The organism is Bradyrhizobium jicamae, from assembly GCF_018130215.1.
GTDB classification, from domain to species: domain Bacteria; phylum Pseudomonadota; class Alphaproteobacteria; order Rhizobiales; family Xanthobacteraceae; genus Bradyrhizobium; species Bradyrhizobium jicamae_A.
Genome location: NZ_JAFCKQ010000052.1, coordinates 1 through 57,671, shown reverse-complemented (window position 1 = coordinate 57,671; position 57,671 = coordinate 1). Strand labels below are relative to the sequence as shown.

At 61.5% G+C, this 57,671-nt stretch carries 46 protein-coding genes; 17 read left to right on the top strand and 29 right to left on the bottom strand.

Features of this window, described 5'->3' with window-relative positions; all coding sequences use genetic code 11:
• Positions 1-286: 286 nt before the first annotated feature.
• Positions 287-1,915, top strand: a complete 1,629-nt coding sequence (locus JQ586_RS34170) for an NADP-dependent glyceraldehyde-3-phosphate dehydrogenase (protein WP_312017052.1) — start codon at positions 287-289, stop codon at positions 1,913-1,915.
• A gap of 146 nt (positions 1,916-2,061) precedes the next feature.
• On the opposite strand, the gene JQ586_RS34165 is transcribed toward JQ586_RS34170, so the two are convergent.
• The 10 genes from JQ586_RS34165 to JQ586_RS34120 form a co-directional block, all read right to left on the bottom strand.
• Positions 2,062-3,984 carry a methyl-accepting chemotaxis protein gene (locus JQ586_RS34165; protein WP_249148529.1) on the bottom strand — a complete coding sequence of 641 codons (1,923 nt, stop codon included), beginning with the start codon at positions 3,982-3,984 and terminating at the stop codon, positions 2,062-2,064.
• A 544-nt stretch (positions 3,985-4,528) separates the two neighbouring features.
• Positions 4,529-4,744, bottom strand: coding sequence for a dodecin family protein (locus JQ586_RS34160; RefSeq protein WP_212399032.1), 216 nt, complete (start codon positions 4,742-4,744; stop codon positions 4,529-4,531).
• Positions 4,745-4,907: 163 nt separating this feature from the next.
• Complete coding sequence (benD, locus tag JQ586_RS34155) at positions 4,908-5,684, bottom strand: benzoate diol dehydrogenase BenD (protein WP_212399031.1); 777 nt, start codon at positions 5,682-5,684, stop codon at positions 4,908-4,910.
• Positions 5,681-6,703: a benzoate 1,2-dioxygenase electron transfer component BenC gene (benC, locus tag JQ586_RS34150; protein ID WP_212399030.1), complete on the bottom strand. Its 1,023-nt coding sequence runs from the start codon at positions 6,701-6,703 to the stop codon at positions 5,681-5,683. The genes benD and benC overlap by 4 nt, the downstream gene beginning before the upstream one ends.
• 30 nt (positions 6,704-6,733) lie before the next feature.
• Positions 6,734-7,258, bottom strand: a complete 525-nt coding sequence (benB, locus tag JQ586_RS34145) for a benzoate 1,2-dioxygenase small subunit (RefSeq protein ID WP_212399029.1) — start codon at positions 7,256-7,258, stop codon at positions 6,734-6,736.
• Positions 7,255-8,625, bottom strand: coding sequence for a Rieske 2Fe-2S domain-containing protein (locus JQ586_RS34140; protein ID WP_212399028.1), 1,371 nt, complete (start codon positions 8,623-8,625; stop codon positions 7,255-7,257). The genes benB and JQ586_RS34140 overlap by 4 nt, the downstream gene beginning before the upstream one ends.
• A gap of 49 nt (positions 8,626-8,674) precedes the next feature.
• Positions 8,675-9,568, bottom strand: a complete 894-nt coding sequence (locus JQ586_RS34135; RefSeq protein ID WP_212399027.1) for a dioxygenase — start codon at positions 9,566-9,568, stop codon at positions 8,675-8,677.
• Positions 9,569-9,621: 53 nt separating this feature from the next.
• On the bottom strand, positions 9,622-9,912 hold the full coding sequence (gene catC / locus JQ586_RS34130; protein WP_212399026.1) for a muconolactone Delta-isomerase: 291 nt from the start codon (positions 9,910-9,912) through the stop codon (positions 9,622-9,624).
• Positions 9,913-9,915: 3 nt separating this feature from the next.
• A complete protein-coding gene (locus tag JQ586_RS34125; RefSeq protein WP_409411036.1) occupies positions 9,916-11,079 on the bottom strand; it encodes a muconate/chloromuconate family cycloisomerase in 1,164 nt (387 codons plus the stop codon).
• A gap of 401 nt (positions 11,080-11,480) precedes the next feature.
• Positions 11,481-11,675 carry a (2Fe-2S)-binding protein gene (locus JQ586_RS34120; RefSeq protein ID WP_212399024.1) on the bottom strand — a complete coding sequence of 65 codons (195 nt, stop codon included), beginning with the start codon at positions 11,673-11,675 and terminating at the stop codon, positions 11,481-11,483.
• A gap of 118 nt (positions 11,676-11,793) precedes the next feature.
• On the opposite strand from JQ586_RS34120, the gene JQ586_RS34115 reads away from it, so the two are divergent.
• From JQ586_RS34115 to JQ586_RS34090, 6 genes are all read left to right on the top strand, one after another.
• The gene (locus JQ586_RS34115) at positions 11,794-12,717 is read left to right on the top strand and encodes a LysR family transcriptional regulator (RefSeq protein ID WP_212399023.1); all 924 of its coding nucleotides are present in this window, start codon (positions 11,794-11,796) and stop codon (positions 12,715-12,717) included.
• A gap of 255 nt (positions 12,718-12,972) precedes the next feature.
• Entirely contained in the window at positions 12,973-13,629 is a 657-nt protein-coding gene (locus JQ586_RS34110; RefSeq protein WP_212399022.1) for a phosphoribosylanthranilate isomerase, read from the top strand.
• A gap of 205 nt (positions 13,630-13,834) precedes the next feature.
• Positions 13,835-14,674: a DUF1194 domain-containing protein gene (locus JQ586_RS34105; RefSeq protein ID WP_212399034.1), complete on the top strand. Its 840-nt coding sequence runs from the start codon at positions 13,835-13,837 to the stop codon at positions 14,672-14,674.
• Positions 14,675-14,930: 256 nt separating this feature from the next.
• Entirely contained in the window at positions 14,931-15,485 is a 555-nt protein-coding gene (locus tag JQ586_RS34100; protein WP_212399021.1) for a thioredoxin family protein, read from the top strand.
• 369 nt (positions 15,486-15,854) lie between these two features.
• The gene (locus JQ586_RS34095; protein ID WP_212399020.1) at positions 15,855-16,448 is read left to right on the top strand and encodes an amino acid synthesis family protein; all 594 of its coding nucleotides are present in this window, start codon (positions 15,855-15,857) and stop codon (positions 16,446-16,448) included.
• A 159-nt stretch (positions 16,449-16,607) separates the two neighbouring features.
• Entirely contained in the window at positions 16,608-17,015 is a 408-nt protein-coding gene (locus tag JQ586_RS34090) for a transposase (RefSeq protein WP_212399019.1), read from the top strand.
• 22 nt (positions 17,016-17,037) lie between these two features.
• On the opposite strand, the gene JQ586_RS34085 is transcribed toward JQ586_RS34090, so the two are convergent.
• The 18 genes from JQ586_RS34085 to JQ586_RS34000 all read right to left on the bottom strand — a co-directional run bounded on the left by JQ586_RS34085 (position 17,038) and on the right by JQ586_RS34000 (position 36,553).
• Positions 17,038-17,223 carry a hypothetical protein gene (locus tag JQ586_RS34085; RefSeq protein ID WP_212399018.1) on the bottom strand — a complete coding sequence of 62 codons (186 nt, stop codon included), beginning with the start codon at positions 17,221-17,223 and terminating at the stop codon, positions 17,038-17,040.
• 53 nt (positions 17,224-17,276) lie between these two features.
• Positions 17,277-18,386, bottom strand: a complete 1,110-nt coding sequence (locus JQ586_RS34080) for a WD40 repeat domain-containing protein (protein ID WP_212399017.1) — start codon at positions 18,384-18,386, stop codon at positions 17,277-17,279.
• Between the two features lie 8 nt (positions 18,387-18,394).
• Entirely contained in the window at positions 18,395-18,703 is a 309-nt protein-coding gene (locus JQ586_RS34075; RefSeq protein ID WP_212399016.1) for a hypothetical protein, read from the bottom strand.
• Entirely contained in the window at positions 18,700-19,047 is a 348-nt protein-coding gene (locus tag JQ586_RS34070) for a hypothetical protein (protein WP_249148528.1), read from the bottom strand. Before JQ586_RS34070 ends, JQ586_RS34075 begins: the two co-directional genes overlap by 4 nt.
• A gap of 116 nt (positions 19,048-19,163) precedes the next feature.
• Entirely contained in the window at positions 19,164-21,197 is a 2,034-nt protein-coding gene (locus JQ586_RS34065; protein WP_249148527.1) for a sigma-54-dependent Fis family transcriptional regulator, read from the bottom strand.
• 121 nt (positions 21,198-21,318) lie between these two features.
• Entirely contained in the window at positions 21,319-21,813 is a 495-nt protein-coding gene (locus tag JQ586_RS34060; protein ID WP_212399013.1) for a hypothetical protein, read from the bottom strand.
• Between the two features lie 141 nt (positions 21,814-21,954).
• Positions 21,955-22,635 (bottom strand): MIP family channel protein, encoded by a 681-nt coding sequence (locus JQ586_RS34055; RefSeq protein WP_212399012.1) that lies wholly within the window; start codon positions 22,633-22,635, stop codon positions 21,955-21,957.
• A gap of 110 nt (positions 22,636-22,745) precedes the next feature.
• Positions 22,746-24,377 (bottom strand): molecular chaperone GroEL, encoded by a 1,632-nt coding sequence (locus JQ586_RS34050; RefSeq protein WP_212399011.1) that lies wholly within the window; start codon positions 24,375-24,377, stop codon positions 22,746-22,748.
• A 121-nt stretch (positions 24,378-24,498) separates the two neighbouring features.
• Positions 24,499-25,299 carry an iron-sulfur cluster assembly protein gene (locus tag JQ586_RS34045; protein WP_249148526.1) on the bottom strand — a complete coding sequence of 267 codons (801 nt, stop codon included), beginning with the start codon at positions 25,297-25,299 and terminating at the stop codon, positions 24,499-24,501.
• 6 nt (positions 25,300-25,305) lie between these two features.
• Positions 25,306-26,328: an amidohydrolase family protein gene (locus JQ586_RS34040; RefSeq protein WP_212399010.1), complete on the bottom strand. Its 1,023-nt coding sequence runs from the start codon at positions 26,326-26,328 to the stop codon at positions 25,306-25,308.
• A gap of 113 nt (positions 26,329-26,441) precedes the next feature.
• On the bottom strand, positions 26,442-26,813 hold the full coding sequence (locus tag JQ586_RS34035) for an MmoB/DmpM family protein (protein ID WP_212399009.1): 372 nt from the start codon (positions 26,811-26,813) through the stop codon (positions 26,442-26,444).
• A gap of 6 nt (positions 26,814-26,819) precedes the next feature.
• Positions 26,820-27,890: an aromatic/alkene monooxygenase hydroxylase subunit beta gene (locus JQ586_RS34030; RefSeq protein ID WP_212399008.1), complete on the bottom strand. Its 1,071-nt coding sequence runs from the start codon at positions 27,888-27,890 to the stop codon at positions 26,820-26,822.
• A gap of 58 nt (positions 27,891-27,948) precedes the next feature.
• Positions 27,949-28,989: a 2Fe-2S iron-sulfur cluster-binding protein gene (locus JQ586_RS34025; protein ID WP_212399007.1), complete on the bottom strand. Its 1,041-nt coding sequence runs from the start codon at positions 28,987-28,989 to the stop codon at positions 27,949-27,951.
• Positions 28,990-29,072: 83 nt separating this feature from the next.
• Positions 29,073-30,743 carry an aromatic/alkene/methane monooxygenase hydroxylase/oxygenase subunit alpha gene (locus JQ586_RS34020; protein WP_157341651.1) on the bottom strand — a complete coding sequence of 557 codons (1,671 nt, stop codon included), beginning with the start codon at positions 30,741-30,743 and terminating at the stop codon, positions 29,073-29,075.
• Positions 30,744-32,074: 1,331 nt separating this feature from the next.
• The gene (locus JQ586_RS34015) at positions 32,075-33,127 is read right to left on the bottom strand and encodes an NAD(P)-dependent alcohol dehydrogenase (protein ID WP_212399006.1); all 1,053 of its coding nucleotides are present in this window, start codon (positions 33,125-33,127) and stop codon (positions 32,075-32,077) included.
• Between the two features lie 416 nt (positions 33,128-33,543).
• Positions 33,544-34,356 carry an ATP-binding cassette domain-containing protein gene (locus JQ586_RS34010; RefSeq protein ID WP_212399005.1) on the bottom strand — a complete coding sequence of 271 codons (813 nt, stop codon included), beginning with the start codon at positions 34,354-34,356 and terminating at the stop codon, positions 33,544-33,546.
• A complete protein-coding gene (locus JQ586_RS34005; RefSeq protein ID WP_212399004.1) occupies positions 34,332-35,414 on the bottom strand; it encodes an ABC transporter permease in 1,083 nt (360 codons plus the stop codon). Before JQ586_RS34005 ends, JQ586_RS34010 begins: the two co-directional genes overlap by 25 nt.
• A 119-nt stretch (positions 35,415-35,533) precedes the next feature.
• On the bottom strand, positions 35,534-36,553 hold the full coding sequence (locus JQ586_RS34000) for a sugar ABC transporter substrate-binding protein (RefSeq protein WP_212399003.1): 1,020 nt from the start codon (positions 36,551-36,553) through the stop codon (positions 35,534-35,536).
• Positions 36,554-36,766: 213 nt separating this feature from the next.
• On the opposite strand from JQ586_RS34000, the gene JQ586_RS33995 reads away from it, so the two are divergent.
• From JQ586_RS33995 to JQ586_RS33965, 7 genes are all read left to right on the top strand, one after another.
• Positions 36,767-38,005, top strand: coding sequence for an ROK family transcriptional regulator (locus JQ586_RS33995; protein WP_212399002.1), 1,239 nt, complete (start codon positions 36,767-36,769; stop codon positions 38,003-38,005).
• Between the two features lie 112 nt (positions 38,006-38,117).
• Positions 38,118-39,077: a carbohydrate kinase gene (locus JQ586_RS33990; protein ID WP_212399001.1), complete on the top strand. Its 960-nt coding sequence runs from the start codon at positions 38,118-38,120 to the stop codon at positions 39,075-39,077.
• Positions 39,078-39,127: 50 nt separating this feature from the next.
• Complete coding sequence (zwf, locus tag JQ586_RS33985; protein ID WP_212399000.1) at positions 39,128-40,606, top strand: glucose-6-phosphate dehydrogenase; 1,479 nt, start codon at positions 39,128-39,130, stop codon at positions 40,604-40,606.
• 49 nt (positions 40,607-40,655) lie between these two features.
• A complete protein-coding gene (edd, locus tag JQ586_RS33980) occupies positions 40,656-42,494 on the top strand; it encodes a phosphogluconate dehydratase (RefSeq protein WP_212398999.1) in 1,839 nt (612 codons plus the stop codon).
• The gene (eda, locus tag JQ586_RS33975) at positions 42,491-43,174 is read left to right on the top strand and encodes a bifunctional 4-hydroxy-2-oxoglutarate aldolase/2-dehydro-3-deoxy-phosphogluconate aldolase (protein WP_212398998.1); all 684 of its coding nucleotides are present in this window, start codon (positions 42,491-42,493) and stop codon (positions 43,172-43,174) included. Before edd ends, eda begins: the two co-directional genes overlap by 4 nt.
• Before the next feature lie 610 nt (positions 43,175-43,784).
• On the top strand, positions 43,785-45,554 hold the full coding sequence (locus tag JQ586_RS33970) for a long-chain fatty acid--CoA ligase (protein WP_249148525.1): 1,770 nt from the start codon (positions 43,785-43,787) through the stop codon (positions 45,552-45,554).
• A 485-nt stretch (positions 45,555-46,039) separates the two neighbouring features.
• Complete coding sequence (locus JQ586_RS33965) at positions 46,040-47,497, top strand: wax ester/triacylglycerol synthase family O-acyltransferase (protein ID WP_212398997.1); 1,458 nt, start codon at positions 46,040-46,042, stop codon at positions 47,495-47,497.
• A gap of 281 nt (positions 47,498-47,778) precedes the next feature.
• Here the strand turns inward: JQ586_RS33965 and JQ586_RS40825 are convergent, their stop codons facing one another.
• Positions 47,779-48,042, bottom strand: a complete 264-nt coding sequence (locus tag JQ586_RS40825) for a hypothetical protein (RefSeq protein WP_249148524.1) — start codon at positions 48,040-48,042, stop codon at positions 47,779-47,781.
• Positions 48,043-48,093: 51 nt separating this feature from the next.
• On the opposite strand from JQ586_RS40825, the gene JQ586_RS33955 reads away from it, so the two are divergent.
• The 3 genes from JQ586_RS33955 (at position 48,094) to JQ586_RS33945 (ending at position 57,217) form a co-directional block, all read left to right on the top strand.
• On the top strand, positions 48,094-48,288 hold the full coding sequence (locus tag JQ586_RS33955) for a hypothetical protein (RefSeq protein WP_212398996.1): 195 nt from the start codon (positions 48,094-48,096) through the stop codon (positions 48,286-48,288).
• Positions 48,289-49,048: 760 nt separating this feature from the next.
• A complete protein-coding gene (locus JQ586_RS33950) occupies positions 49,049-53,299 on the top strand; it encodes a hypothetical protein (protein WP_212398995.1) in 4,251 nt (1,416 codons plus the stop codon).
• A 12-nt stretch (positions 53,300-53,311) separates the two neighbouring features.
• A complete protein-coding gene (locus tag JQ586_RS33945) occupies positions 53,312-57,217 on the top strand; it encodes a hypothetical protein (RefSeq protein ID WP_212398994.1) in 3,906 nt (1,301 codons plus the stop codon).
• Positions 57,218-57,671 lie beyond the last annotated feature (454 nt).

Below are 57,671 nucleotides of genomic sequence, written 5' to 3'. Positions count from 1 at the left end.
CACGCCCGGACGCGGCGATCAAACACGTCGCGCTTCTTGCCGCTGAAATTACCGGCCTCTGAGCGCAGCCTCGCAACCCGCCATCCAACCGAGGACCAGCCTGTCAGCAAAAAACAACGTCGACCCGCACGCCCCGAACTTCGAACCGTCGCTGAAAACGGCCAGATCTTGCTTGAGTCGCAATGTTTAGTGTTTTATATTACTGAACGTTTAGTACAGCGATCGCCGCACCATTTCGATGCGCGAAATGTCTGACGCCGCAACTCTTTAGAATGAGGTGACGATCGTGGTCGACAGCTTGACTCTGGAGCAATTGTTCGTGTCGCTGAGCGACATTCCGTCGAGGCATCGGCTGGCCGAGCCGATCCATCAGCGCAGCATTCTGCTGGATGGAGCTTTGCAGCCATGGAATGGCGCCAACCAGCCCGTCCTCTCGCCAATCTGGACTCGGAATCACGAGGGCTTACTGGGGCCGACCGAAATTGGCTCCTATCCAAAGGGCTCCAGCGAAGCAACCGAAGCGGCGTTGACGGCCGCGGTCAGGGCCTACGCGAACGGAAGCGGCGAGTGGCCGACGATGACGGTCGCTGAAAGAATTGCCTGCATGGAAAGATTTACCCGGCAGATGCTGGCGCGCAGGAACGAGATCGTCAGTCTGATCATGTGGGAGGTCGGCAAGACCTTCCCCGATTCCGAGAAGGAATTCGACCGCACGATCGTCTATATCGCCGCCACGATCGACGCACTCAAGGACCTGGACAATTCCAGCTCCCGCTTCGTGGTCGCGGAAGGCACAATCGGGCAGATCCGTCGGACGCCGCTCGGCGTCGTGCTTTGCATGGGACCCTACAACTACCCGCTTAATGAGACTTTCGCGACACTGATTCCCGCACTCATCATGGGCAACACGATCCTGTTGAAGCCCCCACGCTTTGGTGTGCTGCTGTTCCAGCCGTTGCTCGAAGCCTTCAGCAACTCTTTTCCGAAGGGTGTGGTCAACACCGTCTATGGCAATGGAGCCGATGTCGTTCCCGCTTTGCTCGGATCGGGCAAAGTCAATGTGCTGACGCTGATCGGCTCGAGCAAGGTCGCGGATCACCTCAAGAAACTGCACCCCAAGGTCAATCGCCTGCGCGCCATCCTGGGGCTCGACGCGAAGAATGCGGCGATCGTGATGCCCGACGCCGACCTCGAACTTGCAGTCCGCGAGTGCCTGCTCGGAGCGCTCTCGTTCAACGGTCAACGATGCACCGCCCTCAAGGCGCTGCTCGTTCACAGTGCCATCGTTGATCAGTTCACACATCGCCTCGGCGAAGAGATCGCAAAACTCAAGGTCGGCATGCCCTGGGACGCCGGCGTCACCATTACGCCTCTCGCCGAGCCCGGCAAGGCTGCCTACCTCGCCGAATGCATCAGGGATGCGGAAGCCAAGGGAGCGCGCGTCGTCAATCCGGGAGGCGGGAGCGTCTGCCAATCGTTGTTCTATCCCGCACTCGTATGCCCAGTCAGCGCGGGGATGAAGCTCTACCGCGAAGAGCAGTTTGGGCCCGTGATCCCGGTCATTCCGTTCGACAGGATCGAGGTTGCACTTGACTATGTAGCGGCCGCGGAAAACGGCCAGCAGGTCAGCATCTTCAGCGCGAATCCCGAACTGATCGGACGGCTGGTCGACCCTCTTGTCAACCAGGTTTGCCGCGTCAACATCAACTGCCAGTGTCAACGCGGACCGGACGTGTTTCCCTTTACGGGGCGCAAGGACTCTGCCGAGGGCACATTGTCGGTATCGGACGCGCTACGATCCTTTTCGATCCGGTCGATGATCGCCACCAAGCAGACCGATGCCAACAAGCAGCTGCTGGGGACCATCGTGAAGGAGCACCGCTCCAATTTCATCAATACGGGCTTTATCTTGTGAGGGCTCTCGGGGCCATGTCAGGGGCGCGTGGCCGGGCGATCCGATCCACGTTGGCATTCCCATGACCTGACATCGATCCAGGGCCGCATCCAATCCAGGGGGTGGCGTCGACCGAGCTTCCTTGCCTCGCGCGAACTCTGGCTTGCCTACACCGTCCTGACCGTGGACAGGAACCGATCGACCTCGGTTCGCAGATGTCCGCTCTCGCTCGAAAGCGATCGCGCTGCAGCCAGGACCATCGAAGAGGCAAGGCCCGTCTCCGACGCTCCGCGCTGCACATCGACGATACTGGAGGATACTTGCTGCGTGCCATGCGACGCCTGCTGCACATTGCCGGAGATTTCCAGCGTGGCCGCCCCTTGTTCCTCGACTGCGGCAGCAATCGTGGATGACACCTCTGACAGTTTCTCGATCGTTGCCGTAATGTCCAAGATCGCGGAGACTGACGAGCGCGTTGCAGCTTGAATCTCGGAGATTTGCTCACCAATCTCGCATGTCGCCTTCGCGGTCTGCTGCGCGAGCGCCTTGACCTCGGAGGCAACGACCGCAAACCCGCGCCCGGCGTCCCCGGCGCGCGCCGCCTCGATGGTGGCGTTCAGAGCCAGCAGGTTCGTCTGGGCCGCGATCGTATTGATCAACTCAACGACGTCGCCGATGCGTGCGGCAGCCTTCGACAGCTCGCCAACGCTCTCCGTGGTGGTCCGGGCCTGCTCGACGGCTTCGCTCGCCATCCGCGCCGACTGCTGGACCTGACGGCTGATCTCGCTGATCGAAGCCGACAGTTCCTCGCTCGCCGAGGCCACCGATTGCACATTGACGGACGCCTGCTCCGAAGCGGACGCGACCAAGGTGGCCAGTTCCTGCGCTTGCTCCGCAGTACTTGCGAGCGTACCTGCGGACGCCTCGAGCTGGCCTGACGACGAGGAGACGGTCGTGACGATCGTACCTACGGCGTTTTCGAACTCGTCCGCCAGGCGCATCAGGGTGGCCCTCTTCTCGGCCTCCGCTCGTTTCTCGCCGGCCTTGTTCTCATCCTGCAGCACCTGGATGCGTTCCGCATTATCCTTGAAGACCTGTACGGTTGCCGCCATCTGCCCGATTTCGTCGCGCCGCAGCAGAGCAGGCACCTCGACCGCGATATCGCCGGATGCGAGCTTGCGCATCGCGGCGCTAAGGGAGCGTACAGGCACGGTGATGCTGCGGGCGATCGCAAAACCGACGAGTGCGGCAAAGGCCAGCGACGTCAAGGACAGAACCAGCATCCACTTGCTGGCGTTGGATGCGGCCTGCGCTACCGATGTTCGGGTGAGGTCCTGGACAGTTGCCGTGGCTTTCTTGACCTCAGTCGCCGCGGCCCGCATTTTGTTGCTGAGCTGATCGATCCTGACCACAAGCTCCTGCCGCTTGGTCAGCGCATTGGACAACCGATCGAAGTCTTCGATATAGCGCTTCAGACCGCCGACGAAGTCGTCATAACTATCCTTGAGATCGTCACCGTCCTTGACTTCCGACGCGAATTTCGAACCGAGTTCCGCAACCTTGGTGAACTCGGCGCGCACATTTTGCTCGTCCTTGCCGCTGGTCGCGAAGCGAATGGTGGAAGCCCGAGCGCCCAGATAGCGGTCGAGCACGACCGCGAAATCGCCCTTGCCGCCTCCGATGAGGCCTCCCAGCGCTTTGCGGATATCCCGGTCGTCGTAGTTGAGACCATCCTCCACCTCCTGCCGCAGCGTGACGCGCTCATAAAGCGTAAGGAGGTTTTCGTCGACCTCCTTGTTCAATTGACGGATGGTTTGGACTTGCTGCTGCAAGGGATCGGAAATCTGCTCGCCGAGCGCTTCGAGATACTTGCTGACGGCTTCCGCCCGCTCCGCCACCTCAACCTTCTTCTCGGGTGCCCCCGCAGCGACGAACTCGCTGGCAGTCCGCTGCAGATCGCCGACCAGCATCTGCAGGCGGTTCGCTCCTTCGACGACACCTGCGGACGCCGCGTAACCATCGAACAGGCCTGCTGTGCTTCTCACCTGGAGCCAACCGTAGCTCGCGATCATTGCGAGCAGAAACAGCAAGGTGCAGAAGCCGAGGTAGATGCGCAGCGTAATCGAACCCGCGCCGAGCAGCGTTGAAAATTGCTTCATCGATAAGTCCCGGAAGAGGTCCGCTCGCGATGAGAATCACGGCAGCGAGGAGCGATACGTTCAGTGTATGGACGCATCACTAAATTATCGGTTAAGCATCGCGCAGTGCCTGCTCTTCAGATATGCAGCATATTTCAGCGTTCTCTTTACGTCAGGCAATGATCATGATGCCCGAAATGATGTTTAGTATTATGCTTAGTAACACGCCTGTTTAGCGAACTCGCGCTCGGCGCCGACATTGAGAGCGTTTGCGATCAGCAGAAGCAGGACTACACTCTTGAGTACGACAGGCGGAAAGGCTGTCCTGACGCTCGCCGCCAGCCCACGGCCAGTCACCCGCCGTCCGATCCGTCCTGTGGGACGAAGGCTCGCGTTTGGCCACCCGACGTTACAGCAGCTTTGGGCACCATTGATTCCGGCTTTCGCCGCGCACGGCGACGACCTCGCCCCGCATTCGGGGCGAGGTCGATCGTGTTCAGGAGCCTTCAAACTTGAACGAGACGTTTAGCTTGGCGCGATAGGCCTCCACTTTGCCCTTGGCGTCCAGCTGCATGTCGAGTGTGACAACCTCCGCGACGCGAAGATCCCGGAGAGTCTTTGCCGCCTGTTCGACCGCGTTGGCGGCGGCTTTCTCCCAGGAGTCGCTACTGGTACCGATCAGTTCGATAATTTTGTAGACGCTCTCAGCCATGTCGTTCTCCCGTTCGGTAGGAAACAGGGAGCAGGTACTCTCTCCCTGCCACCGTCAAACCTAGCACCACGATACCGGGATCGAAAGGACGCGGCGTGGCGACGACCGAGAGACCGTTCCGCGAGGATTCCGGCAATTTGAACCGGTGCGACGTTCCTGGACCTTATCCGAGATCACCGCCGGCGACCGGCAGGATGCTTCCGGAAATGTAACTCGCTTCGTCTGAAGCCAGAAACAGGATCGGCCCAGCCTGCTCGTCGATGGTACCATAGCGTTTGAAAAAGCTGGATTCCTTCACCTGTTCGACGACCTCGGTCATCCACACACGTTCCTGGGGGGTGTCGCCCTCTGCGTTGCGGGGTACGCGCCGGGGCGGAACATCGGTGCCGCCGGGCGCCGTCGCAACGACGCGGATGTTGCGCGAGGCATATTCCATCGCCAGGCTTTGGGTGATGGCATTGACGCCACCTTTCGCCGCCGAATACGGCACGCGGTGAATGCCGCGCGTTGCGTTCGAGGAGACGTTGACGATCGTCCCCGCCCCCCGCGCGAGAAAGTGCGGCAGCACCGCGTGACAGCACCACAGCGTCGGCATCAGTGAACGGCGGATTTCAGCCTCGACCTGCCTGGGCTCGAAGCGGTCGTAAGGGCGCATCCGGATTGCGCCGCCGACGTTGTTGATGAGGATGTCGATGCCGCCGAAACGCCTGGCGGCTTCGGTCATGGCCGCGGCAGCCCCCTCGTGGGTTTCGAGATCGCAGACGAACCCGTGACCCCTCTCGCCCGCTTCAGAGGCGACATCGCCTACGAAGTCTGCCCGGTCGACGAACAGGACGTTGCCGCCCTCGGCCGCGGCCCGCAGCGCCACGGCCCGTCCGATGCCCTGCGCTGCCCCGGTCACAACAAGGGTCTTGTCGGCGAAGCGACCCGCGAACGTCATGCTGCCACCGCCTCGGTCGCCGAGAACTTCTCATAGAAGAAATGGGACGGGTTCACCCCTTTCTCCGCGAAAAACGCCCGTACGGCCTCGACCATGGGCGGCGGACCACAAAGATAGACGTCGCAGTCGCCCGCGTTCAGATGCTCGTCCGCCAGATGCGCCGTGACGTAGCCCTTCAACGGGTGCGAGCTGTCGGGGCTGGCGACACAGGTCGCCCAGGTGAAAGTCGGCAGCTTTTTGGCCAGCGCTTCGATCCGCTCGATCTCCACCAGATCCCCGTCATTGGTGACGCCGTAGATCAGGTGCACCGGCCGATCGGTACCCTTGTCGGCAAGGACCTCAAGCATCGAGAGGATCGGCGCCAGTCCGGTGCCGCCGGCGAGCATGACGACCGGGCGATCCACGCTCCGCAGGAAGAAGCTCCCCTGCGGACCAACGAACTTCATCCGGGCTCCTGTCCTGGCGCTCCCGGCGAGCCAACCGCTCATAAGACCGCCGGAAACGTTACGGATCAGGAAACTGGCTTCGGCCGCACCGACCTTCGAACTGAAGGAATAGGAACGATGTTCGCTCGTCCCCGGCACTGTGAGGTTCACATATTGGCCAGGCAGGAATCCCAGCGCGTCGGGCTTGTCGAGCTTGAGCTTGAGGATGATGGTACTATCCGACACGAGTTCGACCGAACTCACCACTCCCCCGTGTTCCGCGGGCTTGACCTTGCAGGCGCTGGACGGCACGGGAACGGCGATGACGCAGTCCGAGGATGGCACCATCTGGCAGGTCAGCACCATCCCTTCTTCGGCTTCCGTTCCGCTCAAGGCGTCCTCCAGATACTCGTCTCCGAGGTCGTAGTCGCCCTGTTCGCAACGGCATTTGCAGGTGCCGCAGACTCCATCCGAGCAATCCATCGGCAAGTTGATCTTGTTGCGATAGGCGGCGTCGAGAACCTTCTCGCCCTCGTTGCATTCGATGAAGCGGGTCGCCCCATCTTCGAAGTTGAGTGCCACGCGATAGGTCATGTCTACTCTCCGCTCGTCAGGCGAGCCGCGTCAGATGTGGTAGATGTCGATCACTTGGTGGATGTAGTCGCTTTTGAGGACGACTTTCTTCACGACGATCTGCGGTTCGCTACCGCTTGTATCGAGCGTGTAGAATGCGGTGCCGAAGAAGCTGTCCGTCTTCTTGTAGCGGTGGCTCAGCGTGTGCCAGTTGAAGCGCAGGTCAACTTCGCCATCACGTTCCGCCACGATCTCGATGTTGGAGATGTTGTGGCTGGTCCGCGGCTCCGGCGTGCTCGCACCCGAGCGCTCGGTCTTGATCCGGAAGACGCGATCCTCGAGCCCCTCGCGATTGGGGTAGTAGATCAGCGAAACATGCTGCTGGGGATCCTCGACCAACTGGTCGTCATCGTCCCAGGACGGCATCCAGAAACTGGCCTTCGGCGAATAGAGTTTGATCCATTCATCCCACTGCCGGTCGTCCAGCAGGCGCGCCTCGCGGTAGAGGAAGGCCCTGATCTGTTCGATGTCAAGCTTCGCCAGAGGCGCAAGGGTGGTGGCGGTCGCGGCGCTCATGCTGCTTCTCCCTGCATCGGGACGACCTGGGTCGCGCCGGTGCCGTTGCGAAGGATCGCTTCGCGTAGCGACTTCGCCCAGAATTCGTGCTGACGCACGAACAAGCCTTCGTCCTCGCTGCGCTCGCCGCTCAGCAGCGGCTTCAGTCCGATCGCCCTGGCGTTGTCGTCCGGACCATCGATCCAGTGGACAGCGCCTCGGCTCAGGTCGTTCCAGAGTTCGCCTGCGCCGGTATAGGCCGTCTGGCATGCACGGAACTCCTCCAGATCGTCCGGCGTGCCCATACCCGAAACGTTGAAGAAATCCTCGTACTGCCGGATGCGCGTCGCCCTCTCCTTCGCGTCCTCGCCCTTCGGGGCGAAGCAGTAGATCGTGACCTCGGTCCGGTCGACGCTGATGGGTCGCACGACGCGGATCTGCGTCGAGAACTGGTCCATCAGGTAGACGTTCGGGTAGAGTGCGAGGTTGCGCGTCTGTCCAACGATGAAGCCAGCACGATCCTTGCCGAGGCGAGCTTCCAGGTCATCCCTGTGGTTGAAGACCGGCCGTACTTCCGGGTTGAGAAGATTCGTCCAGAGCAGGATATGGCCGTTCTCGAAACCGTAGACCCCACCCACGCTCTTGGACCATCCATTGGCATCGACCGTCTTGGTGCCCTCGTTCTCGTAGTTGCGATGGCCCATGGTCGCCGAGTAGTTCCAGTGCACAGAACTCACGTGATAGCCGTCGGCGCCGTTCTCCATCTGGAGTTTCCAGTTGCCGTCGTAGATGTAGGAGGAATTGCCGCGCAGCACCTCGATGCCGTCAGGCGCCCCATCGGCGATCTGGTCGATCACGACCTTGGCGCCGCCGAGATGCTCCTCGAGCGATACGACGTCCGGGTTGAGGCTGCCGAAAAGGAAGCCACGATAGCTTTCGAACCGGGGGACTTTCGTCAGGTCATGCGAACCCTGGGTGTTGAACGAACTCGGATAATCGCCCGTTTTGCCGTCCTTCACCTTCAGCAGCTTGCCGGCGTTGCTGAACGTCCAGCCGTGAAACGGACAAGTAAAGCTGCTCTTGTTGCCGTGCTTGCGCCGGCAGAGCATCGCGCCGCGATGGGCGCAGGCGTTGATCATTGCGTGCAGTTCGCCTGCCTTGTCGCGGGTGATCATGATCGGCTTTCGGCCGATCCAGGTGCTGAAGTAGTCGTTGTTGTCCGGGATCTGGCTCTCGTGCGCCAGAAACACCCAATTGCCTTCGAAGATGTGCTGCATCTCAAGCTCGTACATCTCGACGTCGCTGAAGATGTCGCGCCGGCATCGGTACAGCCCGCGCTCCTTGTCTTCGACGACCGCACCATCGATGCGCTCCAAAAGCGTCGTCATTGGTTCCTCTCCTCTTCGTTTCGTTTTCGCATCCGGTCCGGGTGGCGGCTCACGCCGCCTCGGCTCGCTGCCGGCCGGAAAGATGCTCGTCCGCGGTGCCGGCGGCCCGCTGCAGCTGGAAGTCGAAGTTGATGTAGGCGCTGTCGCCCTGGCGTTGCGGAACCGGAAGCAGACCGTCCCGGGTGGCGAAGGCGAAGTCGTCGGCGGCGTGCGGATCGTCGCCGAAGTTGATCTGCGTCGTCAGCATCCGGTAACCGGGCGCCTCGATGAAGAAGTGGACGTGCGCCGGCCGATGGCCGTGGCGGCCTATCGCCTTCATCAGCGTATCCGTGGCACCGCCTTCAGGCACGGAATAGCCGTTCGGCATCCTGGAATGGAACGAATACTTTCCGTCCGGACCGAGCTTGATGCGGGCGCGGTTGTTGAAGGGCGTCTGTTCGCGTGTCGGGTCAAAGTGCGAGTACCAGCCCTGCGAGTTCGCGTGCCAGACGTGCACCACCGCATCCTTCACCGGTTCGCCGTCCGGACCGGTGACACGCCCCCTCATGTAGAGACTGCCGGTCTCGTCGGCGTCCTTGGTCAGATTGACGTCACCTTCCTCGAGTGGCGCGCCCGCCACGTAGAGTGGCCCCTCGATCGTGCGCGGTGTACCGCCGGTGAGACCGGCTTCCGCATCCTTCGCGTCCATGAAGAGGTCGAGGAAGTGCTCCAGCCCGGAGCCCGGCACCAACAGGCCGAATTCCGGCGCACCCTTCTGCAGGAAGCTGACTGCGCCCCAGAATTCGTCCTCGCTGATGTCGTGGCGGACGATGATCTCGGCGCTCGCCTCGACGATGTCGCGGACGATCGCTTTCAGACGGGCATCACCGCTTGGTTGATTGAGACCGGCGGCCTTGTCGAGCAGGGCCTGGACTTCCGGGGTCTTCACGAAGCTCGCATCCATGTCGTCTCTCCGTTGGTTTGTGTCCGCTGTGCGGACGCTCGTGGTTCGAAGCGTTAGCGATCGTCCTCATGCAGCGAGGACGGGTGGCGGCAGAGCGGCGTCACCTCCATCTCCATGAAGGGATAGAGCGGCAGGCTCGTCAGGATATCGTGGAGTTCGGAATTGCTTTCGACATCGAAGATGCTGACGTTCGCGTAGCGGCCCACGACGCGCCAGATGTGCCGCCACTTGCCGGCGCGCTGCAGCTCCTGGAAGCGCTGCTTCTCGTGCGTCTTGAGGCGCTCGGCTTCCTGCTTGTCGAAGTCCAACGGGATCCGAACGTTCATCTGGACCATGGCGAGCACGGCTCAAGCTCCTTTGGCTGCAACGACGTGCAGGGTGGGCGCCGTGCGGTCGCGGCGGAAACGGGCGATCTTGTCCTCGTCGAGCGCGATGCCGAGGCCGGGTCCTGTAGGTACGCCGAGGCTGAAATCGGCATAGTCGAGTGGTTCGGCGAGAATCTCTTCCGTGAGCAGCAGCGGGCCGAACAGTTCGGTGCCCCAAGCGAGCTTCGGGAAGGTCGCGAAGAGTTGGGCGGAGGCCACTGTCCCCACTCCGGCCTCGAGCATGGTGCCGCCGTAGAGACCGATACCCGAGGCTTCGGCGATGGCGGCGACGTCGCGTGCGGCATGCAAGCCGCCCGATTGGGCAATCTTCACGGCGAACACACGGGCGCCGGCGCTTGCTGCGACACGGAACGCATCCCGCGGGCCGTGCAGCGCCTCGTCCGCCATCAGTGGAATTCCGTGGCGCGCGGACAGACGCGCCATCGCCGCGAGCGCGTCGCGCGCGACCGGCTGTTCGACCAGATCGCAGCCGGCGTCCGCCAGCATCTTCATGCCGACATCGGCCTGCGCTTCGTCCCAGCCCTGGTTGACGTCGACACGAACGCTGCCGCGGCTTCCGACGGCCTTCTTGATCGCCGCCACGTGAGCAGCGTCTTCGGCCACACTGCGCTTGCCGATCTTGAGCTTGAATATCGAGTGTCGCCTGGCCTCAATCATCGCCTGGGCCTCTTCGATGTCGAGCGCGGTATTTCCGCTCGCGAGCGTCCAGGCCACCGGCAGTCGGTCGCGTACGCGGCCTCCGCCGATCAATTCGGAGACGGGAACGCCAAGCCTTCTGCCGGCTGCGTCGAGCAGCGCCGTCTCCACCGCGCATTTCGCGATATGGTTGCCGACGACGTTGCGGCCGATCTTCGACATCGTCTCAGAGACGCGGGATACGTCGCACGTCCTCAGGATCGGGGTGATGTATGTATCGATGGCGAGCTTGATGCCCTCAGGGCTCTCGTCTCCGTAGCTCAGGCCCCCGATTGTGGTTCCCTCGCCCACGCCGACCACACCGTCCGAACAGGTGATCCGGAACAAGACGATTGCCTGGCTGCGCATGGTGGCCATCGCCAGCACATGCGGCCGGATCGTCGGCAGATCCACGATAAAGGTATCGAACTGGGCGGCTTTGATCGTCAACGGCTTGACCTCGAATTGGCATTTCATAGTCAACAACTAGGTGAGACTGACGCCTTCCGCAAAGACCGATTGAGTTTTAATTCATACCTGCATGGTATAGTGCGACGTGGAAAGCCTTCGACGGCCGCGCGACTTCATGACGTTGGACAACGATCGCACTTCGCGTGCGCGGCCGACCTGGCCTCTGCTGCGCGCCCGGCATCGACCGACATCGTAATGCGCCAGCCCGTCGCGCTACGCCGGGCGGCGATGCGACGAGCTTGTATGATATGGACTGAATGCCAACGCGGGCAGCGGGATTGCAAGCGACCGAAGCGGTCTCATGCGCGGTCGCGAGTGCTGTGCCAAATCGGCTGTTGTGATCGGATGAGCGCTTGCGGCTCTCATCTTCGATGCGACTTTCAGCCGGCAGCGGCCCCTTCGCTCGCAACGATGTGGTCTTCCAGCATCGCCTTGATCGTGCGTGCGCAGCGGCCACACTTGGCGGCGCAGCAAAGCGAGGCATAGACGTGTCTTATCCGCGCACGAGGTGTCGCGCTCGCAATCGCAGTTCTTATCTGGCTGTCGCTGAGGACGTTGCAACTACAGACGATCACCGCACATGCTCCTGGGTGGTGTCCACGTTTGGTTTAAGCCAGGACCCACTTGATGCACAGGATCGATCGGGTCTATCTTTATACTCGAAAGGTATGGTGAATTTGGAGGAACTGTTCCTTGGAGCTTCGCCACCTGCGTTACTTCACGACGGTCGCCGCGGAAGGCTCATTCAGTCGCGCCGCGGAAAAGCTGCATATTGCCCAACCGCCCCTGAGCCGCCAGGTGCAACAGCTCGAGGAGGAGCTCGGGGTGCGGCTGCTCGACCGGGGACGGCCACTTACCTTGACCGAGCCTGGACGATATTTGTTCCAACAGGGACTCCTGGTCTTGCAGCGCATCGACGAGATGCGCGCGATGACGAAGCGAATTGCCAAGGGACTGGTGCTGCAATTCAACATCGGCTTCGTCGCCTCTACGCTCTACGACGCGCTGCCAGAGTTGATCCGTCGGTTCCGCATCATCGCACCCGGCGCAGAGGTCAATCTTCTGGAGATGACAACGCTCGAACAGGTCGCGGCTTTGAAGGACGGGCGCATCGACGTTGGCTTTGGCCGCCTTCGCTTCGACGACGATGCGATCGTCCGCCGCATCATTCGCGAAGAAAGACTCTGCGTCGCGGTGCCGCGCGGGCACAAGCTGGCGAGCAGGAAAGGAAAAATTCGATTGCGCGCGGCCGCAGAAGAGCAGCTCATTGTCTATCCCAAGTCACCACGGCCCAGCTACGCAGACCAGGTGCTGTCGTTCTATCGAGACGCGGGCATCGAGGCGAGGGTTGGCACAGAGGCAAGAGAGCTGCAAACCGCACTGGGGTTGGTGGCTTCCGGCGCCGGCGTCTGCATCGTCCCAGCCTCAGTCAAACGCCTGGGTCGAGACGACGTGCGCTTCATCGACCTCGACGAGCCGAAGATGATGTCGCCTATCATCATGAGCCACCGCAAGAACGATACATCCATGCTGCTTGTGCACCTGGTACGATTGGTACGCGAGTTCGACCAATGGGATGCGTCTACCGGTCAACCGGCGTCTAACCCAATGCAATGACTCGTCCCTGCTCGGGAACTTTCGACTCTTTCGTTCGCCGCGAGACCTGCTGCAGGAGTTGGGCCGGCGGCGCCAGGGTGCCCGGATAGCTGGGTAGAGCACTCAGCGGCCCTTAGCCTGCTTTGCGTGCGACCGGCGCTCGCTTGGTGCCCAAGAGTTTCCATCCTCGCCAGGTCACCCCAAGACGGCCATTGACCCAGCACCAAGCCATTCTGTTTACTCAGCGCTGAGTGGCCGGCAACGAGGTGCAAGACGATGCTGACGCAAATTTACGAAGTTGCGACACCAGCGGAAGCTGAGGCGATATCGGCAGTCGGCGTGGATCATGTCGGCGTGCTCGTCGGCGACGGAGCCTTCCCCCGGGAGCTTTCGGTTCAGAAAGCAATAGCCGTTATGAAGATGATCCGGGCGCCGTCCGTACTTTCCGCGCTGTTCCTCTCGGCGGATGTCGCTCTTGTCGAACGGATGGCACGGGAGCTTGACCCGCCCATCGTCCATCTCGGCGCATCAAGCGAATTGCTTACGCCCGATCTTGTCGTGGCGCTGCGAAAGTCTCTGCCAAAGAGCAAATTCATGCGCAGCGTACCTGTCACGGGACCCGAGGCGGTAAGCGTGGCGCAAGCATATGATGGAGTTGTCGACTGGATCCTGCTTGACAGTCATCGCACGGGTGATGTGCAAATCGGCGCGCAGGGCGTGACGCACGACTGGAGCATCAGTCGAAGGATAGTGGAGAGTGTTCGCACCCCGGTAATCCTTGCTGGTGGCCTCGGACCAGACAATGTCAAGGAAGCCATTCGGTCGGTACGACCTGCCGGCGTCGACTCGAAAACAAGAACCGATCGAGAGGGCACTCACTCAAAGGACCTGTGGAAGGTAGAAGCCTTTTATCGCGCTGCGACGAGCGGTTAGGTCGCACTCTCGTCTGGCCTTCTCCGACTCCCCAGGCAAAGCTTCTTCGGGGTTGGCGCGCCCCGGAAGCACGAGGCAGTTCCGGGCCTCTCCTCATCGTCCAGAGCGGGCCTCAATTGCTGCGAACGAAGACGACATTGCATGTTTGCGCTTTTCGGAGTGCATTTTGAGTGTCACCATGCTCGGGAAGGGACGGGAGGCCGCCATGCGCTGGTGTGTCTGGGTCGGGGCGGTGCTTGTTGCGGGGGCGATCGTCGGAGGTGACGTTGCTGGCATTGCCGCGCCAACCCCGCACTCTCGATTCGCCGACGCCAACAACAGTGTACAGTCCGTCAATGTCGAGCTCGTTATCGCCGTCGACGTCTCCTATTCGATGGATATGGACGAACTTGCCATTCAGCGCGAGGGCTATGCACATGCCATCGTATCGAAAGACTTCCTTCAGGCGCTGAGGGCCGGTCCGGGCAGTAAGGTGGCCGTGACCTATTTCGAGTGGTCGATGTCGGGCGACGAGAAGATCATCATTCCCTGGCGCATCATCGACGGTCCGGAATCAGCGGATGCCGTGGCCGGCGAGATCATGAAAGCGCCGGTTCGTCGCGGTTCGAGTACATCGATTTCCGGAGCGATCGATTTCGCTGTGCAGCTGCTCGAGGAGAACCCCTATCGCGGGTTGCGGCGCGTCATCGATATTTCCGGCGATGGGCCGAACAACGACGGAGCCCCCGTAACCGGCGCCCGCGACGCTGCCCTGGAGAAAGGCATCATTATCAACGGCCTTCCGATCATGGTGAAGGAGCCATCCCTCACGACGACGGATATCGAGAATCTCGATCTCTATTACGAGGACTGCGTGATCGGAGGGCCGGGCGCCTTCGTCATGACGATCAAAGATCGTGAAAAATTCCAGGAAGCGATCCGGGCCAAGCTTGTTCGCGAAGTTGCGGGAACGCCAGAGAGCAGGATCGTCCCAGCCGTCGAGAAAGAGCCCCGGGTGCCCTGTCTGATCGGCGAAAAGAAGTCGCAGGAGCGCGGCCGGCAGTGAGTGTCGAGGCAATCATTCCGAGCCGCCGGAGGAGCAAACTTGAGACAGGAGCATATTATGGTCACCGCCCCACGCGCCGGGGCATTGGAGGAGCTAACGTCCGTTCGTGGCCCACACAGACGAATTCCGGCGCTCGTCCAAATGGCGGCTGTTAAGGGTCAACCGGAAATGGCTGACGTATAGCCAAACGAGGCGACTGGCGAGCAGGTTTTGGAAACTGTGCGTCAACATATATTGGAGCACAAGGAGGTGCGATATGGCGACAGCAGCTAGCCAAGTCGTTTTTGATAAGCCGGCGGCGGTGTTCCGGCTTCCGGCCACCGATGGCAAGACTTACGCACTGGACGACGTTGCGGGCAAAAAGGGCACGGTCGTTGTGTTCATCTGCAACCATTGTCCCTATGTCAAAGCGGTGATCGACCGCATGGTTTCGGACGCCCGCGTGCTGATGTCAGAGAGCATAGGCTTCGTGGCGATTTGCTCGAACGACGCGGCGAGCTATCCTGAAGACTCATTTGAGAATATGAAGCGTTTCGCGAAGGCTCATGATTTCCCGTTTCCGTATCTCCACGACGAGACCCAGACAGTCGCTCGGGCGTATGGGGCAGCCTGTACGCCGGACTTCTTCGGTTACAGTGCCGACCGCAAGCTCAAGTATCGCGGCCGGCTCGACGAAGGGCGCACAACTCCGCCTCGCACGGGCGCGCCCCGAGAGCTTGTCGAGGCCATGCGCGCGATTGCGACCACCGGTCTGGCGCCGGCTGACCAAAACGCGTCCATTGGCTGCTCGATCAAATGGAAGGACGAATGAAGTCGATCCCTGTCGACAGGTTTCATATCTGAGATCGCCGCGTGCCGCAGCATTTGCTGGACACGAGCGATTTGACTAGCTTCGCCAATCAAGATGGACCTAATATATGGCGCAGGCGGGGTTATTGTTCCCCCACTTCGTTGCACGAACGCACGCTCTAAACAAACTCCTGTCCACAACGCCTCGACATCTTTGCGATCGTCGCTGATCGGATGTGTTCTGTTGCTCGGTAGCGAGGCGACAGCTGCATCGGCGCGCACCGGGCGTTTCGTTCTGACACGCGACGGCGACTGCCAGCCCTTCTTCTAACCGAGCTTGGCGGATAGTATCTGCTGGGCACGGGATCGACACCAGAGGAGCAAGTACATCATGACCATCCGCAAGACCGTCACTCTCGTCGAGGAGATCAATAGCGAGTACGGTGCGCGTTCGAGCCCCCCGCTGCGACGCGTCGCGATTGCAGCGGTGTTCGATAACCCGCTCGCCGGCGGGCCGGCCGGTGCTGATCTCAAGCCCCTGATCGAATATTCGCTTGAGCTCGGGGCTTTGCTCACGAAGACGGCGTTGGCGACACTTGGTGCAAACCCAGGGCAGCTACGCGCATACACCAAGGCGGCGTTGGTAGGCATCGGAGGCGACCTCGAACACGGCGCGGCGATGATACATCCGAGACTCGGTATGTCGATGCGCCGCGCGATCAAACGCGGTCGCGTTATCATTCCGGGCCACGCCAAGGTGGGCCCGCCGGGCACGAGTGTCGATCTGATCTATGGGCCCCTCGACGAGGGGTGGGATCTCGATGCCTTTGATTCGACTCCCGTGCTCATCCACGACGCGCCGCGGCCGCACGAGATTGTACTGTGGATTGGTTACGCCACCGGTCCGCGCGTCAACGCCCGCTGCAAGGGTCCGGATCAGAAGGAAGTCGACGCACTCGTCGCATCTTTCACGAGCGGCGAGTGAGCGACCCCAGCCAGCGTTCGTTGTCCGGGCGAAACGGAAGCGACTGGGGAGGGATCTAACGGACGTTTATCCCGAATTGGCCATGGCACGAGTACGGCAGTCGTGTCGGGTTCTGGCGCATGCTGGAGGTTCTAGACAAATTGAAGATCAAGGCAGCCCTTGCCATCAACGGAAGGCTGGCGCTGCCACGCTCTTTGCCTACCTTTTGCCGCCGGTAAACCGGTGGCGGGTGCGTTACGGCAACGCCGCCACGATCGCATCACCGCTGCGTGGTTCATCGAGGGGCCAATCAACGGCGAAGCCTTCCTTCTCTGCATCGAGAGGGTTCTCATCCCGACCCTGCGGCTTGGCGACATCGTCATTGTTGACAATCCGGCTCGCACAGGGCCCACGCCGTACGTCGCGCCGCCAGCGACACGGCTCTTCTACCTGCCAAAATATTCGCCCGATCTGAACCCGATCGAGCAGTTCTTCGCCAAGTTCAAACATTGGCTGCGCAATGCCGGCGCCCGGCGAACCATCGAGGAGGTCTACGAGGCCATCGCCCGATCCGCGGAATGCCCGTGATAACGGCGTTGCTGAGCGTTCCTTAGCTTGTCCTCACTGCACTTTGCTCGAAAGGCTTGTTTTCGGCGATGAACCTTGCGGCCAGCACCAGGGCACCCATCGAGAACTCCTTTCCATGCGCGGCGATCATGCGTTCGGAAAGCTCAGCAAGCTCCTTGAAGTACTGATCCTTGCTATCGGCTTCATTGAGCAATCGGGTAGATGTCATGGTTTCCCTCCTGATGACCGCGGAAGACGTTCGGCCCCTGGCGCGGGGCCAAACTATTTGAAAATTTGGCTGGGAAACGTGACGATAGCCGCCTCCCCGTTGTTTGTACCGAATGCAAGGTGCTTGCCATCGGGCGACCAACGCAGTGCGTGGATAGCGCCCCGACCAGGTGGCCTGACAAGCAGTTCGTCGGATTCCCCGATCCTGGCGACAACCACCATGCCGTCGGCATAACCTGCTGCGATCAGGCGACCCTCGGGGTGCATATCCGCCGTCTCCACGAGCACGGATCTGGCACGGCCTGTCGAGAGGCTGATCGGCCGTTCGCTGTCGTCGCGCAGGCTGGAAATGTCCCATGCGATCATCCGGTAAGCCCCGCTCGTAACAAGAACACGTGAATCCACGCTCCATGACAGCGATGACGTGCTCCCGGGATAACTCGAAATCCGGACGATCCGAGCATCGGCAAGGCGAACCAGAACAACGCCTGTCCCGACGACAGATGCAGCCAACCAGGTTCCGTCGGGGCTCCACGCCAGTTTGGAGATTGGGCCGAGCTCGAATGAAGCCGTCGGCTCCGGTCGCGCCGCGAAGGCACGAACGAGCAGACGAATGCCGACTCCGATCGCAAAGCGCCTGCGATCCCTTGATACGGCAAGTGCCGATGCATTCCCGCCGGCGCGCTCCTGGAGCCAGCCGACATCGCCATTGGCATCGTAAAATATGACCGATCCGCCAGAAGCGGCCAGAATGCCCCCCGTCTGCACCGGGGCAACGAGATCGATTGGGGACCCATGATCCGCTATCAGCCGCGTGACGCCGGATGCCGACACGCTGAGCAACCGGCTGTGATCACTTGCGCCAAAGCCCGACGTCCCGATCGAAGCGAGATGAAGCGGAGCATCGCTGACAACGACCTTCGTCAATGGAGGCACCGGCTTCCGCCGCGGCGAGATTGTGGTTCGCCCTCCATCCAGCGCGATACGGCAGCGATCCTGCGGCGGCTCGATATCGGTCAGCGGAGCGATCGCAAGCGCACCATCGGCGAGCGCGAACGCAACTCCATCTTCCGCGAAGGCCGCATCGGTGACGGGGGCTTCGGCTGTCCAGTGCCGCCCGAGCAAATCATAAAGTGTTGCAGTTTCTGCTTCCATCGTATCCATCGAACGTCTCACCTGCCGGCGGCAATCCGCCTGTCAAGATCTTCAAGGCGGCGCTCCAGTGCGGCGCATTGGGCATCGCATGCCGCCATTCCGGCAGTCGCGTTTGTCAGGCGCGCACGCGCCTGCTCGAGCGCCTCGGCGAGCGCGTGCGAGACGCCTGTCGCGACCATCTGTCGCTCGATCTCCTGAATCTCGAACTGCGCCCCACCGCCGAGCTGAAGGTTCAGAAGGTTGCGCGATTGAGCGGCCGATATCTCCTGAACGACAGCCAACCGCTCCTTGAACACCTCAATCAGGGTCTGCGGATTGTTGCTCATGCGCCCGCCTCGATTTGAGCCAGAATCCGATGCAGGCCTCCGATACCGGATACGAAGTGTTGCTGCGCGTCATTGATGTGAGATTGCAGGGAGTCCCACAGATCGACCCTCAACAACCGCGCTGGATCGCCGGCCATCGTCTCGACGGCCTGAAGTCCGAACTGATGCCGCAAGCCGATCCCCTTCAAGACGAATTCCGAAAGCTCGCGCGCATGCGTTTCGATGAAGGGACGCAACAACGGATGCGCGCCGTAACCGATGCTGCGTTTTGCAAGTTCGACCTCGATGAACACGATAAAATGCCGAACCAGCAGATCTTGGCTTTCGCCGAGCAGCTGCACCACGAAAGTGACGTCGCGGTCCGCGCGCGCAAGGATCTGCGATGCGATTGCCGCCGCGGTAGTGGACCCCTCCCCGCCGTTCTGTTCGTCCCAAACAGTCGCCATGCCTCGCCCTGCCCTCAGGTCCGGGAACGGTATTGGTGCAATTTGCGATACAGCGTGGCGCGCGAAAGCCCCAACTTCTCGGCAGCGGCGGCAATGTTACCGCCAGCAGTCGCGACGGCCCTCTCGATCGCACGGCGTTCCACTTCGTCGAAACGCGCGATCTCGTCGCCTTCCGGTCCCGTTGAGCTATGCCCCGCCCGCTGGGGCAACGAGGAGGACTGAGCCGGCTCCACGAAATCCTCCGGCAAGTCCCTGGGAGCGACGATGCCGGTGATCGTCATCAGCACGAGGTTCTCGACCAGATTGCGCAGCTCGCGAACGTTCCCGGGCCAGCTATAGCGTCGCAGCAACTCCATCGTCGCTGCCTCGAAGCGCAGCGGTTGGGTGCCATAGGTCTCCGCAAACCGCCTGTTGAAATGATCGATCAGAATCTCGACATCGCCCAGGCGCTCACGGAGCGGCGGGATGGTGAACTTGACGACACCGATCCGGAAGTACAAATCCTTGCGAAAACGTCCCTCCGCCACCTCTTGCTTCAGATTCCGATTGGTCGACGCTACCAATCGGACGTCCACAGATCGCGCCTTGTTGTCGCCAAGCCTGTACACCGCGCGCTCCTCCAGTACACGGAGCAGGTAGGGCTGCAGGTCCATCGGCATCTCGCCGATCTCGTCGAGGCTGAGCACGCCGCCATTTGCAAACTCAAACCGTCCAGGTCTCCCCTCGCGCGTGGCGCCGGTATAAGCGCCCGGCGCATGGCCGAATAATTCGCCGCCGAGAAGCTCCTTGGAGACCGCACCGCAATTGAATGCAATGAACGGTTCCTTGCCGGTATTCTGGCTGGCGGCGTGAACCAGACGGGCGAAGAGCTCCTTGCCGACACCCGTCTCGCCCTCGAGCAGGATTGCCGTTCGTCCGAGCGCTGCCCGCTCAATCTTCTCGATCGTTTGCAACAATGCGTCACTGCATCCAACAATCGCGTCCTTGGCCGAGACAAGTGCGGCGCGAGCCGCCGGCGACATCTGGGATCGGGCAAGACCCGTGCGAGGCTTCGCCGCGAGCACGAGCATCGCGCCCTTCACCACGCCATCGACTACCAAAGGCTCGATCCGCTGCTCGCGCAATTCTTCGGGCAGCCCCTTGGCAAGGTCTCTTGCCAGAAAGCCATCGTCGCTTGGCAGAAGCTGCCTCCCGATGCTCAGGTCCTGCGATTGCGCAATCCGGTGCCAGCGAACGGAGGCCATGTCGTTGTGATGAACGACCCTGCCAAACCGGTCGAGAATGACGACCCCATCAGAGCTGTTCATCCCCGGCATTCGGGAAATGCTCGCCTCAAGCAGCCGCATTCTCTCGATGCGGATCTTTTCCGAGAGCGCCAGTTCGATGTGATGGGCCGCGACCACCGCCAGGGCCACATTGTGCCGGTGAAAGATTGCCTGAGGTCCGGAAAAATCGACGATGCCGATGATGCTGCCGTCTATCGGACTGCGGATGGGACTACCGACGCAGGTCCACGCCTTGATGCCCTCCGAGAAGTGTTCGGCCGCATGGACATGAACCGGCTTTCCCGTGACCAGCGCCGTACCGATGCCATTGGTGCCGGTGACCGCTTCGCCCCAGGCCGCGCCTGCCTCCAGGCGAATATCGTGTCCTGCATCAATGGTCCGCCGATCGCCACCGACCTCCAGCACGACGCCGTTCCTGTCGGTGATGACCACCATCGTCGCCGCGTCACCAAGCACCTCGGCAATCCGGCGGAAGGTCTCGGCGCTCGAGCCAAGCAGGTCATCATTCTTCAAACGAAGTTCATAGAGGTCGTCCGGCGAAGCGAGGAGATGACTGCCCTTGCCACGAGCATCGACCCCGGACTTGACGCTGCGCTGCCATGAATCCTCGATGACGCTTCGTACCGGAGCGTTCTCGCGCCTCAGGTCTCCGAAGGTCAGGAAATTTTCCCATGCCTTGTTGGTTTCGCCCTCATCGTATGGCCGCCCCTGCTCCGCGTCCGAAGCTTTGTAGCCTTCCAGCGAGAACGGCGGCTTGGCCATGAGCGTTTCCGTCAGCATTGGAGCACCATACGTCCGTTGGCAAACAGCAACCCGATCGGCAAACACGAACTGAGCCGGAGCCCGCCAGGATCGGTTTCCCTGCAGGCTCCGCTCACGCAGATCATTCGACGCTTCTGGAGATCGCGTCCAGGCCGAGCCGGCCTGAAATGATCTGTTCCAGGTGGGCTTCCGACGTCTCGTCGGGCACACCCACTCCCTCGAGATCGGCCAGGACCTTGTACAATTCGTCGTTCAACGGCTCGAAGATCCCGTTCTCGCGTGTCGCCAGGGCGAAGTATCGCGAGTGGCCGTGGCCGCGCAGTTCGCCGACAAAATCGAGCTGCCGTCCCGATGCCAGATCGGCGATCACGACGCGACCGTTATGGCTGATCCGCACATAGGGCTCGGCCTCCTTTGGACGAGCCGGCGGCGTGGACCAGAGCTTGCCCGATGGCTGCGGTTGCGGAGGAGGCGCCGGATTGCGCAGCTGCTGCCAACGCCCAAGCGTCAGATGATTGGCAAGCGCGTTGACCGTCGTGCGGTTCTTCTGAAGGAAGTCCTTGGCCGCCAGCTCTTCCCGGTGCGGACCGTCGCGCTTGGAGATGATATAGACCATGTCCCTTTTTCCTCCCGCCCGGCTGATCTGATGATCGTGGAGGCTTGTTACACTGCCTCCTTCGGCTCATGCCGGAGCTTTCAAGATTGTAACCCGTTCCAGATCGTTGTCACGGTGCAATCAATCATTCGATCGCGAAGGTCACGCGGTCGCCACCACCTGGCGCGTCACCCCCGCCTTGAAGACGTAGCCGGACAATGCGGCCCCCAGGCAAGGCGCCACAAAATAGAGCCACACCTGTGACAGCGCGTCGGAACCCGCAAACAATGCTGGCCCCAGCGAGCGCGCTGGATTGACCGACGAGCCCGATACGGCGATGCCGGCGAGATGGATCGCGACCAAGGTGAGACCGATCACCAACCCCGCATAGGCAGATGTCGCTCCGTTTTGCGTCGCCCCCAGGATCACCGTAAGAAACAGGAAGGTTGCCGACGCTTCGAAAACGAACGCGGAGAGAACGCCGTATTGACCCCAGCCATTCTGGCCAAAGCCGTTCGCCGCGACGTCGTAGCCTCCGACCTTGCCTTCTGCGATGAGGTACAGCACGACTGCAGCCGCAATCCCTCCGATGAACTGCGCAACGATATAGCCCGAGAAATCCCGCGGCGACATCCGTCCGGCGACGAGCATCCCGAGGCTGACGGCCGGATTGAGATGAGCACCGGAGATATGTCCGATCGAATAGGCCATTGCGACCACGGACAGGCCGAATGCGAACGCCACGCCCAGCAAGCCGACCTCGGCCCGCATGAAGATCACGGTCGCACAGCCAAAGAACACCAGCGCGAACGTACCGATAAATTCCGCAACATACTTCTGCATAGCTCCCCCTCCTTGATCATGACTTCGAAATCGAGGCCTCTGTCTCCCTGGCCGCCGCCGGCGCCGTCTGCTGAGACGGCGCGGCGGAACGCGGACCGCGTACACATGCCTCATGCGCGTCCAAGCTTCTCCGCCCCACCGCCCAGCGCCGGCCCCTGCGTCGGATCGATGTACTCCGGCACATCGGCAATCAGCGTGTTGGTGGTCAGCACCAGGGTCGCGACGGAAGCGGCGTTTCGAAGCGCTGTATAGGTCACCCGGACGGGGTCGACGATGCCGGCTGACACCATGTCGATGAATACACCGTTGGCGGCATCGAACCCGACACCCGACCGGGAGCTCTGCAGATCGGCCACGACCTTCTCCGCATCATGGCCGGCATTCCGTGCGATGAAGGCGGCAGGACGCGATAGGGTTTCACGCACCAGCTTGATGCCCTCACCCAGATCGCCATTGATGTTGCCGAGCGTGCGCGCCACCACCGGCGCGCACTGCGCCAACGCCGTGCCGCCACCGGGCACGATACCCTCCTCGGCCGCGGCCCGCGCCGCACTGAGCGCATCGTCGATCAACTGGATCGTCCGTTTCTGCTCGACCGGAGTGACGCCGCCTGCCAGGATCACGGCGGTCCCGCCCGACAGCTTAGCCAGGCGCTCCTTGAGCTTGTCCTGCTCGATGTTCGGCGGTGCCAGATCGTGCTGCTTCGCCACCTGCTGGCGCCGCGCCGCGATCGCCGCATCGTCGCCGCCGCCGCGAATGACCACCGTTTCGCGCGCACTCGCCCGCACCTGCCGTGCCGTGCCGAGATCCGCAAGGCTGGTCTCTTCCAGCCTGCCACCAAGCTCGCGCGCGATGACTCGTCCCCCGGTGATGATGGCGAGATCGTCCATCATCGCCTTGCGCCAGTGACCATAATCAGGCGGATTGACCACCAGAATCCTGCCGCGATTGTCATCGCCAAGCAGCGTGACCACCACCTCCGGCGCAATCTCTTCGGCGACGATGACAAGCGGCCGCCCGGTCGCAGCGACCGTCGCACGCACCGCCGCCAGTTCCGGCGGCGATTTGATTTTCAGGTCGGTCAGGAGAATGTAGGGCTGATCGAGCACCACTTCCATCTTTTCGACATCCGTCACCATGTGGTGCGAGATGTAGCCGCGATCGAATGACATGCCTTCGACGACTTCGAGCGTCGTGCTGGTCGTCAGCCCGTAGTCGGAACTGATGATGCCATCCTTGCCGACGCGCTGGACTGCCTCCGCAATCAAACCGCCCAGATGGGCGTCGGTCGACGCGATCGTGGCCACCGCCTCCAGTGTCTTGCGGTCCGAAACGGCAATTGCCGAGTTCTTCAGGGCTTCGACGACAACCTCGACGGCCCGGTCGATCCCTTTGCAGAGATCGACGGCCTTGGCGCCACGCTCCAGTGCCGCAACGCCTCCCTGGATGAGGCCATTTGCGAGCACCATGGCGGTGGTGGTACCGTCGCCGGCGACTTCGTTGGTCTGCATCGAGACCTCGCGCACCACCTGCGCACCCATGTTCTCGAAGCGATCGGGCAGTTCGATCTCAGAAGCAATGGTGACGCCATCGCGCGAGACGATGGGCGTACCGATCGGCCTGTCGACCATCGCATTCATGCCCTTGGGACCGAGGGTCGATTCGACCGCCGCCGCAAGCTTCTGGACCCCGCGCGCAAGAGCACGGCGGGCTTCGATATGATGTAGTAACACCTTCGGCATTGGCTTCACTCCCAAGCGGTCGGATCTTGTTGTCTGGCTGGGCGGACTTGCTGACCGCTCCGGTTCTTGGCACTAGCCGCGACCAGGCGGGACGCCAGGGCGATTGCATGCTTCTCCATGCTCACTGCCCGCCTGATGGAACCGCACAGCTGCCGCAGCCCCCGCAAGGTGATCGCGTGGGTTCAGCCTTGCCGTCGACGGGTTCGCGATTGCGCACGGCAAGCAAGCCTCTGCACAATGAGCTGTTGAACTCCATATTGATGCGCACGCCCCGCAGCCGCTGGAGATAGGACACCAGTTCGTGCCGTTTGATGGGGCCCCCCTCGTAGGCCACGAACGCGCGATCCTCCGGGAGACAGGCCAGGCCCGTTTCAATCAGAAGGTCGCGATAGCGGGGTTTCTGGCGCGCGACTTCCGCCGAAGTGAACTCGACCTCGTCGAAGCTACCCAGATTCATGCGGCAGATCGCCGGATCCTCATAACCAAGCCCACGCAAGGCCAGAATCATGACCTCCTGGCGCCGCTCGAACGCCTTGCGGCGGAACTTGTCCCGCAATTCGTCGAGCGAACCTCCGGGCGCAAACTCCTTGAGGGAGTCGGCAAACGACCTGCCTTCGCGAACACCAAGGTTGATCTGCTCCGCGACCATGTGGTCCCGAAGCTGTGGCCGCGCCTTGCGAACCCACGGCAGCGACGACACCGCCCGGCGCATGTCGTCGGCCATGAGGAACGCGAAGTTCGCCGAACACCAGTAGGTCGGCAACCGAAAGACGATATCGACATCGCCATCATCATCGACGGTAACATGCTCGACGAATCCGAGATCGGTCACGGACTCGTCGAGTTCGGGGTCTGTGACCGACGCGAGGCGCTGCCACACCTCGCTGGTCCTCCGATCACATTTCAGGAGAGGCGCATTCATGTGATGTCATCCTGCCGCGGCCGCGTAGGCACCCTTTGCAAGCTTTGCCTTCTGCGCCTCGACATCCACGCCATAAAGCCGCGCAGCGTTGAGGCCGAGGATCTTCTTCTTGGCCTGCGGCGTCAGATCGACACCGTGCTCCTGCTTGAGATCCTCGGGCAGCTCGAAATTCCAGAACTTCTCGACCAGCCAGCGGGGCGTCCAGATGGCATAGTCGCTACCGAACAGGATCTTGTCCTCGCCAACCCAGAACAGCAATTCGCTGATCACTTCCGCGAAATACCGGGGACGTCCGTGAATGAACGGAAGCGCGACCGCGAGGCCGCCATAGACGTTGGTCTCCTGGACGGCGATCCAGCAGAAATCGTCGAGTCTGGGCAGCCCGCAATGCTCGATGATGAAATTCAGGCCCTGGAAATCGGTCGCCGCGTGATCGACGTCGTGAACGTCGAATGCATCCTTGTCCAACGGGATGATGGTTGGCCCCTTGTGGACGTGGATATTCGTGATGCCGAGCTTCTGGCAGAGCTCGAAGCAACGATAAGCGTTCGGGTCGGTGAGCTTCCAGCCCCGCGACTCGCCCTTCCACTCGGCGGTGTAGAGCTTGACGCCCTTGATGCCGAACGTTTCCTTCATGTAGTGAATGTATTCGAGCGCTCGCTCGCCGTCGCGCGGGTCAAAGGCGCCGTTGACGATGAATCGATCCTTGTACGCCTTCGCCATCTCTGCGTTGCGGTCGATGGTGTTGAAGCCGTTCTTGTAGAATTCCGTGAGATAGGTCGACTGCACGATGGCCATGTCGTCCGGGCCGTCGACGAACAGATCGCGGTACATCTGTTCCGCGCTGTATTTCTCGAACTGGTCCTTGGGCCAGAGCTTGTCCTTTGGACTGAGTGAGGTGTGGTAGGCATAGAAGCAATCAATGAACTGCTTGCCGTGAACGTTGAGTTGATTCGCCGGACTACCGTCCCAGAAGTGGGTGTGACCGTCGATGACGAAGACTTCCTCGCCCGTGGGAGTTATGAACATGACATTCTCCAGGAATTGATAAGCTCTGTTCGATCGATCGAGGCGCCGTAGCGCGAACGATTTGGAAGCGGTGGGGCCGCACGGTTGACGATGCGGCCCCGAGTCAGGGAGCCTCACTCGATATATTCGAACACCTCGTCCATGTTTCCGAACAGGGTCACCGTATTGTCGTCGATGCGCACCATCCGGCCGTAGTGGGTCGAGGTATTCACCTCGAATATCTCGGCCGTCATGTCCTTTCCGAGGATGTCGCTGATCTCATCCATCTTGAAGATCAGCTTGCCCTCGCCGTCGATGCGGATCAGGGCCGGCTGGTACGTCACGGTCACCTTCGGCTTCTTGCCCATGAATTCAGCGATGGCGCGCGCCTCGACGCTGTCATTCATGGTGACACCGCACTGATGGGAGATCGTCTGCTCGAAACGGAGATCTCCCATCTTCTGGAAGATGTTCTGGTTGGTTGCACTTCTAGAAGCGACGGACATTGCAATTTACTCCTTGGGAAGGACGAGGCCGAGCTCGCCGAGAATCTTCTTGATGCGTTCGACCGACTGCGCGCGGACGTCGGCGTACTGCACCGGCTTCGAATGCGGCTGCGACCAGATCGGCTGCAGCCCGGTGGCCGCCTTGCCGGCCAGCGCCACGTGCTTGTTAACCCAACCCTGGAACAACTTCTTGTTGTGCGCGGCATGCTGATTGTCGGTCACCAGCAGATGCATCAGGTCGATGGTGTTGGCGAGATTGCGCTCATAGTCGGCCTCGGCTGCCGAGATGACCGCCGGCGTGATGAAATCGCCGTTCGGCGAGCCGACCTGCATCAGGAAGCCGCTGCGGAACAACTCGCCAACCAGCGGCTCGAACACGATGTTGGTGGCGAAGTACTGCTCGAGGTAGTCAGCCGACCCCATGATCGATTCGATCGCTTCGCGGGTGCCCTGCCAGCCCTTGTCCTCCAGCCACGCCCGCTTGCCCGCGGCGTCGTCGAAGCCTGGAATATCCATTCCGATCTCAGCGAGATAGAGCGTGATGTCCTGGGCCAGACGAAGCTTGTAGGACGAGTTCGTTAGGGTCGCGTTGTTGATCATCTGGGTGTAGCCGTAGCGCTGGGCCTGCATCAGCGACGTGCCGAGCCCGAACTCGGCGTGTTTCCACGCGCCGAGGTGGTTTTGCAGGATCTTGACCCAGGCCTTGTCGAAGCCCTTCGGCGCACCGGACTTGCGGCCGTTGGCGATCACCGATTGGACCATGGTCTCGATCTTGGATTGACGTTGGTAGTGGGTGCGCTCCCACTCCTGGTCGGGCGCACGGAACGCATGCCAGCTCGAGCTCAGCGCGGCTGTGTTGTCCTTGGTGTAGGCCCCTTTCCCGTTGGGGAAGGAAATGATCCAGTCCTGCAGCAAATAGCGCTCCGGATCGGGCTGAACGTCTACGGTCACGTCCTCATAGTGGGTCGCCCGCTTGCTGCGGGGCTCGAAATAGCGGTACTTGCGGCTGTCCGAATCCGGAAATACCGCAGCGCCTGCTGCACCGGATTTCGCTGGAACACTTTGAACGGCAGTCATGGTCGTCTTCCTCCTCCCTTGGTGGGCTCTACAAAAGGCATGCTCGCTAGCGGAACTCTCAGTTGTTGGCTGGTGTGAACTTGTCGAAGAAGATGCGATCCGACTCGACGTCATTCATCTGCAGCACTGGCACCAGCGCCTCGATCATCGGCGACGGTCCACACGCATAGACGTCGACGTCTTCGCCATATCCCGCGTTGCGAAGGTGCGCTCCGACGGCTTCGTGCACGAAGCCCTTTGCTCCGCCCCAGGCCGTATCGTCGGCCGCATGGGACAGCACCGGGACGAAGTTGAACTCCGGATGCCTGGCGGCGAGCTCTGCGAAGCGATCGACATAGAAGAGATCGTTGCGCGTCCGTGCTCCGTAGAAGAAATGTACCGGGCGTGCTTCGCCAGACGCGATGTGATCATGCAGGATCGACCACAGCGGCGACATTCCCGACCCGCCGCCAACCAGGACTATGGCTCCGCTTCTGTTTTCTCTTCGGAAGCAAGTCCCGTAGGGTCCGCGGAGTCCGACCGCGGTTCCGACGGCGAGGTCTCCGTCGAGCCGGGAAGAGAAGCGTCCGTTCGGATACTTTTTGATGATGAATGCGAGCTTTTCGCTCTCGATCGGCGAATTTGCCATGGAAAACGAGCGCGTAATCGTCTCTGCCCCCGGGAGCGTGATGTCGACATATTGACCCGCCCAGAACTTCAGAGGTTGCTCGAGCGAAATCTCGAGGAGCCGGATGTCATGGGTCAGTGCGGAGACGCTCGTGACTGTGCCCGTGAAGTCCCTGACCGGGATCGATTTCGACAACACCTCCTCGTCATAGTTGAGGAGCTCCACCTCGAGGTCCGAGTAAGCCAAGGTCCGGCACAACAGGATGTAGTCCTGGCCTCGCTCCATCTCGTTGAGGGCGAACGTCGAATACTTCTTGAGTTCTACTTCGCCTCCGGTGAGAACGCATTTGCACGCCGAGCACTGCCCCTCCTTGCAACCGTGCGGCAGTGCGATGCCCTGGCGGAAGGCGGCGTCAAGAACGGTTTCGTTCTCCTCGACCTCGAATTCTATGCCTACCGGTTGCAGGCGAACGACATTAGCGGGCGTGCCCATAGGGCCTCCTCAAACCAAGGCTTGCGTATCTTCCGGAGATCGATCGGGAAGGAGCCGGCCGAAGCCGGCTCCTTCCGTCTCGGCTAATTGCAGGGATTGATGGTGAATCCCTTGCGATACTCGGCGAGGTGCTTCTCCCGGTCGGCCGGGCTCATCTCGCGCAGCGTGAGCAGCGGGCTCTTCAGGATGTGGCCGCGGACGTCGTCGAGCGTCCACATTTCCTTCTCATCGAAGCGCAGGTGCGGCTGGGCGACCAGGGTCTTGCCGTCCGTACGCACGAAGCCGAGATCCTTGATGGCGTCGGCGATATCCACATTGTGGTAGACGCTCTCCCATTCACGACGGCCGCTGAACCGCCCCATCGCCGGGGTCGGACGCCCCTGGTACTCGCCAGCGAAGGCTTCGACGGCCGTCCAGCGATCGAGCTCGTGGGCGAACGTGTAGAGCTTGCCGTCGATCTCGCCCGTGACCATGTCCTCGCGGATCAGGCAGGGCACCAGGCACGACCAGCAACGGTGCGGATAGACGTAGCCGACATCGCTGTTGAAGAGGATGTTGGTCTGGCCGCGGTGCGACAGCTTCTCGTACCACTTCCAGAAATCGCCGAACTGCGCGTACCAGCCCGGATACTTGTGCTCGAACCACTCGAAGTCCTTGTCGGTCTGTGCCTCGATGCGCCAGAAGTTGGCCGACCAGCCGACCGCGAAAAACTGCGCGACCTTGTGGACGTAATGCTTCTCGGTCAGTCGTTTCCAGGCGGTTTGCACGTCGTCGTGATGGATCTTGATTCCGTACTTCTCGAGCGGCAGCATGTAGGTGCGATAATAGTCCTCGAAGATCCAGCGGTGCCACATCTCCGCATAGGACTCCTTGGTCTTGTCGCGGTTCGTGGTGCCGTACTCGATGAAGGTGCCGATCGCCGCGTCGACGATGGCGTGGTTCTGCCAGAAGGCGTAGCGCATGTCGCGCTCCAGCAGCAGATGGTTCTCCGGCTCTTTCAGCATCGACATCAGCATCGAGTGGCCGTTGCCGATGTGCCGGCTCTCATCCGACTGAACCGACAGGAAGACTGTCGGCAGCGCATAGTCACCGTTGCGGGCGGCTTCCGATGGCATGGCGACGAACAATGTGTTGGTGAACGCCGTTTCGGCAACCACGGTCAGGTAGACGTTCGCGGAGGTGATCGCGTCGCCGGTGATGAAGCCCTCACCGAACTGCCTGCCGATCGTGGTGGCGTAGCACTTTCCGAACGCTTCCTCCGTGATGTCGAAGCCGGCCGGATCGATGTAGTTCTCCATGTACCACTTCTTGAGATTCATCTGGATCGTCGAGTGACGGAACTCGTCGACCATCTGCATCGTGAATCCGGTGCGGAGATCTTCACCCGGAGCGAGGCGGCCGACCATGGCCATGGATCGCGCTGCGGAGATTTCCGGGAATGGGATGATCGCCAGGAACAGCTTCATCCACTCGACCCACCGCGGCTCGACGTTGCGGAACATGTCGCCGCGCAGCGCAGCGTCGAGCGCACCGTAGACGCGGTTATCCTTTTCCTCCTGCATCGGGAAATAGGAGCGGAGGACCTGCTTCATCGGATCCTTCGGAGCCTTCGCGATCTTGTAGTCCGTGGGAAAGGTCATCGCTTCCTGGACGTAGGAAGGATTCCATCCGAGATCTGCAATCTTCTTTGCAGCGTCACCGACGGATATGCCGCGCTGGGCGGTGATCTTGTTGAGTGTTAAAGTTCCAGACATCTCGTCTTTCCTCCTGATCGGGTCAGAAACCACATCGATATTCCGCCTGCCTGGACTTCACGGACCGGGCAGTGCTTACCCGTGCGTTACGGGCCACCTCGCGGTCGCTTGCGCGGCCGGACGTTTGATATCGGCAAGGGTCTCGGGAACGACTGTGGTGCACCGCAACGATGGTCAGGGGCGATCTTTCGAACCACGGTCCTTCGATCGCTTTCATCCCACGTGATGCGCCCTCAGCTCAGCGTCCCCTTCCCTCGTTCTTGTCGCGGCTCGCCCCGGACGGAGCAGTCTGCGTTGTTGTGATCAGGAGCTTTGCAATGGGCGTGCCAGCGCGTCCGATGCGCTCGCCAGGTCGCTTTCCGAGGCACCGATGCCGGTATGGAGTGGACGGAGGCGTCACATCCGCCCGAATTGCGCCTGACGCAGATGCAGATTGCGACCGCAATTGCAGAATGAGAATTTCGACAGCGATCGCTGCGGGCAGTGTTTGCAGTGCAAAAGCGCGCTTGGAGCACATTGGATGCAGCGACGTTTCCGGACTTCCGGGTTTTTGGCTCGAAGCACCGCGCGGGAGCGCTTGCCTACAAGCACGCGCAGAATTAGCGGGAAGTCTCCGCAGCGGCAGAGCACTTTGTCTGCCCCACCCTGGACAGCCAGCGGTCGCAATAAAGCGCGTAACAGCCATGACCGCAGAATGACAGTTCGGTGCTGAATTCCTTGAGATAGTTAGCGCCGATTGGTTCACAGCAAAGCATGCAGAGGGCTCTGGGGCGCAGCGCGATGCCGTTCACCAGAATGAACCTCATGTGGCGCCTCTCAATGCGAAGAAACGATGTCACTGGCAATCGCTCCCCAACTCGGCCGGCCCGGAACCAACGAAGCATCTGCGATCGGCTCCCAGCGCCGGTTTGAATTGGTCAATGCGCCTTGCTGGTGCCTGCGCATAGTTCGTGCAACGGCTGTGCCAGACCGTCCAGAACCTCCCGATCATCGCTTCTTGAACGAGGTAATCACCGGCGATCCTGGATGCCCTCGCCCCTCGACTTGAGAGCATCCGCGACGCAAAATGCGACAAAGATGCAAATTGAGACTCGCCACGAACGTAATTGAGATCCTCACTTCCTGCGTTTGCAATGCAGCATGAACATCTGTTTGGATGCCTGACTGGATTTGGTCGATCGGCCGTTTCCGGCTGATCTCTAACCATCGCTTCGATGAACTTTCGAAGCCATCTCGGTCGCGCAACCGAAAGAGTATTTTTTCGCAAACCCAGGTAGACGAGCGCGTGAAATCCACCACGAGCAAATGCTCGCGGTGGACCAGGTTCGGATTCACGGAATCAAAACTGCGCGCCCATGAATCTTGCCGGCATTGAGGTCATGCAAGGCCGTGTTTGCATCCGCGAGACGATACTCGGCGGTGGCCAATTCAACCAAGCCGCGGTCTGCGAGCGCCATCAACTCCGTTAGCTCGGCCCACGTGCCGACCAGGTTGCCGATGATGTTCTTCTCGGTAATCACCATGTCGACGGTCGGGACGCGGATGTCCTCACCGTAGCCCACAACATAGTAGCTGCCCATCGAACGGGTCATCGCCAACCCCTTGGACGTCGTGCCCTTCTCTCCGACGAAATCGATCACCGCCTCCGCGCCGTTTCCGGCGGTCAGCATCAGGACGGCAGCAACTTCGTTGCCGTCGGCTTTCACCAGGTGGTCGGCGCCTGACTTTTCAGCCAGTTTCAGCGACGCTTCGGACTTGTCGACCACGACAATATCGGCAGCGCACATTGCCTTGAGGCACTGGATTGCGATGTGGCCCAATCCACCTGCACCGATAACGACGCAGAATTCGCCCGGCAGGAGGTGGCGCGTGGCTTTCTTGACCGCGCGATAGGCCGTGAGGCCCGCATCCGCGTAAGGCGCCACCTCCTTGGGTGCGAGCGTCCGTGGCAGCGGCACGATGTTCCGTTCCGAGGTGCAGAGGAATTCTGCATAGCCGCCGTTGCAATCCAGACCCGGAAATGTGCCGGGACCATGCATATCGAAGCCGCGGCGACAGGCGAGACACGTGCCTCCCGTAATCTTCGGATGAACGATGACGGGGTCTCCCTTTTTCAGCCCCTCGACTTCCTTGCCGACCTCCTCGATCCAACCTGCATTTTCATGTCCCATGATGATGGGGAGGAGCTTGTCGCCGAACGGATCCATGTGCGGCTTCCAGACACCTTCAATGATATGCAGATCGGTCCTGCATACACCTGCACCACCGATACGGACGATGACGTCAGTCGATTTCGTCAGCTTGGGATCAGGTACGCTTTCTTCGATGACCCACCGGTCGTTGGACAGCTTCTCGTCATACGCTTTCAATACTTGGGCTCTCATGTTCTCCTCCGTCTGCCCAGCGAACCTTGCGCTCGCCGTCGCGGAGGCGCCTCAGCATTTTTCGTGCCAGCGCCGTTGCTATTGCAACGCCATGCGGGATGTACGGGAGTCCATCATAAAGGCCCGTGGGACGCTCGTTTGCGCCGTCTGCCGCCAGCCGCGTTGCGTTCGTCGACGGCCTGTTTCATCTCGACGCCAAAACCGGCCGAAGTCGTGAGCAGTCCGCCAATGCCGATCTTGACCTCCTTGCCGGCCAATTACGCGGCGGCGGGGCCGCGACCGCCAGGGCAAGGACGGATCGATCACACGGCAGAGGTCGCTAATTGTATGGTACCCAACAAGAAAATACGTGCTTGGGCGCAAAAATAGCGCACGATCCATACCAGTCGGAGGCGCTTCCCATTTGTCGCGGCCGTTCAGGCTGCGGCTACGACTGGCGCCCGCGCGCCGGTCATGAAGGCAACCGCATCCGACATCGTATACGACTTGGGATCGATCACGGTGAGTCGCCGGCCGAGCCGATGGATGTGGATACGATCGGCAATTTCGAATACGTGCGGCATGTTGTGGCTGATCAAGACAACCGCCAGACCTCGCCGCCGGACATCGAGGATCAATTCGAGCACACGACGGGATTCCTTGACCCCCAGCGCTGCAGTCGGTTCGTCCAGGATCACCACTCGCGAGCCGAAGGCCGCGGCCCTTGCAACCGCGACCCCCTGGCGCTGACCGCCCGATAGCGTCTCAACGCACTGATTGATGTTTTGCACGGTCATGAGGCCAAGCTCTGTGAGCTTCTCGCGGGCGATGCGCTGCATGGCCTTGCGATCGAGCATGCGACAGACCGTGCCGAGCAGCCCCGTGCGGCGCAATTCGCGGCCGAGAAACATGTTGTCTGCGATCGACAGGCTCGGCGACAGCGCCAGCGTCTGATACACGGTCTCGATACCCGCAGCCTGTGCATCGAGAGGCGAGCGGAACGCGACGGGCTTGCCGTCCAGCCTGATCTCGCCCGCATTGGGCACGAGTGCTCCGGAAAGCGCGCGGATCAGCGAGGACTTTCCCGCGCCATTATCTCCAATGACGGCGAGGATTTCGCCTGGGTAGAGATCGAAATCGGCGTGATCGAGTGCCGTCACGCGACCATAGCGCTTGACGAGACCACGAGCCTGCAGAAGCGGCGCGGAAGTGATGGATTCATTGCTCATGCCGACACCTTTCGGATCCATTGATCGAGGGCCACTGCGATGATGATCAACCAGCCGACGGCGAATTCCTGCCAGAGCACGTCGACGTCGGACAAGGCGAGCCCGTTGCGAAATACGCCGACGATCAGGGCACCGATCAGCGTGCCGACAATCGAACCACGCCCGCCGAACAAGCTGGCGCCACCGACAACCACCGCCGTGATGCTGTCCAGATTGGCCGTCTGGCCGGCCTGAGGGCTGATCGAGCCGATGCGCCCTATCAATGCCCAGGCACCGAGCGCGCAAATGACGCCGGCGATCACGTAGACGCTGAAGAGAATGCGGTCGGTTCGGATTCCTGCAAGCCGCGCCGCATCGGGATCGTCGCCCACCGCATAAAGATGGCGCCCGAAGGCGGTGCGATTCAGCACGAACCAGATTGCCAGCACGAGTGCGAGCATGAAAAGGGAGCCGTAAGTGAAGCGGGCGCCGAAGATGTTCACCGGCGTTCCCAAGGCCTGGAGTAACGAAGCGAATTTCGCCACGTCCTGCGAACGGATGGTCTCGGAGGCTGAATACCAGAGATTGAGGGCGAAAAAGATCGACCAGGTCCCGAGCGTGACGATAAAGGGCGGCAGCTTGAAGCGCGTCACCAGCACGCCGTTCATCGCGCCGCAGCCCGCGCCCACGGCAAGGCCGATCAGCAGCGCCAGAGGCGCCGCGAGCCCCATTGCAACCCCAAGCTTGCCCATGATCACGGAGCACAGGACCATGATGGCTCCAACCGACAGATCAATGCCGGCGGTGATCACGATCAACGTCTGCGCCGCCCCGATCACACCGATGATGGTGACCTGCTGGATGATCAGGGAAAGGTTGAACATCGACAGAAAACGCGGGCCGACGACAGAGCCGAAGGCTGCAACGCTGAGCAGGAGCACGATCGCCGGCACCGCTGTCGGATTGGCGTGCAGGAAATGCTGAAGCTTCTGCAGCGGTGCTCTTGTGCGGACTTCGAATTCGGCCACGCGGCTCTCGCCCTTGTCGAGCGCAAGCTCGAAGGCCTGAGCAGCGGGACGGCTATTGCCGATATCGGTCATGACCGTTTTCCCTTTTGATATGAAGACCTGTTGACCCGATCTCTGGCAAACGTCCTCCTTGTCCGACGCCCGGATCGCGGGCGCCGGCCCTTGCCAGAGGTGACAAATCGAGGGTGCGATCAGCCCCAGCACCTGTTCAGAGCGGCGGCGCTATCAATCGAGCGCAGATCCGCAGCCGGGTTGTCCGAGACGAGCTCGACGCCGGTATTGACGAAGTCCAGGCCCGGTGACGCCGTAGGCCTGCCGCCACCAAGAGCGAAGGTCTTCACCGCCTCAACCCCCTTCGCCGCCATCAGGAGCGGGAACTGCATGGAGGTGGCGCCGATGACGCCGTCCTTCACGTTGCGCACTCCGGGGCAACCGCCGTCAACGGAGACGATCAACACGTCCTTGTCGCGCCCGACCGAACGCAAGGCCTCATAAGCTCCCGCTGCCGCCGGCTCGTTGATGGTGTAGACGAGCGAGATGTCGGGATCCTTCTGCAACAAGTTCTCCATGGCCTTGCGACCACCCTCCTCGCTGCCGAGCGTCACATCATGGCCAACGATGCGCGCATCCTTCTCGTCGCCGATCTTGGCGGGGTTGCCGAGATCAATGCCGAAGCCTTTTAGAAATCCCTGATCGCGGGCGACATCGACCGAGATCTGGTTCACGTTGAGATCCAGCAGCGCGATCTTCGCCGACACTGCCTTGGCGCCCAGCGTTTTGGCTGCCCACTGGCCGATCAGTTGACCCGCCAGGAAGTTGTCGGTGGCGAACGTCGCATCCGCCGCATTCGCCGGATCGAGCGGGGTATCGAGGGCAATCACCAAAATGCCCGCCGCCCGCGCCTTCTCGACGGCCGGAACGACAGCCCTGGAGTCGTTAGGCGTGATCAAGATGCCTTTGGCACCGGCCGCGATCAGGTTCTCGATAGCCGCGACCTGGCTCTCGTTGTCGCCGTCGACTTTTCCGGCGAAGGATCGCAGTTCGACGTCATTCGCCTTGGCTGCTTCCTCTGCACCGGCCTTCATCTTCACAAAGAACGGATTGGTGCTGGTCTTGGTTATAAGTCCGACGATCGGCTTGTCGGCGGCGCTAGCGCTGGTGGCACCCAGAGCAAGTGCGAGTGCAGCGAACAGTCCGAATGATTGACGCATTTATTCCCTCCCGTTGAACGTGTGTTTGCCTGGCGATTGGACCGCGTTCTGATGATCCTAAGAGGAGGAAAGCGGCTCTGTCAATAAATAAATCATCCCGACTTATTTATTGACACCTACCGGGAAGTGCGCCCATTATAGCGGTCAATCGCCAAGGAAACGGCCAGCCGACCTGCCCCGATGGCCAACCACCTATGAATTGCGGAGCAAAGGATGGACGAAACAGCACCGGTTGCAGCGGCTACACCGGTGTCCTTGCCGGGTGGGAGCCGCGGCAGCACCCAGACGGGCATGAGACTGTATAACGAACGCTTGGTCCTTTCCCTGATCCGGCGCCATCGCAGTCTCGCCAAGGTCGAGATCGCGCGCCTGACCGGTCTTTCGACCCAAACCACGACAGTAATCATCAATCGGTTGGAGGCCGACGGCTTGGTGCTCGCGGGTGAACCGCAGCGAGGCCGCATCGGCCAACCTTCCGTCCCGTACTCTCTCAACCCGGCTGGCGCTTTCGGCCTCGGTCTAATGATCGGCCGACGCAGTTCCGATCTGGTGTTGATGGACTTCACCGCCGGCATCCGCACCAGGCGCCGCGCGATCTATTCCGTCCCCGACCCCGAGGAGATCTTGGCATTTGCGGAACGCGAGGTGCCGACTCTTCTCTCCGAATTGCCCGAAGCCCAGCACGGCAGGATCAGCGGCATCGGCGTCGCGATGCCATTTGAACTGTGGAACTGGGAAGCCGAGCTGCAAACGCCGCCAGGCGTGCTCGGCAAGTGGCGTGACTTCAACGTCGCCGCTGAACTCTCGCGCCGCTTCGGCCCTTGGTCGGTGCGTGTCTACAACGACGCGACCGCGGCGTGTGCGGCCGAACTCACCTTCGGTGCCGGCGCGGCGTATCGAGATTTTGCCTACTTCTATGTTGGCGCCTTCATCGGCGGCGGCATTGTGCTGAACGGTAGCCTCTTCCCGGGTCGCAGTTGCAATGCGGGCGCGCTCGGCTCGATGCCGATCATGCGACGGGAGGATAGCGGTGAGACAAGCCTCCAGCAGCTGATCCGCACCGCCTCCATCTATCAGTTGGAGCGCCAACTGATCGCCGCCGGTCGACCTGGAACCGATATCTGGCTCTCGCCCGACGATTGGTCGAGCTTCGAGGAGCCGCTCGATGCGTGGGTTACTGCGGCGGCCGAGGCCCTGGCACAGGCGGTCGCTGCATTGCTGGCGGTGATCGATTTCGAAGCCGTCATCATCGACGGGGCCTTTCCGGTTGATGTGCGCCGTCGCCTTGTCGAGCGGACAAACGCAAATTGGGCTGGCATGGATCGGCAGGGACTCACCGACGCCGTGGTCGTGGAAGGCTCGATCGGGCGTGACGCACGCGCGATCGGCGGTGCGGCTTTGCCATTGCTCGCGGCATTCGCGCGCGATCACGATGTTCTCTTTAAGGATTGACCATGGCCGACGACACGGCTCTTCCCTCCGAGCGCATCATCGTGCCTGGTGCGGACCGCTTCCCCCCACGCCGAACGGTCTTAAGGCGTTCCCCGGACAAGGCTCGCGCATCATGATGCTTGTCTGTGGCGAAGCGCTGATTGATCTGTTTGTGAGCGCGCCCGGGCGGTCGGAAATGTCGGCCCGCGCTGTTGCCGGTGGCTCTCCCTTCAATGTAGCTGTCGGTCTCGCCCGGCTTGGCGTTCGAGCGGCGTTCCTTGGTGGCATCTCGCGCGATCATTTCGGCACGTTCCTCGCAGACCGGCTCTCTCGTGAAGGAGTCGACAACAGCTTTCTCGTGCGCACCGATCGGCTGTCCACGGTATCGATCGTTGCGGCTACCGACGACGGTCAACCGAACTACGCTTTCCACGGCGAAGGTGCCGCGGATCGCTCGCTTCGGCTTGCGCACTTGCCCAGCGTCTTGCCGGACGACATTGAGGCTTTGACCTTCGGCTCCTATTCCATGGCCGTCGAGCCGGTCGGCAGCACATTTGCCGCGCTCGCGCAACGCGAGCACGGGCGTCGCGTCATTAGCGTCGACCCGAACTTACGTCCGACCGTCGTCGGCGACATGCAAACCTGGGCCGTTGCCGCGGAACGCTTCTATCGGACGGCCACAGTGATCAAGGCGAGTGACGAGGATGTCCGCGTTGCGTGGGGTGGTCGTCTCTCGATTGCCGACGCGGCGGCCTACTGGCTTGAGTGTGGCGCTCGCCTGGTCGTGGTGACTGAGGGAGTGCGGGGAGCAACCGCCTTTAGCGCCGCAGGCAGCGTTTCGGTGCCCGGCCGTTCCGTGGTCGTGCGCGACACTGTGGGCGCCGGCGACACATTCCACGCCGCGCTGCTGGCCCAGCTCGCGAAGACCGGTCGGCTCCATCCCGGGGCCATCGCGGCACTCGACCAGTCGGCGATCCGCGAGCTCCTCGGTTACGCAACCGTTGCCGCCGCCATTACGGTTTCGCGCGACGGCGCCGACCTGCCGACCGCGGCCGACGTCGAAGGGAATATGCAGCCATGTCCAACAGATTGATGAATGCTCCACGTGGGCACCGGAGAGGCTCGGACGAGAAAGGGATCCCTATGACAAGCCGCGTGATTCCGGTGGCTCCCTTTGTGCTGACCGTCTTCGGCGCGACAGGCGATCTCGCGCGCCGCAAACTGTTGCCGGCGCTGTTTCGGCGCGATTTTGCGGGCCAGCTCCCGGATGAAGCGACCGTTTTCGGCGTCGCGCGCGGGGCGATGTCGCGGGATGAATTCCTGACCATGGTGCGCGCAGCAATCGTAACACACGTGCCGACAACGGAAACCAGGGGACCCGAATTGGATCGCTTCCTGGCCCGCATCTCCTACATGGCTGCCGACGCAGAAGGCGAGAATGGGTGGACCGAGCTCGCATCCGCCCTGTCTGTCCACGCCGACCGCATTCAGGTCTATTATCTGGCGACGGCACCGCATCTGTTCGGACCGATCTGCGAAAGGCTCGGTCACTACGGTCTTTCACACGGCGATTCCCGGATCGTGATCGAGAAGCCGATCGGCAAGGATCTCGAATCCGCAATCCGGCTCAATCAAACCGTCGGCATGATTTTCCCGGAAGAGCGCGTCTACCGGATCGATCATTATCTCGGCAAGGAGACGGTACAGAATCTGATGGCGCTGCGGTTCGCCAACGCGTTGTTCGAGCCACTGTGGAATGCCGCCCACATCGACCATGTGCAGATTACTGTGGCCGAATCCATCGGCGTGGAGGAACGCGGCACCTACTACGACAAGTCAGGCGCCCTGCGCGACATGGTGCAGAACCATCTTCTGCAACTGCTCTGTCTGGTGGCGATGGAGCCGCCACATTCGCTCGAAGCCGACGCCGTGCGCGACGAGAAGCTCAAGATCCTGAAATCACTTGAACCGATCGACGAAACCAACGCGACATTCCTGACCGTGCCCGGCCAGTACCGCGCCGGCGCATGCAACGGCGTCGTGGTTCCGGGTTATGCGGAGGAGATTACCGATCCTCCAAGCTCGACCGAAACTTTCGTCGCGATCAAGGCAGCCGTCGCGAGCTGGCGCTGGACCGGCGTGCCCTTTTACCTCCGCACCGGCAAGCGACTGCAGCAGCGCAGTTCCGAGATCGTCGTGACCTTCAGGAAAATTCCGCATTCCATCTTCAACTCGGACTCGGGAAAGGCGGTGCAGACGCGGCTCGTGATCCGCTTGCAGCCCGACGAGGGAATCAAGCTCTGGCTCATGATCAAGGAGCCCGGACCGGGCGGCATGCGGTTGCAATATGTCCCGCTAGACATGAGTTTCGCGGAAGCGTTCGACGTCTCGGTACCGGACGCCTACGAACGGCTGTTGATGGATGTGGTCCGCGGAGACGCGACCTTGTTCATGCGCCGGGACGAAGTCGAAGCGGCATGGCGCTGGATCGACCCGATCCGCCAGGCGTGGAGCCGGATGAATGAAATCCCCCGCCCCTATGTTGCCGGCAGCTGGGGCCCCTCCGCCGCCGTCGCGCTGATCGAGCGCGACAGCCGGACTTGGATGGAGGACGGCCCATGATCACGGGGCGAGGCGCAGTCGATGCTCAATCTGCAAGCAGGAGGTTTGGATGACGATCGAAGCCAGCGTCAATGCGAGGGTCGCCGAGGTGACGGATCGCATCGTCCGGCGCAGTCACGAAAGCCGAGCGCGCTATCTTGATCGCATTGCCGAGACGGCCGGCACGCCGGTGCGGCGACGACTGGGGTGTGCCAACCAGGCGCACGCCTTCGCGGCCTGCGGCGCGCGCGACAAGAAGCTGATGCAGGATGGTCACGTTCCCAGTCTCGGAATTGTCACGGCCTACAACGATATGCTCTCGGCCCATCAGCCTTACCAGCGCTTCCCCGATCTCATCCGAGAGAGTGCGCGTGCAGCAGGTGGTGTTGCGCAAGTCGCGGGCGGTGTCCCGGCGATGTGCGACGGCATCACGCAAGGCGAAGCAGGAATGGAGCTATCGCTGTTTTCCCGGGACGTGATTGCACTTTCTACTGCGGTCGCCTTGTCGCACCAGACTTTTGATGCCGCGGTCTACCTCGGCATTTGCGACAAGATCGTGCCGGGACTTGTGATGGGGGCCCTGTCCTTTGGGCATTTGCCCGCAGTGTTCATCCCGTCGGGCCCGATGACCTCGGGACTGCCGAACGATGAAAAGGCAAAAACTCGCCAAGCCTATGCCGAAGGGAAGGTCGGACGTGACGCGCTGCTCGAGGCTGAGGCGCGAGCCTATCATGGTCCGGGAACCTGTACCTTTTACGGAACCGCAAACACCAATCAGATGCTGATGGAGATAATGGGCCTCCACTTGCCGGGTGCATCCTTCGTCAATCCGAACACGCCTTTGCGCGACGCGCTGACACGCGCTGCGACGGAGCGCGCTCTCGCCATAACCTTTCACGGCAATGAATACACTCCGATTGGAAAAATGCTCGACGAGCGCGCGTTTGTGAATGGCATCGTCGGTCTCCACGCCACCGGTGGGTCCACCAATCACACGCTGCATCTGGTTGCGATGGCCGCAGCCGCCGGCATCACACTGTCCTGGGAAGATTTCGCTGACCTCGCCGAGGTCGCTCCCCTTCTGGCCCGCATCTACCCCAACGGTTCTGCGGACGTGAACCATTTTCATGCCGCGGGCGGAATGAGCTTCCTGGTCCGTGAACTGCTCGGAGCCGGCCTCCTGCACGCCAACGTCACTACTGTCTGGGGCACAGGCCTGGCGGCCTACCTCTACGAGCCGAAGCTCGGTTCTCAAGGCGCGCTAACCTGGCATGAGGGAACGCAAACCAGCGGCGATCCCTCCGTTCTGCGCGACGTTGCCGAGCCCTTCCAGGAAACGGGCGGGTTGAACGTCCTGGAAGGCGAACTCGGGCGGGCCGTCATCAAGACGTCGGCGGTTGCGCCAGAACGGCATCTGGTCCAAGCGCCTGCCCGCGTCTTTCATTCTCAAGAGGAATTTCAGAACGCCTTCGCCGCGGGCGAGTTCACGAGCGATCTCGTCGTTGTCTTGCGCTTCCAGGGACCCAAAGCCAACGGTATGCCGGAGCTGCACAAGCTGATGCCGCCCCTTGGCGTGCTGCAGGATCGCGGCCTCAAAGTCGCTCTCGTGACCGACGGCAGGCTTTCAGGGGCCTCGGGCAAGGTGCCGGCTGCCATTCACGTCACGCCGGAAGGAGCCGAAGGAGGCGCAATCGCCAAGATATGCGATGGCGATCTCATCCGAGTTGACGCGGTTGCCGGCCGGTTGGAAGTCCTTGTCGATCCCGAGGACTGGAGGACGCGAGCGCCAGCGCTCTTCGACCATTCCATCTCGCAACGCGGGGTGGGCCGGGAACTCTTCGCAGTTTTTCGCGACAGGGTTGGCCGGGCAGACAGTGGTGCAAGCATCTTTCTGGGAATGTCGGAATGACCGCGCAACAAGGCCTCCTCGACATCCTCTTTAAGACGTCAGTCGTTCCCGTGATTTCTATTGATAGCATTTCGAATGCGGTCCCCCTGGCACGGGCTCTGGCAGCCGGTGGCTTGTCTGTAATTGAAATCACGCTTCGTACGGCTGCATCCCTTGATGCGATTCGTGCTATTGCGAGCGAGGTCGAAAGTGTTGTGGTCGGCGCGGGAACGATCATCCAGCCGGCACAGCTTGAGGCGGCGACGCGAGCTGGCGCCCGCTTCGCGGTTTCCCCCGGATACTCCAATCGCCTGCTCGATGCCGCGGAGGCTAGCGAAATCCCACTCTTGCCAGGTGTTGCGAGCGCATCGGAGGCCCTTAATCTCATCGAACGTGGTTATCGACTTGCGAAATTCTTCCCGGCTGAATCAGCCGGGGGCGTCGATTTTCTATCTTCGCTTGCCTCGCCCCTTCCGCAGCTCAGATTCTGCCCCACAGGAGGCATAACTCGACAAAGCGCGCCTCGATATCTGGAACTGACGAATGTCCTCTGCGTGGGAGGCTCCTGGATGGCCCCAAAGAATCTCGTGTCCGCGCGGGATTGGCAGTCCATCACCGTTCAAAGCAGAGCGGCTGCCGCACTGCTTGCCGCGCGGCAAAGTCAAATCGGCATGAACTCCAAGATCACGCCGCTCACGTAGCAACAGAATTCTCCGGTCTTCCTGCCAGTCCACCTCACCGCTCACAGCGCTCTGCCATTTCTTCGGGCCTGATGCGATAAGCGGCATGGCCGGGGCCTGTTGGCCGCCCACGGGCCCAGGGCAAACAGGATGGCGCGGCCCAGGGAGAAAGCAAGCCACGGCACGGCGCTAGAAGGAGGCGACGCGATCGCGACGGCTGCGCCGGGCAGGAAGACAAGCACCGGCGTACACACCGGGCAAACGGTGTTCCAGCCACCCTATGACCAAATCCGCATTCGGTCCGTCCTGCTTAGGCATATCGTCAGTTACGCTTACCGTCTCATAGGCGATCGGCCATTTCAAATGGACCCGCATTTCCGGGCTCATTAGTTTTGGCTCCGTTCGCAGTGACCCTCACCGATCAGGAGTAGTCGACCGCTCGACCTACTACGGATATCTGTCGCGGCTGCGGGCTACCATCCGACACCACAACTGCCGAAGTCGCGCATCGAGATCGACGGCGCGCCGCTGTATCGCTCCCCGTCCCGTCGCTCGACGGACAGCGCGGCTAGTCTAGTTCGGCTGCGATGCCCCTTCGCAATGCAATATACCTATTTAAGGGCTGATCGTCTTGCAAACACGCCTCATCGCGGCGATCATGGAGCTATCGCAGCTTTTGTCCATCGACAGGAAAGGCGCGCTCATGTCTGCACCCTGGGTCAAGTCGTATCCGAAGGGCGTTCGCTGGGATGCAGAACTGGAAACGATGCCGCTCGCGCAAATCCTCGAGCGTTCGGCGACCAAATGGCCTTCCAATCCCGCGCTCGACTTCATGAACCGGAAGTTCTCGTATCAGGAGTTGAGCGATCTCACTAACCGCGCCGCGAAGGGCTTTCAGAAACTGGGTGTACGTCCGGGCGTTCATGTCGGTGTCTATTTGCCGAATACGCCTCATTACATCGTCGCGTTCTTTGGCGTGATGAAGGCCGGCGGCACCATCGTCAACTACTCGCCGCTCGATGCAGAAAAGGTCCTCGAGCACAAGGTTGAGGACAGTGAGACCGATTTTCTCGTGACACTCGACCTGAAGGCGCTCTACCCTCAGATGGACCGACTGCTCGGAACGACGCGACTGAAGAGCCTAATCGTTGGCAACATGGCGGAAATGACGCCCGCGCCTGAAGCCGTGCGCGCCCGGATGGCCAAGAATGGCGAACTCGTCGAAGTCCCCAGTGACAGCCAGCATTTGACGTTTCACGAATTGCTAGACAATGACGGCAATTATGTCGAGCATCCGATAGCGGACCTACGCCAGACGATTGCAGTGCTTCAATATACCGGCGGGACGACCGGCCTTCCGAAAGGAGCAATGCTGACCCATGCCAACCTCTCGTCCGCAACCGCACAGTATGTCGAGACGACGCACACGCAACCCCAGCTCTTGGAAGAAGGACGCGAGCGGATACTCGCAGTCCTGCCGCCGTTCCACATCTATGCTTTGACCGTCAATATGCTGCTTGGCGTTTATCTAGGCGCCGAGTTAATCTTGCACACAAGGTTCGACACAGCGGCCGTCGTCAGAGACATCCACGAAAAGAAAGTTACTGTGTTTCCTGGCGTGCCGACGATGTATGTCGCAATCATCAACCATCCTGGTGTGGAGAACCTTGATTTATCGTCGATCAAATGGTGCGCATCTGGCGGCGCACCTCTTCCTCTCGAGATTCAGAAGCGCTTTCAGGAAATCTCTGGGTGTCGGCTCGCCGAGGGTTGGGGCATGACCGAAACATCGCCGACAGGAACATTCACACCGCTGGACGGCGCGGTGAAGCCAGGCTCGTGCGGCATTCCCATTCCCGGCATCACCATCAAGTTCGCTGATGTCGACGAACCCTCGCGCTACGTAAATCTCGGGGAAAAAGGCGAAATATGCATCGGCGGTCCTAATGTAATGAAGGGCTATTGGAAACGCCCGGATGCGACGAAGGAGACGATGACTCAGGACGGCCTTCTTCGAACGGGGGACGTTGGATACATGGATGAAGACGGATACGTCTTCATTGTCGACCGGACCAAGGACATGCTGCTTTGCGGCGGGTTCAACGTGTATCCACGGATCATCGAAGAAGCAATCTACAAGCACCCAAGCGTCGAAGAGGTCATCGTCATCGGGATCCACGATGATTACCGAGGCCAGTCACCAAAGGCGTTCGTCAAGCTGAAGACAAACGCTGAGCCAATCTCGCTCGAGCAGATGAAGGACTTTCTCAAAGACAAGTTAGGGAAACATGAGATGATCAGCGCGCTGGAAATTCGTGATGCGCTGCCGAGAACTGCGGTTGGCAAGCTCTCGAAGAAAGAGCTCAACGAAGAAGAGGCCGGGAAGCGCTCTTCCATTTAGTGCCGACGCATTTATGGTCTCGCGGTTGCAGTGCTCGAACGAAGGCTTGGTACCTGCCGCGAATTGTCGGGTAACGCCAATGTCCTTACGTGCAAAAGTCGGTGCGGCTTTCGACCGTTCCCACTATCCGTTAGGGGTCGGTCGACAGTTTGCCGCGATCCTGGCATGCGGCTCGCGCGTTGAAGTACTTAGGAGGATTTCCGTTCCATCCCTTGTACTGCATGGCGCAGACGATCCGTCTGGTACCCGTCGAAGGCGGCAGGCACAGCGCAGCGCAGATTTCAGGTTCAAAACTAATGATCATTCCCGGAATGGGTCACGACATTCCGACCAGCCTCATTCCCACATTGGTCGACGCAATTGCCGCGCACTGCGAAACCGCCGACCAAAATTCAAACCCCGCGGATGTTACGCAGAAAGCCGAACCAACCGGATGAACACGACCGAACGATCGGTTGGCACTTGGAAACGGATGGGAGGATGCCATGGACAGATTGTCAGCTCTCGATGCCAGTTTTCTCTATGGCGAAACACCGGAATCTCCCATGCATGTCGCGGGGCTCGCGATCTTTGAACCGCCGCCCGCTGATACCGAAGTATTTCCCGCCTTCCGCGACCATCTAAAAGCGCGGCTCCACCTCGTACCATTCTTCCAACGCAAACTGGTCTTGACGCCAATTCAGCTCGATCACCCGGTCTGGGCACACGAGGACGATCTCGACCTCGATTATCACTTTCGGCACGTCTCCTTGCCAAAGCCCGGGACTCTGGAGCAACTCGAGACCTTGGTGGCGCGACTGCACATGATCCTCCTCGATCGCTCGCGCCCCCTTTGGCAGTACTATGTGATTGAGGGATTGGAGGGCGGCGGCTTCGCGATCTACATCAAGATGCACCACGCCGGCATCGACGGTGGCGCAGGCATGGCTGCGCTACCCATCATTTTCGCAACCTCTCCTGATCCGGAACCGGTGCCGCTACCTACGCCGCCAGCGCGAGGCAGTCGAACGCCTGAACTATTCGAGTTGATCAGCGATTCATACGCTAGGTTTTTCAATCAGCAGCGCGAGTTCTACGAGTCGTGGCCCGATATTGGCAAGGCGATTGCGAAGGTCGGACAACGTGTCACGAAGGACCTTGCCAATCCGCCCCGCATGATGCCGCTAGCGCCAAAGACACTGTTTAATGCATCCCTGTCCAGCCAGCGATCATTCGGAACCTGCACCATTTCTCTCCGCGATGCCAAATCATTGGCGAGACAGACGAAATCGAAGATCAACGATGTCGTCATGACCATCAGCGCTGGCGCCTTGCGACGCTATCTTGAGGTGAAAAATAGTCTTCCCGAGAGTCCCTTGATTGCCGCAATTCCCGTTTCGCTGCGTAAAGCCGGCAATGCCGACATGAACAACCAGGTTACGGCAATGCTGTGCAATCTTGCGACCCATATTTCGGACCCAGTACGCCGCCTGGAGGCGATTGTCGCCTCCTCCGCCGATTCGAAGCAGCGCCTAGAGGACATACGCGAAGTCATTCCGACCGACATGACCTGGCTTGGTGCGCCGATCATCGCCACCGGCATGGCCCGCCTTTTGAATCAGGCAAAGCTCGCCGAACGACTGCCGGCAATTGTGAACGTGCTGATTTCGAACGTACCCGGTCCGAAGGAGCCGCTATATTGCGCAGGCGCGCAGATGACGCATTATTTTCCGGTTTCGATTCCGTCGAACGGAAGCGTCCTCAATATCACCGTCCAAAGTTACCTCGACAAGCTAGATTTCGGCCTCATCGCCTGCCGGAATGCTGTTCCCGATATAGAACGACTGGTGACGTTCCTGGCCGATGAGTTTGAGCTCCTGAGAGCCGCGGCCAGCCGGGCATCGCCGTCAAAGGCAAGCACAGTTGACATCAAGGAGACGAAGCCGGCGCAGCGGTCCGCATGAGAGATTTCCTGTGATTGGGCAGCGAGGCGATCCGAGTTGGGCGTTTATCAAAGTCTTCGCGTGTCACGCCCGCCATTGTTTCTAGGCGGAATGCCAGTCGCCTACTGACAGTCTTGCGGGCCTTGGCGCCCTTCGATCTCGGTCAATTCAATCTCTCCACCATCACAGAAGTTACGAAAGACGACGCGACCACTCCCGGGAGGCGGTGGTCGATAGCTACGATCGATCCAATCTACTAACCGCCTGTGTGAAATAGGTGGCCTGGCCAATGGAATGGGCAATCACCATTTTTCCATCCGTTCCGAGACATGCGGCTTGAGCCAGACGTCCGCTCCGCGCCACAGCCAGTCCTCTCCGGCATGTCGCAGTTTTCTCGGTAGTCGTGCAAACTGCTTGAATCCGATCACCATCGACTCGTGGCCGACAAGGGGTTCGACGCGCGTTTTTGAAAAGCCGACTTCGCGCATCCAGGCCTGACAATCCTCGCCCGTATAGGCGCGGCAGCCTGTCGCATTGAGCTGAGATTGAAACAGCTCATCGATCAATCTATTGCAACTGCCTAACTTGGGAGGATTTTTTGGACAAACGTTTTTTATATGCTCGCCGTGATCGGCATGACCGTCTTGGCTTCGAACTCGATGAACCCGCCAGACCTTGCCACCCGCGCCGAACCGGCATGCAAAAAGGAGTTCGGCGATGGCCCCGGCGTTGGAGCCTGCACGGTCGACCTGATCATGCGAGGATCAAACCAACAGGAGAAGACAAACGACGCCTATCGGAACGTGCGCTAATCTCATGCTGATTCACAAGAGACTGGGCGTTGCGACGCTAATTGCTTGCGGGATCGCACTGGTTCTGCTGGCGATCTACAACGAGACGCCGCAATGTCGCCTCGGTACAGTCGAGGACAATTTTACTCCATGCAAGACGGTGGTGCGTTGAACCGCGCCACCCGTAACGCACGAGGGCCACGGCCGGCACCACGATCTTCCCCCGCGCCTCAATGGCGGGAGATCCGGACGGACAGCACGAAATGAGCGGGTTCGAGAAGATCTATTCTATTGCGCCTGGTTATCACCCTTCCGGGGCAGAAGATTCAGAATCTCATTCGGACCTTCTCACTTCGGCTGTGATGGGATCGATCTTTCTTGATTGCCCGGTGCACGCGTCGAGCAACGCGACCCTCGACGCGTTGCGCGCTCCGGTGCCGTTACCGCTGCTTGCTACTCCAGCGCGTCAAGATCGGGTCCCTCCCGGCGGCATAGGCGTGGAGGATGGCTGGCTAGAACCGCTCCCTTGTTCAAATCAACGCGACTGAAACCTGTAACGACGCAATCATCAATTGTTGTGTTGTTCTATCGTGATATACTACTTTAGGATGAAACTATTTATTGCGACGAAATTGATTCAATTCGCCTAACGCAATCGGACTCCAGCGGAAATCTCAGTGTGTCCCAATCGAAGGAGCGGGACAAACTCTCGTCGAGCAGCCGCTTTGAAAAAGTAGCGAATTCTCGCGTGGATCTTCATCCTTGGGAGGTGTGATGTCCCATGCTGACCGTTGACGCCACCTCGCTCGTCGATCTTTCCAAGGAACTGACCAATCTACGCGTTGCGCTTCCACCGCCGCTGCCGTCACTCAAGGCGGTCCGACCCCCGATCCCACCCATTCCCATCCACCTCCCCGTCATCACCACATTGATGCGCGGTACGACCGTGATCGGCCATGTGATTACGCCCTTCGGTGCTCCCGTGCCGACCGCGGCGAACGTCGTACTCGCAAGCGGAACGTTGTGGATCGAGGCGACCCTGCTTGGCGCATCGTTCGCGTCTGCCGCGGGTTTCGCTGGCATACCGTTCGCAAGTGCGTCGATGACCGCCTCAGGCTCGGTCACGTTCGGCGGCGGCGAAATCGTGCTCGATGCCGCCGCGACATTGACCTTCTCCCTCACCCCTGCGATCACGCCGGCAACCGGGCCGGCCGGCGATCCCATTGGACCGGATTTCCTCGCGGCCAAGCTGACGCCGTTCACGCGCGCCACGATCGCGCTTGCTCCGGCCGGCGCCACGATCGTGTTATCCGGAGTTGGCGCGGCGACACTCTATGGCCAGTCCCTGTCGTTGACACCGGCCATCAGCCCGACGGTGGCCGAGATCAACTTCACCACGCCGCATGTCGCCATCTCCTGCAACTGCGCGCAATCAACGTTCACGGTGGCACAGTCGACCTCGCCCGAAGTCGTGATGGCCGGCAAGGCACCGATAATCGGCACCGGCGTCGTGTTTCCGATCCTCACGGCCACGACGCCGAACGCGCTTCCGGCTCCGGACGATGCCTGGGGCATCGTCGTCGTCACCGGCAGTGGTCTCTCGGCGACGATCGCCCCATTGACCGGGCCGCTCGGGCTCGGTGGCGCATCGTTTGCGCTCACCCCGGCGCGGCTGGTCGGCCTGGTTGCGAATGGCGCAGGACGCGCGCAGGAATCGTATCTGTTGTGGGCTACACCTCCACAACCATCGCCGGTGCCTCCGACCCAACCGCCGCTTGCCCGGCCGCCTTCACAGGTTACGCTCGACCTCGGACCGGGTGCGCTCGTCTCCTTCAGCGCAGCGCCCGACCAGGAGACATCGTTCGCCGCGGGAACCCTCAATGCGCTGCTCGATCGTCCGGTGGACGCCGGCGGCCAGAGGATCGCCCTGCGTGGACCGGCATTGTTCATCCGGGTACACACCGCTACGTCGATCACGGTTGACATCGGATCGGTGCTCACGCCGACCGCCAATACGTCGCTGGCGCTCATAGCCGAGAACGCCCTCATTCCCGTCGGCACGCCGAACGGATTTTTGCTCAGCGGTACGCTGGCGCAGGGACGAATCTCCGGCGGTCTCTCAATCGGCTTTCCAGCCGGGGTGATCGTTCCAACATTCCCGGATCCCTATGCGGCGTCGTACACCGCCGGCGCCGGCCGCGAGTTGCTTGCGGGTGTCGCCGCGTTGGTGACGTGGACCGCCACGACACCGCCGGTTCTCTCGATCAGCCCGATCAGAAGATCGGCTCTCGCACCATCCCCTGCGCCACCCGGTAATGCGACAGTTTCGCTGCCGCCCGCTGCGACCGCGGGTAACGCCTTCCGGCTGCTCGACGTTTCGAGCAACGCAGATCAATGGGGTGTCACCATAGGCGTGCTCGGCGGCGCACAATTCAGCTTTGCGGGTCTGCAAATGCAGGCGCCGGCAGCCGACACGGCCGTTTTCACGGTGCCTGGAATCTCCTGGGAGCCGGTGGTCGACGCGACCGGCGTGCCTAACTGGCTCGCTGCGTTCTCACCCGATGACGGGATTCCGACCACGTTCCTCGTCGCCGTGACTGCGCCCACGCCAATCGTTCCCGTCCTCGCGCTCGAGCAATACCAGGCCGGCGCCGGACAACTGCCGACGCAAGCGGCCTTCACGCTTCCGTTCGGCATCACGGCGAACCTATCCGAGCCGACGCCCGCTTCTCCCGGACCAAGCTATGTCATCCCGTCGGTGGAATTCCCCGACGAGGGGCTGACAGGCGCGCGAGTGCTGTCGATCACTGGACCGCAGGGCATCCTCCCTGGCACCGCCATCACGGGCTTCGCCGCTACTCCGCCTGCTTATGGGGCGCAGGTCCTCGGCACTGCGCTGCCGAGCGTGGCGAGCTTCTGGGATCAGGATTTCGGACCGGGCGGCCGTGGGTTCATGCCGGTCGCGCGAATTGACCTCTCGGGCTACGGAACGACGCTGTTTTCCGATTGGCACGATCCCGTACCGACCGATCCAGGCATTATCCGCGCGCTGTTCAACGTCCTTCTTGGCAGAACTGCGCATGAGATCATTACGGCGCAAACCTGGATACTGCCCTGGTGCATTCGTCTCCAGCGTACGATCACCTTTGACCGCTCCGATGCCGGCGAGGTCGTCAAGCACGATACCGGATGGCAGGCGGTCGGCCCCGGATCCTTCGAGTTGCTGGCTCCCAACGGTCTGCTCGCCGGCGCGCTCAAGTTCGTGGAAAATGTACGCAACATCCAGTTCTCGACGTCAGTCGTCACCGTCGGAGCGATCCAGTACACGCCATGCTCGTTCGAGGCTGACGTCGAGTTCGACCCGGCGATTCACATTACCGCCGACGGACGAACCAACATCCACATCGCGGCCGGAACTGCGATTCAGGGCTACGCTCAGGACACGATCACCAGCAGCGACCCGACGAAACTCAGCCCTGCACCACCCACCGCAGCCGACATTTTTGCGCTGATGCAGCAACAGGGTCGGGTCAGTGGCACGACCCACTGCATCGCCAGTCTCGGGGGAACCGGTCCGCAGCAATTCACGATGAACGTGTCCTCGTTCGGCGCGGCACTTGCGGCCGGCACGCCGGTCAAGCTGCAGACCGCGCTATTCGGGACGCCGCGCCTGCCAAAGGACGGCCAGTGGAGCGTCGCGAAGCGTCCGAGCGCCGCCAACACGCCGCAACCGGTTGATTCACAGACACCGGTGCCACTGACACGCGGCACCTCGGCAGGCATGAGCGTGCCGACGAACGCCGGGACGTTCGCCGCTGACAGCTTCCGGCTGCTCGATCCCGAGGATGCGCAGCGAGTCGATACGCCGAACATCTTCTACTCGATCATGCAGGGGACCGGGACCTCGAAGACGCTCTACGAACACCCGCTGATCAACGACGCCGGAAACGGTATCGGTTTCAACAAGCTGCCCGGGCTCGCAGATGTCGGCGCGCTGCTCGGAGTTGCCGGCATATTTCCCGACATCGGCAGCGCGCTGCAAATTCCATCAACCGACGGCCTGCCGCTCAAGGGCGACGGCTTTACCCGAACCTACACCTGGGGCCCAGGCGCCAGCCCACCCACGGCGGCGCCACCCGATCGCGCGGTTCTGGACATCGCGATCGTGCACCTGGTGCTCTCGTACAGCAAGTTCAAGGGCACGCTGACCCTCGATGCGAGCGCCACTCCAACGAACTGGTCGCTCACATTGGAGAACCTCGCCTTCATCGGCAATGTCGACGGCTTCGGTACACTTCTGACGATCACCGGCGGCTTCCAGGCCGGCTCCACGATATCGCCCGGCTTCACCAACTTGAACGTCATCTACGGCCCATCCCTTGATCCGGTTCAGGAGATCCTCACCGGGCTCAGCAGCATCGCCAAGAGTCTGGGCGGAGATGCCGAGCTTGATGTGGGCTTCTCCGGCAACACGCTCACGGTGCAGCAAGGATTCACGCTGCCGACCATTCCACTCGGCTTCGGCGAGATCACCGACCTTGGCCTCGATCTGGGATTCAGCGCGACCATCCCGAGCGACCTCTCGTTCAGTGTGGGAATCGGGAGCAAACAGGACCCGTTCCAATGGGTGGTCTCGCCGCTGGCCGGAACGGGCGCCATCGTGCTCGGCGTGCAGGGCGGCGGCCTCGATGTCTTTCTGGAGGCGGGCCTTGGGCTCGGACTTTCGATCAGCGTCGCTGTGGCGTCGGGGAGCGCCTCGATCGTCGTCAGCCTGAGTCTCGACATCGGGACAACACAGATCCAGATCGCCGCCGCGTTGACCGGCAACGCGCAGGTCGATGTGCTTGGTGGCCTCGCCAGTGCGTCGCTAACGCTCACAGCGGCAATCACGATCACCCTGCCGGCTCCGCTTCCGCCCAGCGAAGCCGATTTATCTGCACAGGTCTCGGTCGGAATCCACATCAGCATCTGCTGGGTCATCAACGTCTCTTTCGATGGGTCGTGGGGATTCAGCCAGACGATTTCTGTCTAGAGGAGGTGCCTGATGGCCGACCCACTTCGCCTGGCGCTCACCACCTTCCCGCAGCATTGGGATGGCAATGGCACGCTCACGCTCAACGTCGTTCTGATTCCGGCCGTTGACCCGCTGCCCGGTTCGCTGATCGGGCCTTCATCACCCTCCTTCGCGAACGGCACCCCGACGTTCACGGTGATCGTCAACAAGGGACTCGGCGCGTTGCCGGTCTCGAGCGGCGCGAACACAATCGCACTCACCCCGGCGATCCTGTCAGCCCCGGCATCCCCGGCAGCAACTTTCGCAATGTTGCAAAGTTCGGTGACGGCAAGCGGCGCCACGCTGGGGACTCAGCCAATCCTCGCAATTCCGCGCATTCGCAAGTCGCTGCCGCCCTCCTATCTGGCGGCCGGAGGCGGACCGCCCGACGGCAATCTCACCACGACCGATGACGAGTTTGGCTGCGCGGTTCGCGGAAGCCCGGCAGTACCAATACCGAAGACACCGTTGAAGACGCTGAGCTGGGGTCAGGTCATCTCCTACTCGCTCCGCCAGCCGGTTCTCGCGACAAAGCTCGGTCTGATCTACCAGCTTTCGGTCACCTTGCCCGCGAGCGACGCCGACGCGTTCGTCGCCGGCGGATATGTCTTCGTCGCGCTCGCCGCAAGCGATCCGTGGGCAGTCGCCGGTGCCTCGCTTGCCGGATCGATCCGCACCCACGCCGCGCGCATCCCGCCGCTCAGCGCGGCCGCCCGCGCGCTGTTTGCCCCTGTCGAGTTCCCGGTCAATGGCGAGGGTGGTACTCCGTCCGATTCATCCTTCCAGGTGGCCGACGTGTATGCAGACGGCTTCGCAAAGCTCGTCCACTGCGCGCAGCCGGCAAATTCCGCGGCGGCCGTGGGTGACGGCCTGATTGCGCCCGGCAGCGACCTCGGCATCGAGCTCGGCTGGGACGACGAGCAGGTGGTGCAATGGCACAACGATCAGCTCGCGCTGCTCAGCGCACGGACCGGCGGGACGCTTGGCAGCGCGCCCCAGACGCCGCTCGGCGTTCAAGGCTATCGCGTTGACGTCGCTGACGTAACGCCCTCGACACAAGGCGGCCCATTCAAGACGCCGGTCTGGCAATCGCTCTGCAAGGTCACCACAAAACTCCCCTCCTCGCTCGGCACCTTCACGGGCGAGCTGTGCGTCGAGCCGGCTCCGACCCAACCCTTTTCCACCACACCCGCCGATGCATGGCTTCCACGTTATTTTGCGAACTGGCGCGGCGGCTCGCTGTGCGAGCCAGACCCCATACCGCAAGCGCTGACAACCCGCACGGCGCCCGCGATACCGACACGGACAGCCGTCGACCTCACGACGCTGTTGTCCTACGGACACGTCTACTCATTCCGTGTTCGGCTCGGCGATCTGAGCAGCGGCGGGCCAGGCCTCGGCGACGAGCCGGTCAATCCCGGCCCGGCGTCGATTGCAACGCTACCCTTCCAGCGTCTGATCCCTCCCAAGGCGCCACTCGTTCAACAGCTCGACGGCAACGGAAAGCCGATTGTTCCCGTAGCAGGCACCGGAAGTTCTCCAGCCTCGCTCGTCGTGAAGCGGCCGAATATTATCTATCCGGACGTGCTCTACACCCACCTTGGCGATCTGCCGGCGTCGCGCGATACCATCCGGGCAACCCTCGTGAGCAGTGCGAAAAGCACCAACGGCATCGCCGGACTCCCTGATCCCGACGTGACCGCGGTGTCCATCGAGGTGGGGGTGCGTCATCCACTTCACGACACGGGTACCGACAACGGCCCCTACGTGACGCTCTACACGACCACACGTACGCTCAACCCGACGACTGGCTCACCACCGCTTGCGAGCGACCCCGGGACAAGGATTCCTGTCATTTTCATCGATGAACCTACGATCGTGAACTGGTCGCCGACCGGCCAGCCCGTCACGGGACCGCTGCTCATTCCGCGCGGGCGCGACGTGCGGATTACGCTACGCGGCTCGCTGCGCGCAGACGAACCCGGCTATTTCGGTCCACAGACCACCCAGGCGATGGCGACCACGATCCAGGTGCGCGTCGAGCCCACCGCCGAGCCTGTCCTGCTGGGCCAGGCGGATGCGGACGAACCGGTCACCGCCTATCTGTTCCGTCGCCCCGCCGACGTCGCCGCACCTCCGCTCGTCTCGCAGCTGGCGGAGCAGATCGGCGTGGTCGCCAACGGCAACTCGCTTTCCGCGCCGCCTGGCATGCGCATCGCGTTCGGCGCTTCGCGCGCCTTGCGCGCGATCGTCTCTGCCGACGGCGAGACATTGACTTTCGGCTCGACCAGCGAACTCTTGCGCTTCTGGGTTGTTGCCGTCGTCCTCGATCTGGAGCGCGACTGGACCTGGGACGGCCTCACCGACGCCGGTCTGACGATCCTGCGCGGCGGACCGAGCGACGGCGAAGCCGCTGCAGTCGCGGTCGGCGCCCTGGCTGTTCCACGCGTAGTCGGAGGAGCGGCGACAACGCAGCCGAGCGATCTGGCACGCTCGCGAACGCGGCTGATCTTCTTCGATGCGATCGATCCGCATGAACCGGTCTCGGGAGGTTTTCCGCAATCGCTGCAGCATCGCTGGTTCGTCAAGCCAAATCGGATCGCTGCAGGACCGCCGCTTCCGCCTTCACCGCCCACGCCGGTCTTTACGACGCCGCCTCCACCGCTCCCCACCATCGAGTTTGCCGATGCACCGCTCGACCTGCGCCTGCCAATCGCGATTCCACCCAAGCAGGTTCCCGCGATCGCGTCGGTCGGGCTTGCACTCTCACCCTACGTGGCCGGGGCACTATACGCGTCGACAGCGGCACGGCAGCGATCGCTCTGGATCGAGCTGACCGAACCGATCGCCAATGCCGATGGCGATGCACTGTTTGCGCGAGTGCTCAACCACGGAGCCGATCCACTGCTTTACGACGCCAAACCGCAGGTCGTGCCCGACAGCAACCCACCGCTACCGCTTGATCCCGAGCTAGTGCGCGCCATCATCCCTGATGACACCGACGATCGCGCCGGGCTCAACGCCATGACAGAGCTCGTGGCAGCCCCGGGCTCGAACGTTCATTTCCTGCTCCCGCTTCCGCCTGGCATGGACCCGGACGACCCCGAGCTTTTCGGCTTCTGGACCTACGAACTGCGGATCGGCCACGCCGGACAGCCGGGAGACCTGCGCTGGTGGTCGACTGCGAACGCACGCTTCGGTTCGCAACTGCGAGTGGTCGGCGTGCAGCATCCGTCGCCGGCCCTCATCTGTCACGCCGGACGCATCAACGTTCCCGGGGGCTCTGCTGCTGCAGTCCTGTCGGCCATGACGGCCGCGGCTTGTCCATTTCAGCTCGGGCAAATCATGCCACCGCTCGTACCGCCGGTCACGGCGAGCAACGGTACACCGAGCCTGGTCGTCGCGACCGCGCCTTACGCGACGCCGGTGCTCAACGGGACATTCCTCGTCACGCCCGCGCAGCCGCCGCACACCTCGATGTGGTTCCTGCTCTATGCGCAGGCCGTGCAGGCGGACGGCGCGTCCATGCGCAACGTGCTGATCGCCTCAGAGCCGGGCGTGTTTGTCAACAGGGCGCTCGACACAATCGATCCCGCGCTCAAACCCTTCTTCACGACGCTGGTCGCAAGCTCGCTGAACTCAAAAACGGGCAATCGGACGGCGGTGGCCGCGTTCCACCAGGCCCAGATCGAAGCCATTCTGGCGTCGGTCCATCTGTCTGCCAATTCGTCGCTGAGCATCATCGCCGTCGAGTTGCTGCCGGGAGGGACCAGCAGTGTGGCGCAAGACTTTGCGGGAATAGCAACGGAGGCTGTGGCCGCAAGGGGAGATACGAGCTTTCCGTTCGGTCGGATCCTGCGCGCCTCTCCGCTCGCTCCAGTTGCGCCGTTCTGTTGAGCCTAGGCATCCGACCCGGGAACCGTTCGAGCTCGATAAACGAGCGGCGGCAACACGCGACAAGGAAAATAAAAGGGGGGGCCGCGCAAGCACCGCCGGAAAGGTGACGCCAGTTCGGACGCGCCCTAGGTACCCAAGCCTGTCACCCTGTCGACGCCGGTGCTCCTGTCCCGCATGGCGCGACGCAAAGACCTTCAGCAAGCCACGGCGACACACTATGATTTTGCTTTGCACCTCTACGAGGTCCACAAACACACCACTTCCCTTACGCCGGTAGACCTTGAGATCGCCGCCGCCCCTAGGCCTTCCGAGTGGTAAGCATCCGCCGCCTGGTCGGGATCCGGACCGAAGGCGAACCAAATGATCGCGAACGACTCGCGGGAGCTAGAAGAAATGGCGGTGGGGCTCGAAGCCACCGCCCGGAAGCTTCCGCGGGGGCCGGGCCGCGATGAAT

Bases quoted from the DNA above. Each gene is read 5' to 3' on its own strand.
- JQ586_RS34075 (WP_212399016.1), bottom strand. From the start codon at position 18,703: ATGAGCAACAATCCGCAGACCCTGATTGAGGTGTTCAAGGAGCGGTTG.
- benB (WP_212399029.1), bottom strand. From the start codon at position 7,258: ATGAGCGCCGCGACCGCCACCACCCTTGCGCCTCTGGCGAAGCTTGAC.
- JQ586_RS34100 (WP_212399021.1), top strand. From the start codon at position 14,931: ATGGCGACAGCAGCTAGCCAAGTCGTTTTTGATAAGCCGGCGGCGGTG.
- JQ586_RS34015 (WP_212399006.1), bottom strand. From the start codon at position 33,127: ATGAGAGCCCAAGTATTGAAAGCGTATGACGAGAAGCTGTCCAACGAC.
- JQ586_RS33945 (WP_212398994.1), top strand. From the start codon at position 53,312: ATGGCCGACCCACTTCGCCTGGCGCTCACCACCTTCCCGCAGCATTGG.
- JQ586_RS34060 (WP_212399013.1), bottom strand. From the start codon at position 21,813: ATGGTCTATATCATCTCCAAGCGCGACGGTCCGCACCGGGAAGAGCTG.
- JQ586_RS34140 (WP_212399028.1), bottom strand. From the start codon at position 8,625: ATGACGACGCTTTTGGAGCGCATCGATGGTGCGGTCGTCGAAGACAAG.
- JQ586_RS34035 (WP_212399009.1), bottom strand. From the start codon at position 26,813: ATGTCCGTCGCTTCTAGAAGTGCAACCAACCAGAACATCTTCCAGAAG.
- eda (WP_212398998.1), top strand. From the start codon at position 42,491: ATGACCGCGCAACAAGGCCTCCTCGACATCCTCTTTAAGACGTCAGTC.
- benD (WP_212399031.1), bottom strand. From the start codon at position 5,684: ATGACGTTCGCGGGTCGCTTCGCCGACAAGACCCTTGTTGTGACCGGG.
- edd (WP_212398999.1), top strand. From the start codon at position 40,656: ATGACGATCGAAGCCAGCGTCAATGCGAGGGTCGCCGAGGTGACGGAT.
- benC (WP_212399030.1), bottom strand. From the start codon at position 6,703: ATGACCTATCGCGTGGCACTCAACTTCGAAGATGGGGCGACCCGCTTC.
- JQ586_RS34045 (WP_249148526.1), bottom strand. From the start codon at position 25,299: ATGAATGCGCCTCTCCTGAAATGTGATCGGAGGACCAGCGAGGTGTGG.
- JQ586_RS34020 (WP_157341651.1), bottom strand. From the start codon at position 30,743: ATGTCTGGAACTTTAACACTCAACAAGATCACCGCCCAGCGCGGCATA.
- JQ586_RS34000 (WP_212399003.1), bottom strand. From the start codon at position 36,553: ATGCGTCAATCATTCGGACTGTTCGCTGCACTCGCACTTGCTCTGGGT.
- JQ586_RS33965 (WP_212398997.1), top strand. From the start codon at position 46,040: ATGGACAGATTGTCAGCTCTCGATGCCAGTTTTCTCTATGGCGAAACA.
- JQ586_RS34040 (WP_212399010.1), bottom strand. From the start codon at position 26,328: ATGTTCATAACTCCCACGGGCGAGGAAGTCTTCGTCATCGACGGTCAC.
- JQ586_RS34005 (WP_212399004.1), bottom strand. From the start codon at position 35,414: ATGACCGATATCGGCAATAGCCGTCCCGCTGCTCAGGCCTTCGAGCTT.
- JQ586_RS34050 (WP_212399011.1), bottom strand. From the start codon at position 24,377: ATGCCGAAGGTGTTACTACATCATATCGAAGCCCGCCGTGCTCTTGCG.
- JQ586_RS34080 (WP_212399017.1), bottom strand. From the start codon at position 18,386: ATGGATACGATGGAAGCAGAAACTGCAACACTTTATGATTTGCTCGGG.
- JQ586_RS34095 (WP_212399020.1), top strand. From the start codon at position 15,855: ATGACCATCCGCAAGACCGTCACTCTCGTCGAGGAGATCAATAGCGAG.
- JQ586_RS34135 (WP_212399027.1), bottom strand. From the start codon at position 9,568: ATGGATGCGAGCTTCGTGAAGACCCCGGAAGTCCAGGCCCTGCTCGAC.
- JQ586_RS33990 (WP_212399001.1), top strand. From the start codon at position 38,118: ATGATGCTTGTCTGTGGCGAAGCGCTGATTGATCTGTTTGTGAGCGCG.
- JQ586_RS34085 (WP_212399018.1), bottom strand. From the start codon at position 17,223: ATGACATCTACCCGATTGCTCAATGAAGCCGATAGCAAGGATCAGTAC.
- JQ586_RS33995 (WP_212399002.1), top strand. From the start codon at position 36,767: ATGGACGAAACAGCACCGGTTGCAGCGGCTACACCGGTGTCCTTGCCG.
- JQ586_RS34105 (WP_212399034.1), top strand. From the start codon at position 13,835: ATGCGCTGGTGTGTCTGGGTCGGGGCGGTGCTTGTTGCGGGGGCGATC.
- JQ586_RS34010 (WP_212399005.1), bottom strand. From the start codon at position 34,356: ATGGATCCGAAAGGTGTCGGCATGAGCAATGAATCCATCACTTCCGCG.
- JQ586_RS34055 (WP_212399012.1), bottom strand. From the start codon at position 22,635: ATGCAGAAGTATGTTGCGGAATTTATCGGTACGTTCGCGCTGGTGTTC.
- zwf (WP_212399000.1), top strand. From the start codon at position 39,128: ATGACAAGCCGCGTGATTCCGGTGGCTCCCTTTGTGCTGACCGTCTTC.
- JQ586_RS34030 (WP_212399008.1), bottom strand. From the start codon at position 27,890: ATGACTGCCGTTCAAAGTGTTCCAGCGAAATCCGGTGCAGCAGGCGCT.
- JQ586_RS34110 (WP_212399022.1), top strand. From the start codon at position 12,973: ATGCTGACGCAAATTTACGAAGTTGCGACACCAGCGGAAGCTGAGGCG.
- JQ586_RS33955 (WP_212398996.1), top strand. From the start codon at position 48,094: ATGCTCGCCGTGATCGGCATGACCGTCTTGGCTTCGAACTCGATGAAC.
- JQ586_RS34025 (WP_212399007.1), bottom strand. From the start codon at position 28,989: ATGGGCACGCCCGCTAATGTCGTTCGCCTGCAACCGGTAGGCATAGAA.
- JQ586_RS34160 (WP_212399032.1), bottom strand. From the start codon at position 4,744: ATGGCTGAGAGCGTCTACAAAATTATCGAACTGATCGGTACCAGTAGC.
- JQ586_RS34065 (WP_249148527.1), bottom strand. From the start codon at position 21,197: ATGGCCAAGCCGCCGTTCTCGCTGGAAGGCTACAAAGCTTCGGACGCG.
- JQ586_RS33950 (WP_212398995.1), top strand. From the start codon at position 49,049: ATGCTGACCGTTGACGCCACCTCGCTCGTCGATCTTTCCAAGGAACTG.